This window comes from Chitinophaga cymbidii, from assembly GCF_007992715.1.
Taxonomy (GTDB): domain Bacteria; phylum Bacteroidota; class Bacteroidia; order Chitinophagales; family Chitinophagaceae; genus Chitinophaga; species Chitinophaga cymbidii.
Genome location: NZ_BKAU01000006.1, coordinates 173,015 through 230,685, shown reverse-complemented (window position 1 = coordinate 230,685; position 57,671 = coordinate 173,015). Strand labels below are relative to the sequence as shown.

General features: G+C 53.4%; 39 protein-coding genes (2 of these 39 running past the window's edge). 15 read left to right on the top strand and 24 right to left on the bottom strand.

Features of this window, described 5'->3' with window-relative positions:
* The 4 genes from CCY01nite_RS23575 to CCY01nite_RS23560 form a co-directional block, all read right to left on the bottom strand.
* Window positions 1-28 carry the beginning of an SGNH/GDSL hydrolase family protein gene (locus CCY01nite_RS23575; RefSeq protein WP_146866921.1) on the bottom strand. It extends 650 nt beyond the left edge of the window, so 28 of the gene's 678 nt are visible here — the first part of the coding sequence; it begins with the start codon at window positions 26-28; its stop codon lies beyond the left edge, outside the window.
* Window positions 29-41: 13 nt separating this feature from the next.
* Complete coding sequence (locus CCY01nite_RS23570) at window positions 42-1,655, bottom strand: glycoside hydrolase (protein WP_222614484.1); 1,614 nt, start codon at window positions 1,653-1,655, stop codon at window positions 42-44.
* Window positions 1,656-1,750: 95 nt separating this feature from the next.
* A complete protein-coding gene (locus CCY01nite_RS23565; RefSeq protein ID WP_146866919.1) occupies window positions 1,751-3,325 on the bottom strand; it encodes a RagB/SusD family nutrient uptake outer membrane protein in 1,575 nt (524 codons plus the stop codon).
* A gap of 21 nt (window positions 3,326-3,346) precedes the next feature.
* Window positions 3,347-6,463: a SusC/RagA family TonB-linked outer membrane protein gene (locus CCY01nite_RS23560; RefSeq protein WP_146866917.1), complete on the bottom strand. Its 3,117-nt coding sequence runs from the start codon at window positions 6,461-6,463 to the stop codon at window positions 3,347-3,349.
* A 190-nt stretch (window positions 6,464-6,653) separates the two neighbouring features.
* On the opposite strand from CCY01nite_RS23560, the gene CCY01nite_RS23555 reads away from it, so the two are divergent.
* Window positions 6,654-7,538 (top strand): AraC family transcriptional regulator, encoded by an 885-nt coding sequence (locus CCY01nite_RS23555; protein WP_146866915.1) that lies wholly within the window; start codon window positions 6,654-6,656, stop codon window positions 7,536-7,538.
* 336 nt (window positions 7,539-7,874) lie between these two features.
* Here the strand turns inward: CCY01nite_RS23555 and CCY01nite_RS23550 are convergent, their stop codons facing one another.
* Window positions 7,875-9,482 (bottom strand): Na+/H+ antiporter, encoded by a 1,608-nt coding sequence (locus tag CCY01nite_RS23550; protein ID WP_146866913.1) that lies wholly within the window; start codon window positions 9,480-9,482, stop codon window positions 7,875-7,877.
* A 138-nt stretch (window positions 9,483-9,620) separates the two neighbouring features.
* Here CCY01nite_RS23550 and CCY01nite_RS23545 point away from each other — a divergent pair, with 138 nt between their 5' ends.
* On the top strand, window positions 9,621-11,846 hold the full coding sequence (locus CCY01nite_RS23545; RefSeq protein WP_146866911.1) for a serine hydrolase: 2,226 nt from the start codon (window positions 9,621-9,623) through the stop codon (window positions 11,844-11,846).
* Here the strand turns inward: CCY01nite_RS23545 and CCY01nite_RS23540 are convergent.
* The 3 genes from CCY01nite_RS23540 to CCY01nite_RS23530 are packed head-to-tail and all read right to left on the bottom strand — an operon-like array spanning window position 11,843 to window position 13,740.
* Window positions 11,843-12,307 carry a carboxymuconolactone decarboxylase family protein gene (locus CCY01nite_RS23540; RefSeq protein ID WP_146866909.1) on the bottom strand — a complete coding sequence of 155 codons (465 nt, stop codon included), beginning with the start codon at window positions 12,305-12,307 and terminating at the stop codon, window positions 11,843-11,845. The genes CCY01nite_RS23545 and CCY01nite_RS23540 overlap by 4 nt on opposite strands.
* A 26-nt stretch (window positions 12,308-12,333) precedes the next feature.
* Entirely contained in the window at window positions 12,334-13,185 is an 852-nt protein-coding gene (locus tag CCY01nite_RS23535) for a sigma-70 family RNA polymerase sigma factor (RefSeq protein ID WP_146866907.1), read from the bottom strand.
* Between the two features lie 9 nt (window positions 13,186-13,194).
* Window positions 13,195-13,740: a DinB family protein gene (locus CCY01nite_RS23530; protein ID WP_146866905.1), complete on the bottom strand. Its 546-nt coding sequence runs from the start codon at window positions 13,738-13,740 to the stop codon at window positions 13,195-13,197.
* Window positions 13,741-13,913: 173 nt separating this feature from the next.
* Between CCY01nite_RS23530 and CCY01nite_RS23525 the strand changes: the two genes are divergently transcribed.
* The 5 genes from CCY01nite_RS23525 to CCY01nite_RS23505 all read left to right on the top strand — a co-directional run bounded on the left by CCY01nite_RS23525 (window position 13,914) and on the right by CCY01nite_RS23505 (window position 19,829).
* Window positions 13,914-16,376, top strand: coding sequence for an ABC transporter permease (locus CCY01nite_RS23525; protein ID WP_146866903.1), 2,463 nt, complete (start codon window positions 13,914-13,916; stop codon window positions 16,374-16,376).
* Between the two features lie 96 nt (window positions 16,377-16,472).
* A complete protein-coding gene (locus CCY01nite_RS23520) occupies window positions 16,473-17,525 on the top strand; it encodes a ParM/StbA family protein (RefSeq protein WP_146866901.1) in 1,053 nt (350 codons plus the stop codon).
* A gap of 2 nt (window positions 17,526-17,527) precedes the next feature.
* Entirely contained in the window at window positions 17,528-17,971 is a 444-nt protein-coding gene (locus CCY01nite_RS23515; protein ID WP_146866899.1) for a bactofilin family protein, read from the top strand.
* Window positions 17,972-18,105: 134 nt separating this feature from the next.
* Window positions 18,106-19,131, top strand: a complete 1,026-nt coding sequence (locus tag CCY01nite_RS23510) for a sensor histidine kinase (protein WP_146866897.1) — start codon at window positions 18,106-18,108, stop codon at window positions 19,129-19,131.
* Window positions 19,128-19,829 (top strand): LytR/AlgR family response regulator transcription factor, encoded by a 702-nt coding sequence (locus tag CCY01nite_RS23505; protein WP_146866895.1) that lies wholly within the window; start codon window positions 19,128-19,130, stop codon window positions 19,827-19,829. Before CCY01nite_RS23510 ends, CCY01nite_RS23505 begins: the two co-directional genes overlap by 4 nt.
* Before the next feature lie 43 nt (window positions 19,830-19,872).
* Here CCY01nite_RS23505 and trhO read toward each other — a convergent pair whose 3' ends face one another.
* From trhO to CCY01nite_RS23480, 5 genes are all read right to left on the bottom strand, one after another.
* Complete coding sequence (trhO, locus tag CCY01nite_RS23500) at window positions 19,873-20,892, bottom strand: oxygen-dependent tRNA uridine(34) hydroxylase TrhO (protein WP_146866893.1); 1,020 nt, start codon at window positions 20,890-20,892, stop codon at window positions 19,873-19,875.
* A gap of 475 nt (window positions 20,893-21,367) precedes the next feature.
* On the bottom strand, window positions 21,368-23,851 hold the full coding sequence (locus tag CCY01nite_RS23495; RefSeq protein ID WP_146866891.1) for a DUF5686 and carboxypeptidase regulatory-like domain-containing protein: 2,484 nt from the start codon (window positions 23,849-23,851) through the stop codon (window positions 21,368-21,370).
* A gap of 85 nt (window positions 23,852-23,936) precedes the next feature.
* Entirely contained in the window at window positions 23,937-24,284 is a 348-nt protein-coding gene (locus CCY01nite_RS23490; RefSeq protein ID WP_146866889.1) for a hypothetical protein, read from the bottom strand.
* Window positions 24,285-24,349: 65 nt separating this feature from the next.
* A complete protein-coding gene (locus CCY01nite_RS23485) occupies window positions 24,350-25,543 on the bottom strand; it encodes an O-succinylhomoserine sulfhydrylase (RefSeq protein WP_146866887.1) in 1,194 nt (397 codons plus the stop codon).
* A gap of 17 nt (window positions 25,544-25,560) precedes the next feature.
* Window positions 25,561-25,980 carry an OsmC family protein gene (locus CCY01nite_RS23480; protein WP_146866885.1) on the bottom strand — a complete coding sequence of 140 codons (420 nt, stop codon included), beginning with the start codon at window positions 25,978-25,980 and terminating at the stop codon, window positions 25,561-25,563.
* A gap of 85 nt (window positions 25,981-26,065) precedes the next feature.
* Here CCY01nite_RS23480 and metX point away from each other — a divergent pair, with 85 nt between their 5' ends.
* Window positions 26,066-27,109, top strand: a complete 1,044-nt coding sequence (metX, locus tag CCY01nite_RS23475; RefSeq protein ID WP_246130027.1) for a homoserine O-acetyltransferase MetX — start codon at window positions 26,066-26,068, stop codon at window positions 27,107-27,109.
* Window positions 27,110-27,228: 119 nt separating this feature from the next.
* Window positions 27,229-29,979, top strand: a complete 2,751-nt coding sequence (locus CCY01nite_RS23470) for a TonB-dependent receptor (RefSeq protein ID WP_146866883.1) — start codon at window positions 27,229-27,231, stop codon at window positions 29,977-29,979.
* 158 nt (window positions 29,980-30,137) lie between these two features.
* On the opposite strand, the gene ychF is transcribed toward CCY01nite_RS23470, so the two are convergent.
* Window positions 30,138-31,241: a redox-regulated ATPase YchF gene (gene ychF, locus CCY01nite_RS23465; protein WP_146866881.1), complete on the bottom strand. Its 1,104-nt coding sequence runs from the start codon at window positions 31,239-31,241 to the stop codon at window positions 30,138-30,140.
* A gap of 131 nt (window positions 31,242-31,372) precedes the next feature.
* Between ychF and CCY01nite_RS23460 the strand changes: the two genes are divergently transcribed.
* The 3 genes from CCY01nite_RS23460 (at window position 31,373) to CCY01nite_RS23450 (ending at window position 38,593) form a co-directional block, all read left to right on the top strand.
* Window positions 31,373-32,611, top strand: coding sequence for a spore maturation protein (locus tag CCY01nite_RS23460; protein WP_146866879.1), 1,239 nt, complete (start codon window positions 31,373-31,375; stop codon window positions 32,609-32,611).
* Window positions 32,612-32,628: 17 nt separating this feature from the next.
* Window positions 32,629-33,888 (top strand): YeiH family protein, encoded by a 1,260-nt coding sequence (locus CCY01nite_RS23455; protein ID WP_146866877.1) that lies wholly within the window; start codon window positions 32,629-32,631, stop codon window positions 33,886-33,888.
* A gap of 118 nt (window positions 33,889-34,006) precedes the next feature.
* The gene (locus CCY01nite_RS23450) at window positions 34,007-38,593 is read left to right on the top strand and encodes a LamG-like jellyroll fold domain-containing protein (protein WP_146866875.1); all 4,587 of its coding nucleotides are present in this window, start codon (window positions 34,007-34,009) and stop codon (window positions 38,591-38,593) included.
* A 38-nt stretch (window positions 38,594-38,631) separates the two neighbouring features.
* Here the strand turns inward: CCY01nite_RS23450 and CCY01nite_RS23445 are convergent, their stop codons facing one another.
* From CCY01nite_RS23445 to CCY01nite_RS23430, 4 genes are all read right to left on the bottom strand, one after another.
* Window positions 38,632-40,053 (bottom strand): SusD/RagB family nutrient-binding outer membrane lipoprotein, encoded by a 1,422-nt coding sequence (locus CCY01nite_RS23445; RefSeq protein WP_146866873.1) that lies wholly within the window; start codon window positions 40,051-40,053, stop codon window positions 38,632-38,634.
* Between the two features lie 11 nt (window positions 40,054-40,064).
* Complete coding sequence (locus CCY01nite_RS23440; RefSeq protein ID WP_146866871.1) at window positions 40,065-43,184, bottom strand: SusC/RagA family TonB-linked outer membrane protein; 3,120 nt, start codon at window positions 43,182-43,184, stop codon at window positions 40,065-40,067.
* Window positions 43,185-43,297: 113 nt separating this feature from the next.
* Complete coding sequence (locus tag CCY01nite_RS23435; RefSeq protein ID WP_146866869.1) at window positions 43,298-43,606, bottom strand: thiamine-binding protein; 309 nt, start codon at window positions 43,604-43,606, stop codon at window positions 43,298-43,300.
* Window positions 43,607-43,612: 6 nt separating this feature from the next.
* Complete coding sequence (locus CCY01nite_RS23430; RefSeq protein ID WP_146866867.1) at window positions 43,613-45,133, bottom strand: bifunctional GNAT family N-acetyltransferase/carbon-nitrogen hydrolase family protein; 1,521 nt, start codon at window positions 45,131-45,133, stop codon at window positions 43,613-43,615.
* 85 nt (window positions 45,134-45,218) lie between these two features.
* Between CCY01nite_RS23430 and CCY01nite_RS23425 the strand changes: the two genes are divergently transcribed.
* Both CCY01nite_RS23425 and CCY01nite_RS23420 read left to right on the top strand, forming a co-directional pair.
* Window positions 45,219-46,412 (top strand): glycosyltransferase, encoded by a 1,194-nt coding sequence (locus CCY01nite_RS23425; protein ID WP_146866865.1) that lies wholly within the window; start codon window positions 45,219-45,221, stop codon window positions 46,410-46,412.
* On the top strand, window positions 46,409-47,023 hold the full coding sequence (locus CCY01nite_RS23420; RefSeq protein ID WP_146866863.1) for an acyltransferase: 615 nt from the start codon (window positions 46,409-46,411) through the stop codon (window positions 47,021-47,023). Before CCY01nite_RS23425 ends, CCY01nite_RS23420 begins: the two co-directional genes overlap by 4 nt.
* 5 nt (window positions 47,024-47,028) lie before the next feature.
* Here CCY01nite_RS23420 and CCY01nite_RS23415 read toward each other — a convergent pair whose 3' ends face one another.
* On the bottom strand, window positions 47,029-51,504 hold the full coding sequence (locus CCY01nite_RS23415) for a PKD domain-containing protein (protein WP_146866861.1): 4,476 nt from the start codon (window positions 51,502-51,504) through the stop codon (window positions 47,029-47,031).
* A 303-nt stretch (window positions 51,505-51,807) separates the two neighbouring features.
* Between CCY01nite_RS23415 and CCY01nite_RS23410 the strand changes: the two genes are divergently transcribed.
* A complete protein-coding gene (locus CCY01nite_RS23410) occupies window positions 51,808-53,151 on the top strand; it encodes a lipopolysaccharide biosynthesis protein (protein ID WP_146866859.1) in 1,344 nt (447 codons plus the stop codon).
* On the opposite strand, the gene CCY01nite_RS23405 is transcribed toward CCY01nite_RS23410, so the two are convergent.
* The 5 genes from CCY01nite_RS23405 to CCY01nite_RS23385 all read right to left on the bottom strand — a co-directional run.
* Window positions 53,137-54,264 carry a glycosyltransferase gene (locus CCY01nite_RS23405; protein ID WP_146866858.1) on the bottom strand — a complete coding sequence of 376 codons (1,128 nt, stop codon included), beginning with the start codon at window positions 54,262-54,264 and terminating at the stop codon, window positions 53,137-53,139. The two genes, CCY01nite_RS23410 and CCY01nite_RS23405, sit on opposite strands and share 15 nt — an antisense overlap.
* Window position 54,265: 1 nt before the next feature.
* Window positions 54,266-55,156, bottom strand: coding sequence for a glycosyltransferase family 2 protein (locus CCY01nite_RS23400; protein WP_146866856.1), 891 nt, complete (start codon window positions 55,154-55,156; stop codon window positions 54,266-54,268).
* The gene (locus CCY01nite_RS23395; RefSeq protein ID WP_146866854.1) at window positions 55,140-56,348 is read right to left on the bottom strand and encodes a glycosyltransferase family 2 protein; all 1,209 of its coding nucleotides are present in this window, start codon (window positions 56,346-56,348) and stop codon (window positions 55,140-55,142) included. Before CCY01nite_RS23395 ends, CCY01nite_RS23400 begins: the two co-directional genes overlap by 17 nt.
* On the bottom strand, window positions 56,348-57,022 hold the full coding sequence (locus CCY01nite_RS27165) for a sugar transferase (RefSeq protein ID WP_443092685.1): 675 nt from the start codon (window positions 57,020-57,022) through the stop codon (window positions 56,348-56,350). The genes CCY01nite_RS23395 and CCY01nite_RS27165 overlap by 1 nt, the downstream gene beginning before the upstream one ends.
* Before the next feature lie 491 nt (window positions 57,023-57,513).
* Window positions 57,514-57,671, bottom strand: partial view of a response regulator gene (locus CCY01nite_RS23385; RefSeq protein ID WP_146866852.1) — the end only. 235 nt of this gene lie beyond the right edge of the window; only the last 158 of its 393 coding nucleotides appear in the window; its start codon lies off the right edge, out of view; it ends in the stop codon at window positions 57,514-57,516.

Below are 57,671 nucleotides of genomic sequence, written 5' to 3'. Positions count from 1 at the left end.
CCACGGCCCAGATGAACAGATATCTCATGCCTTTCTTTTAGTTATTGGTACGTTCCCGTCAGCGTTACGATAGACTTTCCGGGAATGGTGATGTCGTTCGCCTGTGCCCGCGTCTTTTTCAGGTTGTTCATCCCGTTAGTGGTGTACTGGTTAAAAGTAGCGCCCAGTGCGCCTTCCAGCTGCACATTCTTTTCTTTGGCCTCGGGATTCACCATCACTACCACCAGTTGCTTCGTGGTTTCATCTTTGTAGGCCGATATCATGAGCGTAGCGGCGGCAACGGCCGGGTCGTTATTGCCCTGCACCGCGGTTTCCACCCGTTTCATGCCGGGGCGGATGAACCTTGCAAAGTTACCGAATGCCCACAGTTGTTTGGACTCCATCACTACACCGTCCGTTTTCGTACCCGCCACGTTGATGGCGCCGGAAGGATCGTTGATGTAGACCAATGCATCGCTGTAATTGTAGGGGCTGACGGACAGCCACCATTGCCAGGAGGTCATGTTCGCGATCACGAGGTCGTGATGCAGCACCTTCGCTACGTACAGGCCATATTCTATGCCCGTATTGCGCGGGGAGCCGTTGTACTGGCCGCAGATATCGCCGAGGATGCCGAACTCCGTCTGCCAGGTTTGCAGGCTGGCATCCACCTGCTTCACCTTGTTCTGCAATTGGGTGCGCACGTTGATCATGTTGTTATCGGGACAGGTAGTGAAGTAACTGTGCCCGCTGATGATGTGCGCCACATTCGCCTGGTCGCCGATGTAATTGGCGGACGAGGGGTTGAAGAACTGGTTGATCTGGTCGCCGCGGTTATCTGTGTTCCGGGTGTACAGGAAGTCCAGCTGCCCGGCTTCCGCCACCACGATCTTTGACGTTGTGCCCGCCAGCCGCTGCGACAGCAGCTTGCTGAAAGCGGATATTTCTTCATTGGTGGCCTGCGTTCCTTCCTGGTTGGCGCCGGTGGCGGTGCCCCAGCTCCATTGCGGTTCGTTGACGGGACTAAGATAGTCGAAGCCGAAATGTTTCGTTACTTCCGCCAGGAAATCCGCATATTCATCCAGCTTGCCATCCTGCAAATTCAGCGTGGTGCCGCCGGAGCCGTTATATGCCTTTCCGTTCTTCGTCATTTGCACGGGCGCGGAGAGCGAGAAGCCGAGGGTGTATTTCACGCCTCTTTGTTTCGCCGCCTGCAGGAACCACTGCGCGCCCTGTTGTTTCGTCCAGTCGTAGCTGCCGTCCGGTTTCAGGAAACATTCCTCCCTTCTCCATTCGTCCGCGATCTGGCTGGCAGCGCCCTGTTCGAGGCTGCCGGCGCCGATGTTGAAGCGCCAGAGGGAAAGCCCGATGCCTTTCGGCGTGCCGTCCGCAGCCGTGTCCATACTGAACAGCAGGTCTGCGATATGATTTTTCTTCTGCGCATCGCCCCATTTACCAAAGTTCTTGGTCGTCCAGCAATCGGAGGCGCCGAAGCTGTGTATCGTTTGTTTCGTATTGCCGGTGAGGATGGTCACTTTGGTTTTCGCCGCCTGCTGACAGGTGTCCACACCCAGGTACATGCAGGGCGAAGGATCGGGCGGCGGTGTAGTGCCGCCCTTTCCGCAATACGAGCTCAGGAAAACAAAACCAATAGCTGATAAGGATAATAATTTCATCTGTTAGTATTTGATTTTTACGGGCCAGATGGAACTTCGCATTAACATGCCCTGGGTGATATAATATATCGTGCTCAGTTTCATCATTCGTTGCTTTAGTAATATCCGAAGTTCTGTTCCACCGCGCCTTCCGCCAGCAGCACCTGGCTGGCCGGGATGGGCCACAGGCGGTGAATTTCCGGATCGAAATTGATGCCTTTGTCCTGCCGCTCCAATGGATTGTTCTTTTCCATCGCGTCTGTGCTGGTTTCCGTATTGTACTTCACGAAGCTGCCGTTCGGGCCCATGATGCTGTTGATCACGGGTTTGCCGGAGGCGTCTTTCCATCTGCGGATATCATACAGGCGGTCGCCTTCAAAAGCGGTTTCCAGCCTTCTCTCCTTTCTTACGGCGTTGATGAGGTCCCACTCGGTGAGGCTCATGTCCGTGATGAGGTCTACCCGGTCGCGGACACGTTTGAGCGAGCGGAGCGCGTCTGCCGGCTTTTTCAGCATGGCGCAGGCTTCCGCGTGAATGAGCAGCACGTCCGCGAAGCGGAATATTTTATCATTGAGTGCCGGGCGGCCATTCGCAGGTCTTTGCGCTTTCGGCACATAATGTTTCCGGGAATAACGGCCGGATTTGGAGTGGTTCTGCGATGGATACGGGCGGCCGTCAAATGCGGTGTTGTTCGGATCACCGGCAACGGGCAGGCCATGCCTGTTGATCGTCCATTGCAGGCGGATGCTGTCGCCTTCTGACTTGTAGGCATTCTCCAGGTCGCTGGTAACGGAATAATATCCCCAGCCCGCGTCTGCTGTAGAGTTCAGCATGGTGATGAACTGGTTGAAGGGCAGATCGGGTACCTGGGAGGAACCATTCTGAATTTCAAAAACGGATTCGATGCCGTTTTTATAGTTGTAGCCCCAGAGGTCGCCGAATTCGGGCTCCAGGTCGTATTCACCGCTATTGATCACGAGGTTGGCCGTGGTTTCCGCGTTGGCCCAGTCTTCCATGTAGAGGTAAGTTTTGGCCAGCAGCGTTTGCGCGGCGCCTTTGGAGGCGCGGTACCTGTCTTTCGCCGGGTACTCGGATTTCAGCGGCAGCGCGGCGGCGCATTCTTTCAGGTCGTTTACGATCAGCGCGTATACGTCCGCGGGAGCAGAACGCGGGATGTGCGTACCGGGAGATTCAATTTTCAGCACGATCGGTACGCCGCCCCAGTTACGCACCAGGTCGTAATAACACCAGGCGCGCAGGAATTTCAGCTCGGCGATGAAGCGCTTTTTACTGGCGTCATCGATCGGTGCGCCCGTAATCCCTTCAATCGTACTATTGAAACGGCCAATGCTTTTATACAGATCGATCCACTGCGCTTCATTCCTGTCGTTGGACGGGTCCAGCGTGTAATGCGCCACGGCGTCGTAGGTCGGGTGTGTGGACTGGTAGGTATTACCGATCCAGCCGTTGTCACTGGCGGCTTCACCGGAGAGATAGCGCCAGTTGAGTATTTCCCACCAGGTGCTGTAGTTGATAAAGCGGTAGGCTACCTGGGTGGAAGTATTGCATTGTTCCAGCGTTGTATAATATTGTGTTTCCACGATGCCGGACCCGTACGGGTCCTGGTCCAGCTTGCTGCAAGCCGTACCCGCCATCAGTAAACACAACAACCATATCTTCGTATTTTTCATAACAGTGTGTTTGAAGTTTTTTTACAATCCTAGATTCAATCCGACCATATAAGTTCTGGGAACCAGCATCTGGTAGTTGTCCAAGCCGTTATAGCTAACGGAGTTATACCAGGGCACGTCCGGGTTCAGGCCGGAATAGCCGGTGATGGTGAACAGGTTTTGTGCGGAAACATATACGCGCAGGTTCTTCATGCCTTTGATCAGGCTGGCCGGAACGGTATAACCGAGCTGCATCAGGTTGCAGCGGAGGAAGTCGCCGCGTTCCAGGAAGAAGGTGGACATTTTTGTGAAGTTGCCGTTCAGGTCTGCTTTGCGCAGGATCGGGAATGAATTGGTGCTGCCGGGGCCGTCCCAGAACTGGTCCTGGAAGCCTGAAAGGAAGTTGTAATTCGGACCGGGGATCATGTTCCGGCGGTAGTTGTTGAATATTTTCTGGCCGAAAACACCATAAAGTTCTGTTCTGAAATCGAAGTTGCCGTAACCGAGCGTCAGCGTCATACCGCCGGTGAGTGTGGGATATGGTGATCCGAGATCTGACAGGTCATTGTTATCCAGCTTGCCGTCACCGTTGTAGTCGCGGAACTTCAGATCGCCCGCGGTAGCGGAAGGTTGCAAGCGTTGTCCATCTTTATTTGTGTAAGCTGCCGCTTCGTCATCTGTCTGGAACACACCATCCACAATGTAACCCCACCAGGCGCCGGGCGCATGACCTACCGTGGTGCGGGAGCGGTACGTAGTGATCACTTCATTGTTTTCACCGCCGATGATCGGATCGGAAGTAGACAGGTAATCTACCTTGCTCTTGAAGTGGCTCAATGTCATGTCAACACCGAAGCGCAGCTTGCTGGTGATATTGTCCTTATAACCGAGCGCAATATCCCATCCTTTCGTCGTCATTTTGCCGATGTTGGCGTACTGTGTGGAAATGTATCCCTGCGGATAACCCAGCGCCGGATCAACTCTTACGCTCAGCAGCAGGCTGTTGGGATTTCTTACATAATATTCGAAAGTGGCGTTCAGTTTATTCTTAAACAAAGTAGCATCTACACCCACCGTATAATCCTGCTGCACTTCCCATTTCAATTCCGGGTTATTGAAAGAACCGGGTGTATAACCATTGATAACGTTACCGTTGGCATCTACATAAGTAGTTGGCGTAACATATGACAGGTAGCCGCCTACACCACCGGGAAGGTTACCGCCGGATTGTCCCCAGCTGCCTCTCAGTTTCAGGTAATCTACCGTGTTGCTCAGATCTTCGAAGAATGGTTCTTCGGAAACCACCCATGCACCGGAAACGGAGGGGAAGTAGCCCCAGCGGTACAGCGGATTCACGAGAGATGAAGCGTCTGCGCGCATGGTTCCCGTGAGGTAATATTTCTCTTTGTAGTTATAACGCAGTGATCCGAAGAAGGACACCATGGTGCCGAAAGGTCCGGCGCCGGGTTGATAGGTGCCACCACCACCGGTGATGAGGCTACCCGCGGTGATATAACGGAAAGCTTCATTGTCTAACGGAATATTCTCGCGTGCGGCATTCGTGCCTTTTACGGAATAGCTGTCGTAGCTATGCCCCACCAGTACATTCAATGAATGGTTCTCTGCAATGGTGGCTGAATAATCCGCGGTAGAGGTGATCTTCAGACGGCTGTTCAGGTCTGTGGAAGATCCCACCTGTGAACGTGCCCTGTAGTTATTGGTAGCATAATAGAATTTCGGCGCGTAGGTGTTGCGGTGCGAGAAATTGGCCGTACCGTCCAGCACCGTTTTCAATATCAGTCCTTTCATCGGCTTCACTTCCAGGTAGGTGCCATACTGGCCGCCGAAGTATTCACGTTTGTCAAAATTCGTACGCAAGCTGTATTCAGGGCCTACCATCCCATTAAACAAGGAGCGGCCCACCATGCTGTAATAAGGGTTGAACGCCGTCATGAAATCTGCAAATTCACCTGTCAGCGGTGGCAGGGAGTTCATTACTTCCTCTTCTGTACGCAGCGGCGAAACTGTTGGGTCCATCGCAAAGGCAGTCCAGGTAAGGTTCAGCGGCGCGAACGGATAATTCTCATAGCGCGGTGCAAGGTTAAAGCCAACTTTCACCACCTTGTTCACATCCCAGTCCACATTCAGACGAGCAGTTGCCTTTTTCCATTGACCACCTCTTTTTCCTGCGTAAGATGTTTCTGTATAATAACCCATGCTGCCAAAAACAGACAGGCCCTCTCTCCCGCCGGTAACGCTCACATTGTATTGCTGCCGCGTTCCCTGGTCGAAAGTCTGATCCCAGTAATCGGTATTCGTAAGACTGCCCAGATCCGGGAAAGGCAATACAGCGCCGTCATTTTCGGCGATCTTGTTCATCAGCCCGGCATATTCCTGCGCGCCGGCAACATCTACTTTCGGCACTTTGGTAATACCATAGGATGCCTGGAAGTTGATCACCGGAGCGCCTCTGCCTTTTTTAGTGGTGATGAGGATCACACCCTGGCCGGAACGCGCACCGTAGATAGCAGCGGCGGACGCATCTTTCAATACGTCGATGCTGAGGATGTCCAGCGGGTTGATGGTGTTCATATTATTGTAGCCGATCTCCATACCGTCCACGATCACGAGCGGGTTGGTATTGGACGTGATGCTGCTGAGGCCGCGCACCAGTATCCGCGGCTGCGAGCCTACGGAGCCGTCCGCCGCCATCACCTGCACACCGGGCAGCTTGCCCTGGATAGCGGTGGCAACGGTGCCGGTGCTGTAAGGCTCAATGTCCTTTGCGCCGACAGAAGCGATGGAAGTGGTGACGCTTTTACGGGTAGTGGACTGGTAGCCGATCACGACCACATCGTCCAGCTGTTTGCTGCCCTCTTCCAGCGTTTCGTTAATAACAGTGCGGCCTCCCACCGCAATTTCTTTGGAAATGTACCCGATCGAGGAAAGGATCAGGATGGCGTCAGCAGGAGCATTAATGGTGAATTCTCCCTGGCTGTTGGTGATAGCGCCCGTACCAGTGCCTTTGATCTGTACGGTAGCGTTGACGAGCGGTCTTTTGGCGGCGTCTGTAAGCCTGCCTTTAACGGGACTGCTCTGTGCAAATGACAACTCGCAAAGGAATAGGAAGAAAACCCATATGAGCATGCGTTTTTTCATATGTATCGTTTTTACATCGTGGAAAAGAGTGGAAATTATTTGTACAAATATTGAATTTAAAACGGGCCTGCTCAATAGAGTTTTTTATGGAAATAATGGATTATCTTATGGTCAGCGTTCCAGCACATGAACCAGACCCGGTATGGGCAAATTGCTTCATGGATTTTTTTATTATTGCTTACATTTATATATGCTTCGCAAGAAAGAAGGATTTGAAGGCCAGCGCGCCATTGTACTGCCACGAAAGATCATCACGGATTTTTGCACGGACAATCCCGTTATCGGGGGCTTGTTCGTGACGGACATCGGGTATTATCCCAAGGCGAAATATCATTTCCGGCAGCGTCTGCATGGTATCGACCAGCACATTCTCATTTATTGCCGGGAAGGGAAAGGAATGGTGCAGGTCGGCAAACAACAGTATGCCATGCAGCCGGATACTTTTGTGGTCATCCCCGCCGGTGCTTCCCATAGCTATGCGGCAGATGAAAATGATTCCTGGACCATTTACTGGACGCATTTCAAAGGCCCCGCCGCCACCGCGATCGCGGAAGCTATGCAGCGCCAGCACAGCGGGCATCAGGGCGCTGTCACATTCCAGCAAAAGCGGATAGACCTGTTTGAAGACATCTACGCCAGCCTGGAACGCGGCTATGGCAACGACAATGTTTGTTATGCCAACATGTGCCTCTGGCATTTTCTGTCCACTTTCCTTTACGATGATAAATTCAATCTGTCGGAAAGAAAGACCAGTACGGATGTTGTGGAACTATCTATCAACTACATGCAGCAGCAGCTTTCGCAAATGTTGTCACTGGAAAATATCGCGTCTTCCGTCAACCTCTCGTCATCGCATTATTCCCACATCTTCCGGAAGAAAACGGGCTTCTCCCCGATGGAATATTTCAACCACCTGAAAGTGCAGAAGGCCTGCCAGTACCTGATCTTTACGGACCTTCGCGTGAAGGAGATCGCATACAAGCTCGGCATGGAAGACCCTTACTATTTTTCGAGAATGTTCAACAAGCTGATGGGCATGTCGCCCAACCATTACAGGGCTAAACGGGGGACATAACATCCCTGAAGATGACTGGCGGTGATCAAATGACAGAAAATACTTTACACATTAACAATTCGTTTATGCGTTATTTTTATCCCTGTAAGTCCTCTCCTATAGCCATTCACAGAAGATAACCCATATATAAGCCATATGTAAGCCATATGTGACTCATAGGTAAGCCATCCCAAATAGATATGGGTTATGTATGGCTTATCTGTGTTTTACATTTTATTTAATAAAAGCTCTTCATGTTTATATCTCTATTACAGGGAGCCAGAAAAAGCGAAGGAGGCCGTCTCACATGAATGAGACAGCCTCCTTTTAATATCCGCTTTACGGTATCTATACGTCTTATTGTTTGTTTAACCTTGCTTCTTCGAGGTCGAGATTATGTTCCATATCCCGGATCACTTCATCGTCATATTTCTTTTCAAACCGCAGCCTGTTCAGCCCGCGGCGGCGCAGCGCCGTCAGTTCCAGCATGATATCCCGGTACAGTCCGCGTACGGATGCGAGGTCTTCCTTGCGGGTTTGCTCGCCCAGCGCCATTTCGGTGGCACGGATGCTGCGCAGCATTTGCTCCTTGATCCGCGCGATGGTTTCGTACTGCTGCATTTCCTGCACATAGTGCTGGTCCAGGTGCGCCACCGATTCCCGGGCCAGCTGAAGCCGTATTTCTTCGATCTGGTCTGCTTCCGCGCGGTGATCATCCACCTCTTCCACTTTCAAAAGTTTAATGAACAGGGGCAGCGTGAGGCCCTGGAATACGAGCGTAACGAGTATCACCACGAAGGTGATGAACAGGATGAGGTTACGGTGCGGGAAAGCCTCACCGCTGTTCAGCGTCAGCGGAATGGCGAGCGCGGAGGCCAGGGACACAACGCCGCGCATGCCGGCCCAGCCGATGATGAAGGGGAGCTTGAGGCCGGGGCTTTTCTCCGTTTCGCGGATTTTCCGGCTGAGCCATCTCGGCACAAAGGATGCCAGGTATACGAGGATGATACGCGCGACGATCACGATGGCGCTGATCATCAGCGCATAACGGATCGCTTCTTCAATGGTATATCCTTCCTTCAAACCTTCCACGATCACCGGAAGTTCAAGCCCTATGAGTATAAAGACGAAGCCGTTCAGCAGGAAACCTACGGTGGCCCAGACTTCCTTGGTCTGCATGCGCGTGTGGTAATTGAGAAAATCACTGGAACGGAAAGACAGGAACAGCCCGCCGCTCACCACGGCCAGTACGCCGGACCACTCGAACTGCTCCGCGATGATATACATGAGGTATGGCGCGATGAGGGTAATGGGTGTGGTGATGCTGGAGGATTTGGCCCAGTAGCGCAGCACGAAATACAGTATATGCGCGATCACCAGTCCCACGAATATCCCCATGACAGCCAGCACCATGAAGTCCGTCGCCGCCTTCTGGAACACGAACTGGCCTGTGAGGATAACGGCGATGGCCATACGGAAAATGGTCAGGGACGCTGCGTCGTTCACAAGGCTCTCTCCTTCCAGGATGGTCAGCCCGCGCCTTGGCATGCTCAGCCCTTTCAGCACCGAGGTGGCCGCCACCGCATCGGGCGGGGAAATAATGCCGCCAAGCAGGAAACCCAGCGCCAGCGTAAAACCGGGAATGATGTTCACGGAAAAATAAGCGATGGCGGCGGAGGTGATCACCACCAGCCCGAAGCCAAGCAGCATGATGGAACGTTTCCATTTCCAGAAATCGTTCCACGAAGTATACCAGGCCGCTTCAAAAAGCAGCGGCGGCAGAAAGATCAGGAATACAAGGTCCGGGTCCACACTGATGGGAGGAATACCCGGAATAAAACTGATGGCCAATCCCCCTACCACCAGGAAGATCGGGTAAGAGATCTTGAGGCGCTGGCTCAGCAGATACAGCAGGGCCATCGCAAAGAACAAAGCAAGAATTAAAAGTAAATTATGATGTATCATCGGCTAAAATTATATTTTTTTGAGGAGTTACCCATGTCCGCCACTTTACGCGCAAGCGTTAAATCGGCGTTAAAACCGGCAGCAGGCTTATTTTCGCATTCCTAAAAAAAGTAGCTTTCGTTCTTTCAAAACCGGCTTATGATATTGTTTTCCCTCATGCTATCCCTCTCTGTTCTCGCACAGGATGAATGGACCGTTGTAAAAGGAAAGGTTACCAATACCATGCATGAACCGCTATCCGGCGCCAGCATTACGATCCCCGGAACAGGCGCCGGCACCGTTACCAACAGCGCGGGTATTTTTGCGTTGAAGATACCGGCATCGCGCAGCGGTGACAGCCTGCATATTTCACATCTTGGCTATCATGCCAGCACCGTACCCATATCTCCGTTACGCTTCATTAACTGTACGCTGGAAGCCAGTGCCCTCAGCTTAAAAGAAGTGGTCGTGCAGGCGGAAGACCCCGTGCACATTATCCTTGCGGCCATCCGGCATATACCGGATAACTATTTTGACCTGTTCGTGTCAAGCGGATTTTACCGCACGGCTACACGAAAAGAGCAGGCATACATCCAGCTGTCCGAAGCGGTATTCGACATCTACAACGGAAAGAAAAACCAGCTGCGTTTGAAAAAGATGCGCACGGTCAGCGATGAAAGGGCCACGCATGGCATTGAGCTGGCATCCAGGCCCAAACATCTGTTCAAGTACGATTTTGTACGGAACATGAGCGAAAGCCCGGTATTCAGTAAAAGCGGCCTGCGGGATCACCAATTTGTATTGAAAGGTGTGGTGGACTACCAGGGCGAAGATGCCTGGAAGATCGCCTTTGATCAGCGGGACGGCATCCGCAAAGCGCTGTACAAAGGGACGGTATACATCAGCACGGCCAGCCATGCCTTCTTATCGCTGGAATACGGCTTCAGCCCGAAAGGCATCAGCCATGCCCGTTATGGCGACGCGGCCACAAGGGCGCTGATGAAATTGCTGGACATCGACATCGACCTGCTCAAAGACGATAACCGCATGACCTACCGGAAAGCACGCGGGAAATGGGTATTGTCCACCGCCACGAACAACACCGTATTCGGTTTCCGCAGCCGGCGCAATCATTATAATTTCAAGGCGGATGCGCGGCTGGACTATATCGTAACGGATGTGGATACACTGGAAACAAATTCCTTCGCCGCCGGGGAAGTGCTGGGTGCGAATAAATTCATAGAGCAGCAGGATGCGGACACGGCTGCCGGTTTCTGGCGGGATTACACCATTTTGCTGCCTGATTTCGATGTGGAGGCCGCCGTCCGGAAGATCCGGGCGGCGAACGAAGGATACAGTATCCGCAACAAGGTGCAGGCGATGGTCCGCAAACTTCCCCGTGATCCAGCGCTGCGGGTGGACTCCATGCTGGCCTGGTACCACCGCGATGGCCAGTTCAACGGCATGGCACTGGTGCGGCGCAATGGCAGGGTGATCCTGCATAAAAATTACGGATATGCGGATATAGACAAACAGCTGCAGGCGGACAGCAATACGGTCTACCGCATCGGCTCGCTGTCGAAATCCTTTACCGCGATCATTATCCGGCAGCTGGCCGCTGAAGGGAAGTTCCGGCTGGAAGATACGATCGGCGCATACCTGCCGGGATACGCCCACGGCGGAGTGACCATCAGCCAGCTGCTAAGCCATCGCTCCGGCATTCCTAACTACACCGCCAACTCCGCATATGTGGTGCAGATGTTCAGCAAGCCTTTCACGCTGCCCGAACTGGCCGCGCGGTTTTGCAGCGATTCGCTGGAATTTACCCCCGGCACCGGTTTTTCGTATAGCAATTCAGGTTACCTCGTACTGGCATGGCTGGCGGAAACGGTCACCCAAACCTCTTTCGAAAAGCTGTTGCAGGAAAGGATATGCCAACCCGCCGGCATGACGTTTACGCATATTGGCGCTAACGGCGGGACTGTCGCCACCGGCTATCTTTACGGCAAGCCGGAGCCGGCTTATTATACCGGCAACGTGGCAGGTGCGGGCGGCATTACATCCACTACCGGCGACCTGCGGAAATTCGACGAAGCACTGCATCACAACCTCCTGCTACCGAGGGAGGCGTTTGAAGAGCTGCTGCAACCAAGGGCGGCATATGCGGATTGGGAAGCGGATTATGGGTACGGGTGGATGACCGACAAATATATGTTCGGCGCATCCAAACGTCACAAGATCACCTACCATCCCGGCACAGACCTCGGGTTTTACTGCATGTTCGTCCGCCAGGAAGATGCGGATAACACTATCATCCTGCTGAACAATACGGGAGATTTTCCGCGCTTTGAAATGACGGACCTGATACTGGAATGGCTGAACTAGCGCTTCTTCTTTGAGCCTGCTACGTAGTTCCCGGCTACGGGGTTAAACGATTTCATCAGCCGGTTCCATGAATTGATCTGCGCGACCGCGAGGGATATCACCGCGATCTGCTGTTTGGAAAAATGTTCCAGCAGCGCGTCATGCAAACCTTCGCCGTCATCTTCTTCGGGCATCCGGGTGAGGCGCTCCGCAAAGGCCAGCACGGCACGTTCCACCGGGGAATAGTAGGAAGTTTCGCGCCACGCGGGAAGGGAAATCAGCCGCAGCGGGTCCTCTCCTTCCGCTACCGCATCCTTGTAGTGCATATCCAGGCAATAAGCGCAGCCGTTGATCTGCGAAACCCTGGTACACATCAGTTCCAGTAACCGCGGGTCCAACCCGGCATTATCGATATACGCCTGTACCGTTCTCATGGCCTGCATCAGGCCGTCGGGGTATTCCCCGTAAGTGATCCTTTCCATAGTCGTATAATGACAAACAAGCGGCGTTAAACGTGACAGCTTCCGGCATTTTTCTGAAGCGCGCAGAGCTTATCCGGATTGCGGATGAAGTAAACGGCGGTGATGCGGTCTTCTTCGAATGTAAAGATCTGGCAGTTGGTGAGCTCGCCGTTGCGGGAGAAAAACAGGGCAGGCTGATGATTGATCTGCCGCAGTTCCACGTCCGCCGTGGTGTAGAATTTTTTGTAGATGCCGAGCAGCATGGACATCACGGATTCCCTGCCATGAACGGGCTGCTGGCTGGCCGGTACTTTGCCGCCGCCGTCCACCGTTACCACTACGTCCGCGATCAGCATTTGTTCCAGCTGCTGCATGTCCGCCTGGCGAATGACATCGAGGTATTTACGGAGGTCTCCCGTCTGCATGCGCCGGTCTTTCACGGGGTGCTCCGGGGACAGCTGCTGCTTTGCGCGGCTTAATATCTTTCGGGAATGCTCCACGGTAATGCCGAGCACCGCCGCGATCTCCGTATGTTCATAGTCAAACGCCTCTTTCAGAATGAACACGGCGCGTTGCCGGGCATCCAGTTTCTCCAATAGCACCATCAGGGAATAGGACAATACGTCCTCCCGGTTCAGCGCAGCGTCCGGCATTTCGGTGGCAACCGGCTCCGGCAGCCATTCTCCGGGGTAGGCTGCACGCATTTTCTGCTGGCGTTCTTTTCGGTTGATGGATAGATTGATGACGGTGCGGACGAGGTAGGCCCTGGGATCTTTCACGTCCGCTTCGTTCAGTTTCATGAACTGAAGGTATGCGTCCTGCACGATATCCTTTGCTTCTTCGAGGGAGCCTAATATGTTGTAGGCGTATGTAGTGAGCAGCGCCCGTAAAGTTTCCATCCTTCAAAATTAAGGAAATTCCACTCCACCGTCTGCTGCCCGGCTTTCCCGTATAACCTTCACCGTTACATGCAACTGCCCGATGTGTCGCATGGTGTGTTCCGCGGCATGTACGAGCAGGCCGATCACGGTGGAAGGCAGCTGCTTTCTGCCTACGCCGTGGAAATCGGTGAGCGTGGCGGGGTCTGTATTGCGGAGCTGGGTGATGGCCTGGCGGATCTGTTCATGAAAGCGGGCTACCAGCTTTTCCACAGTCAGTTCCGCCTGCGGGGCTACGGCTTCCAGCCGCAATAGCGCGAGCTGGTTTTCGGAGAGCGCTTCTCCGCGGGCGTACGTGAATATCCGGTCTATTACGCCGGAAAGATGCTGCAGGTGAAAAGCGGGGGATGCAACGCCGGCGGGGCGCTGCCAAAGCTGCGTATCTTCATACCCGGCCATCATTGCGTTCAGCTCCTCTTCCGCCTGCAGCAAAGCGTGGGCGACAGGTTGCAACAGGGCGGGAATGCCCGGTACCGGGCCTCGCTGCCATACTTCGGGTTTGGGTGTTGATGCCATATGGCTGCAATATATACAATCTGGAGCGGTGATGTGTTTGTCATACCGCAAGCGGACGGCCATCGTCCGTTTCCGGACAGATGCGGAGCATCCTATTTTATAACTCATTGTGAATGAACGCCCCGCAGGAATGGCAGTTTTATTGATAAATTGCTTTGACCTTTTTGTTCGCCATGATAAAAAACTATTTAAAGCTCGCGTTCCGCACCTTGTGGAAGAACCGGGTATATTCAACGATCAACATCCTGGGGCTGGCTATCGGTATGGCGGCCTGCTTCTTTATCTTTCAGTATGTCCGTTTTGAATCCAGCTACGATAAATTCCATGCGAATGCCGACCGGCTGTACCGGGTGCTGATCACCTATGGCGGCAGCTTCGGGAATGGCACCAATGCGGTGAACCACCCGGCCGTAGGTCCCGCTATGAAAGCGGAGTTCCCGGAGGTGGAGGCGTTTGCGCGGTTAGCGCCGGCCGGGGTTTTCATCAAATCCACTACCCTCTCGTTCACTGACAGCAAAGGCGAAACCAAACGGTTCAACGAAGCAAAAAGCTATTTTGCCGACGGCTCCTTTCTGACGATGTTCTCCTTCCCTTTCGTTTCCGGAACGGCCGCCACCGCGCTGGAAGAACCGGGAACGGCGGTGCTTTCGGAAACAACGGCCCGAAAGTATTTCGGCAATGAAGATCCGTTGAACAAGGTGCTTTACATTAACGGGTTCCCCATAAAGGTAACCGGCGTTTTCCGGGAGGTCCCGGAAAACTCACATATCCATTTCAACCTGCTGATCTCCCTGAGTACGATAGACAAGAACTTCGGGTACGGCGAATGGGGATGGCCGGAGTTCTACAACTATGTAGCGCTGGCGCCGGGCGCAGATACGGCCGGGCTGGCGAAGAAACTGCCTGCGTTTGTGGAGAAACACCTCGGCGCGAAAATGAGAGAGCTGAACTTCAGGACCCGCTTCAGCCTGCAACCAGTTACGGACATCCACCTGAAATCGGATCACAAACGGGAAGTGGAGCCGAACGGCAGCGAACGAACCATTTATTTCCTCACCATCCTGGGCGTATTCATACTGATCATCGCCTGGATCAACTACATCAACCTCTCTACCGCCAAGTCCATGGAACGGGCCAGGGAAGTAGGATTGAGAAAAGCGGTAGGCGCCACACGCGCACAGCTTACCATACAATTCATCTTTGAATCGCTTATTATCAATTTCATCGCATTGTTCCTCGCTGCCGCCATCGTTATTGCCAGCGCCGGTTATTTCGACCGGCTGACGGGTAAGGACATCAGCGGTTCATTCCTGGGCTCGGGCTTATGGCAGCAATGGAAATTCTGGCTGGCGCTGCTGCTGGTGTTCCTCGCGGGAGCGTTGCAGGTGGGCGCTTACCCGGCGTTCGTGCTTTCCTCTTTCAAACCGGTGCTGGTGCTGAAGGGAAAACTGATCGCCGCAAAGGGCAATATTTCGCTCAGAAAAGCACTGGTGGCCTTTCAGTTTGTGTTATCCATTATGCTGATCGCGGGATCGCTTACCATTTACCGGCAGCTTTCGTATATGCGTAACCAGGAGCTTGGCTACAGCAAGGAACAGATGCTGATCGTAAAAGCGCCGGCCATTACGGATTCCACGTTCAACGCAAAGACCGAATATTTCAAGGCCGCCCTGCTGAAAAACGCCGCCATCACGCACATGGCACCTTCTTCCGAAATACCGGGCAACACCATCTTTGCGCGGAACAGCGTGAGAAAGATCAACCAGGATAAAACGCACAACTTCATTACCAACCTGGTAGAGATCGACCAGGATTTTATACCGGCCTACAAGGCGGAACTGGTGGCGGGCCGCAACCTGACGGACGCTGAAAAGCAGGATATATTTGAAAGCAAACGCGCCAAAGTACTGGTCAACGAAGCGCTGGTGCAGGCGCTCGGCTTTGCCAGCAATGAAGCCGCCCTCCGGCAGGAAGTGTTCTTTGTATCCTGGTTTGGCGACATCCGGAGCGAGATCGTGGGCGTGGTGAAAAACTACCACCAGCGCTCCTTGCGGGAACATTACGATCCCATCCTCTATTACCAAAGCAGCAACAGCCAATGGAGCTATTTCTCCATCAACATCAACACAAATGACCTTTCCCGGAACCTCCAATACGTCAGCAACCTCTACCAGGATATTTTCCCCGGAAATGCCTTCGAGAGCTTCTTCCTGGATGAGTACTTCGACCGGCAATACCAGGCGGACGCGCGGTTTGGCGACATCTTCAGCCTGTTTACGATATTAGCCATTATCGTGGCCTGCCTTGGACTGATCGGCCTCTCCACCTTCGCCATCAAGCTGCGCACCCGGGAGATCGGCATCCGGAAGGTACTGGGTGCTACCACCCAAAGCATCATTTACCTGTTCTCGAAAGACTTCATCAAACTGGTGGTGCTGGCGGCATTGATCGCCAGTCCGGTTATTTACTTCGTGGCCCGGCAATGGCTGATGGGCTTTGCTTTCCACATCCGGCTGAACCTGTTCATCTTCATAGCGCCGCCGCTGCTGCTCATGGCGCTGTCCCTCCTCACCATCGGCCTGCAAAGCCTGAAAGCGGCATTAAGCAACCCGGTGAACGTGCTGCGGAACGAGTAAATCCGGTTGTTTGACGATAAAATAATACGCGGGATTTCGCTTCTTTATCAATATTTTATATATTTATCGTCCACTATCCAATCAAACCGTGTATTTATGAAGGTATCAACTATTGCATTCCCTAGTGTGTTCGAATCCGCATTCGGCAACAATGAAAACTCTTCCAAAGACCTGCTGAACGGCTTGAAGATCAAAAAGGATGAAAAATGGTACCTGGTGGGCAATCTCGCCAAGAGAGGCGGCATCAACCCCGGCAGGATCACCAATGCGTCCCCGCAGGAGGAAGATTACGAGATCCTTTTTAAAGCGGCGTTGCTGAATACGCTGGACAAAGTGCAGCAGCCGATCTCCATTACCATGGGCTTCCCGTTCTCTACTTATAACGTTTATAAAACAGCGGCGGAGCAGTTCCTCAGCAAACGGCACTTCCTGGTTGACTACGATACGCAGACCTTCAACAATACCGGTTCTTTCAAGAAGGGCATGTTCGATATAGAAAAATTCGAGATCATACCCGAGATCGTGGGCGGCATCATCGGCCTGAAAAAGACAACGAACAACCCGAACCTGGACAACTTCATTGCGGTGAGCTTCGGCTTCGGGACCGTGGAAGGCGGCATGGCTACCGGCGACGGCCTGGTACACCGTACCTGCTTCAGCTCCCATGGCATCAAGTATGCGATCAACAACCTTACCCGCGAGCTGAGCCAGAAATATTACCTGGAAATGAAGAACGAGCACCAGGTAGACGATGCTTTCATGAAAGGCTCCATCTTCACCAACCGCAAAAGGATAGACCTGCGCGAGCTGCGGAAATCCGTGCTCACGCAATATTACAGGGAAGTGGTTTCTCCCCTCATGCGCAGCTATTTTACCGACCTGGACTACGAGAACTGCGAAAAGATCTACCTGATGGGCGGCGGCGCGCATTACAAGGAACTGACGGATGCGTTCATTGAAGAGTTCCGCGACTTTATTCCTGTGGAAGTGGCGCCGGAGCCGGAAAAGCTGATCAGCATCGGCTACCTGTACAATTCACTGCGCATTTCCGATAACAAGGCGGCCAGAAGCGTTGGGCTGGACCTCGGCAATTCCAGCTCCATTATTTCCATTTTCGAAAACGATACCCATACCACCACAATACAATAACCGTGTCGATCATCAATTTTTTAAGGGGACAGGGCATGTCGAACGATTTCGTGCTGCCCAGGGAGGTGACGGTCAGCGGCAGTGTTGAAACTGCCATTTCCGGCCGCATTGAGGGACGTGTGAACGGTGACGTGCGGTCCGCCGCCCGGATTATCATCGGGAAAGATGCGGTGGTGCGCGGGCATGTGTACGCGGCAGACCTCGTAGTGTGGGGAAAAGTGCAGGGCGACGTGTTCGTGACCAATAAAGCGGTTATCTGCGACAAAGCCCACATCAAAGGCGACGTTACCGCCATGGTGATGGAGATACGGGAGGGCGCGGTGATAGAAGGCGCTATCCGTAAAGACGTGCTGCACGCCCCTGAAGAAACCCCGGAAGAAACAAACCCCGATACCCCCACGGTGGAAACACCCGAAGAAGACGGACAGGCGAGCACCTGGTTCTGAACAACTTTACGCAAGCGCTCACACTGGTGGCCGCCTGGCTGCACCACGGCCTTACGCAGCCGCAGATCGTCAAGATAACCCCGCATTTCATGTAATTCACCAGTGCCGGGAATAGCGTAAATTTATCTTGCATTATGAACGTCCTCAAAAAGATCATCGGCTGGCGGCTGCATCATGTATTGTTCTGGGCGGCCTTCTTCGTGGTATGGATGACGCTCCGGATAGACGATTACCCGGACCTGCTGCCAACCGTGCTCGCGGGATTGCTGAAAGTGCTGTCCCTCGCGGGAGCCGTTTACTTTACCAACTACGTGCTTATTCCAAAGCTGCTCTACACCCGCCGGTACGTGGCCTTTGCCCTGGGGTTCACCGCCCTCGTGGTTATTACGGGCTTTATCGTGATCCGGCTGCTGGACCTGATCCTGCAACCCTATGCGTCCGGCATCACGCACTGGCCGAACGCTACTTTCAAGGCACAGGTCTACGATGTGTACATCCCGCTGTTCTTCATGGTAGGCGCCGCAGCGGGTATCAAGTTCTACATCGACCAGCTGAGGACTTTGCACCGCCTGCAAAGCGCACTGCGGGCGGGCGCGGAACAGGAGCTGCAATACCTCCGTTCACAGATCAATCCCCATTCTCTTTTCAACTCGCTCAACACCATCTACTTTCTCATCCACAAAGAAAACCGCGAAGCGCGCGAAACGCTGATGAAATTCTCGGAACTGCTCCGCTACCAGCTGTACGACTGCAATACCGAACGCATCGACATCGCAAAGGAAATCCAGTACCTGGAAAATTATGTGGCGATACAACAGCTTCGGCACGATGAGCACTATGCCATCAGCTTTCATTCGTCCACAGCGGTGAAAGATTTTTCCATCGCGCCGTTGCTGCTGATACCGTTTGTGGAAAATGCCTTCAAGCATGTGTCCGCGCACAACGCCAATACCATTGGCATCAATCTGGAAAAAGAAGGGCCGCTGTTCCGGTTTTCGGTTTTCAATACAAAGGAAGATAAAGCGTCCACCACCTCCGGCGGCATCGGGCTGGCGAATGTGCAACGGCGGCTGGAGCTGCTGTACCCCGGCAGGCACGACCTGCGGATCGCCATGAATGGCGCTACCTATTCCGTTCACCTAACCATCGATGTATCATGAATATCCGTTGCCTGATCGTAGACGATGAACCGCTGGCCCGCAAAGGGTTGAAGGAATATATCAATGATGTGGATTTCCTGGAGCTGGCGGGGGAATGCGACAATGCGCTGAAAGCCGCCACAATACTGCAATCACAGCATATAGACCTGCTATTCCTGGACATACAGATGCCACGCATGACGGGGCTGGCTTTCCTCCGCTCCCTCCCGCAGCCGCCGCTGGTGGTGCTTACAACGGCTTACCCGGAGCATGCGCTGGAAAGCTTTGAGCTGAATGTGCTGGACTACCTGCTGAAACCCATTCCCTTCGAACGTTTTCTGAAAGCGGTGCTCAAAGCCAAAGCGCAGCTCAACCTCCGGCAAACGCCCGCGGCAGACTGGTTCTTCATCAAGTGTGACAACAAGCTGGAAAAGATCACCTTCAGCGATGTGTTATATGCGGAAGCCTTGCAGAATTACGTGGCGATACACACCACGGCGCGGAAATTCATCACCTACCTGACGTTCCGGGGTGTGGAAGATTACCTGCCCGCGGACCGGTTCGTGAAAGTGCACAAATCCTTTATTGTAGCGGTTGGCAAGATAGACAGCATTGAAGGGAATGAACTGCTGATCGGCGGGCATCATATTCCCATCAGCCGGAACCTGAAGGAGGAGGTGATGCAGAAGATATTGAATAACCGGTATCTGAAGCGGTGATGCGAAGCAACTACCTGTTGCGGCGCGGGCAATTTCCTTGCGGCTACTTTCTTAATCTTCGCTTTCTTTTATTGAACAGCATCAACCCCTTATCCACCCCTTTACGCAGCTCCGCCTGCTCTTCTTCGGGCAGGGCGAGCACTTCGGTGCAGGCTTCGCTGCAACAGCCGTTGTATTTCGCGGCGCATTTTTCGCACTGGATGAATAACAGGTGACAGCCTTCGTTGGCGCAGTTGGTATGTGTGTCGCAGGGCTCGCCGCACTGGTGGCACTGGCTGATGATCTCTTCGCTGATGCGCTCGCCCAGCCGCTCGTCGAACACGAAGTTCTTGCCGCGGAATTTATTGGGGAGGCCCCACTCCTTTGCTTTGTTGGCGTATTCGATGATGCCGCCTTCCAGGTGGAATACGTTTTTGAAACCCCTGTGCAGCATGTAGGCGGACGCTTTTTCACAGCGGATGCCGCCGGTGCAGTACATGATGATGTTCTTGTCCTTATGCGATGCCATCATGTCAACCGCCATGGGCAGCTGCTCGCGGAAGGTGTCTGACGGCACTTCCAGCGCTTTGTCGAAATGCCCGACTTCATATTCATAATGATTCCGCATGTCAATGATCACGGTGTCAGGGTCTTCCGTCAGCTCATTGAACTCCCGGGCGTTGAGGTATTTTCCCCGGTTGTCCATGTCAAACGCCGGATCGGTGATGCCGTCCGCCACGATCTTTTCCCGCACCTTGATCTTCAGCACCCAGAAGGATTTGCCGTTATCGTCCACCGCAACGTTCAGGCGGATGCCATTGAGAAACGGAATGGAATAGAGATGTTGCTTAAACGCCTCAAAGTGATGCTCCGGAATGCTTACCTGTGCATTGATCCCTTCGTGGGCCACGTAAATTCTGCCGAAAACCTGAATCTGGAAGAGTGCCTGGTACAACTCGTCGCGGAAGAGCTGCGGGTCTGCTATTTTGGCGTACTGGTAGAAGGATACCGTCACGCGCCTGAATGTTTCTGATGCCAACCGCGCTTTCAGCTCGGTGGCAGACAACCTGTTATGCAAAACCATGTTGAAATTTTAAGGATGAACGCCGGTCAAACAAAATTTCTGTCATCTTTGACGCCGCAAAGTTACGCAAAATAGTTATCCACACCAGTAGAAAGCGGGATGATCTTCGTCAATATATTGAAAATCAGGATAAATAGTGGATTATTTGCATTTGTAGACAACATGCACGTGGACAACCATCAAAAAAATGGCACGGAATTGGAAAATACGCTGTTACAGTAGGACAGGAACCCCGTGAGGAAAGAATCGTCAGTAACCCTAAACAGGACCTATATGAATATTTACGTTTATTACTTCTTTGCGATCGTGATCGGTTTGTGGGCGTATCGCTTATGTGCTTATTTCTTCGGCGACAATAATACCAAGAAAGCAAGAAGTTACAGGAAACGGGGATAAGATATCCGGCAAGCAAAAAAAGAAAGGCTGTACGATTTTTCATTTCGTACAGCCTCTTTCATTACTACTTTTTTGCGTTTTACTCTACCCTGAATGCTCCGCCAAGTATCCCGCCGAACCCAACCCTTACGCCTACACGTGTCGGTAACTGGCTCTGGTACCCTGCCACCACGTCCACACGGATCATCTTGAAGATATTCTCCAGCCCGGCAAATACTTCCACATAGTGATTATCGCTGTTCACATAGAATGCGTTGGAACCGGCTACAAGATGCCATTTCAGGCGGTTGAACAGCGGGATCTTGTTCGTTAGCAGACCGTTGAAGTGATGCTCCACGTTGGCGGTGGCGTACAGGTTCGCGGAGGTACTGTATTGATAATAAGGCGCCAGCTGGAAGCTGTTGAGATATCTGATATTATAGAATGTCTGGTTCCCGTTGAAATGCTGCAAATCGGGAATGCTGACGGCCCTGTTATTCAGGAAGCCGCCGGCGGAGAGATTGTATTTCAGTTCCCCGAACAGTTTGAAATTCATATCGTCGCGCATGGATACTTTCCATTTATCAAAATCAGCGTCCAGGAAGCCTTTGGTATACATCAATGTGAAAGTGGGATATTTTGAGCCGATGGCGACCTTGCTTTTGGGGTATTCTATGAATTTTTGTCCGGGCTGATAGCTGACCGAAGCGCTGGCCGTCAGCACCCTTTCCCTTTCAAACGGCAGCCCGGCCAGCTCCTGCGGGTGGTTCGGCAGGAATGATTTTTTATCGTTTTTGAACAGCACGAAGTCCGTGGTATTTTCTACGGGGATGCGGTCCTCATACAACGCGCTTACACTAAGACGCATGGTGTTGGGCAGCTGGCGGTGAAAGCCCAGACTGCCGAACCAGTTTTCGTACAGCTTCATGTAGTTTTCTTTCAGCAGCAAGGTATACAGCGAATTGGTCAGCGGTCCGATCGGCTCTTCCTTGTTGAATTGCGATATGCGTTTGCCGCCGGCGAGCGTCCATACATTCTTGTTCCGCTGGTTGCTGCCGAATACAAACTGCGTGTAGGCATTCAGGTGGGTATTGCTGAATCCGTACCGGATCACGTTGTTCATGCTTAGCCGCTTGTTGCCGGGGAGGCTGAAGTTCAGCGAGGGCCGCAGGTTTACCGCCACTCCTTCCACGGTATTATAGCTAAGTGCGCTGATCAGCGAGCGCATGGAAAATGAATGTGCGGTGATGGTGGTATCCCGTTTGAAGTACCAGGTGTGGCCCCAGGTGTTCAGCAGGATGTTTTTTAGCTTTACCTTTTGCGGTTTGGCGCGGAGCGAATCAAGATGATACCGCGAGCGGCTGGAATCGCGCATGGCTTTGGCCGTGGAGTCTTTCACCCGGAAGTCGCGCTGCTCTTCCTTTTCCAGCGGCACCGGGCGGATGCTGTCCCAGTATTTGAAGTCGCGTTCATTTACATCTTTCTGGTATTTGATCACTACTTTATTAAAATATCCTTTGGGGAATACGGGTTCGAGGTTATAATTCGAGTACACGTTCACGAAATTGCCTACCAGGTCAAATCCGAATTTCTTTACGGCGGCATATACCACCTGGTCTTTGGTGCGCCATACTTCGTTGTTCACCGGCACATGTGTTTGCCTGATGATCAGGGTATCTGCCAGCTCCAGCTGATATTCGCTGGTAAGCATCAGGTCTGTGCTGTGAATGCGCCAGTCGCCGTCTGTGATATAGATGTACCCTGCGAAGAGCGGCTCATACTTGCGGCGGGGGATCACCTTGATCTTGTTCACCATCTGCTGATCTTCCAGGAAGGAGCCTTCTAACCGGTAACGGTAATATGCCAGCGCGTTCTCCGCGATCGGCGAAATGAATCCTCTTGGGCCCATCTGTGATGCGACAGCTTCTACGTTGTTGTCATAAAAGCTGATGGTGGTGGGGATGCTGAATCCGAGCCCGCCACCGCTTTGCCGGGACGAGATAACGTCCAGTTTCATATCCGGTTCGCGATAGGAAATTTTTGTAACGGATTCGGATAACATGATGATGCCCTTACCGGTGGAGTCTACCCCAACATCTTCTTTATCGATCTTCTGCCCCAGGAACTTTTTGGGTGTGCTGCGCAGTTTAAAAAGACTTTTGATATAGGCGTCGGCCGTATAGTTCTTCACCTGCCGCTGGTAAAAGCTCCTTTTACGGATGGCCTGGCGGATGATGGCATAGGCGGGATCTTCCCCACCCGAGGTAACCACTACTTCCTTTATCTGCAGGCTCACCGGTTCCATGGAAAATGACAGCTCTAGCGTGCCGTCAGTCACCTGCACGGATTTTTCCGCCTTGCGGTACCCCATGTACTGGCAAACGACCGTATATCGGCCGGCAGGTAAGTCCAGCTGGTATGCGCCGTTGGCATTGGCGGTGGTGCCGTTGGTAGTGCCTTTGACCATGACCGTTGCATAAGGCAGCGGTTCGCCTTTGTTATTAGTGATAAGACCTTTGATAATGCCGGCCCGGGTTTGTAAGGTCAGTACAATGGAAAGGGAAAGAAGTAGAATTTTTACCATATATCAAATATAACAGCCTGCCTTACACGATATATGGCTTAGAGTGGGTTTTAAAGGAACTTTAACAGAGTAGATAAAGTAAGGATCAGGCGCGCTTTCTTCTTATCACACTCGCAGACAAAGCACTCAACGCTCCCACAATCCCGCCAAGCACCGCGGTGATCATCACCATCGCGAAAGGCGATGCGGATTGTAAGATCAGCTTGCTCATGCGCGTGGCGAGGATGTGATCGTTGCGCAGGTCCATAATGCCGGCCATCATGCCCCACAACAGCGCAATACCCAGGAATCCGCTGAAGAACGCCTTGCCGGGTGTTTGCGGCAGCAGCAGGGCAGCCGCGAATGCCGCCAGCGCAATACTCCACCAGTCCAGGAACATGCCGAGTACATAAGCGAGGGCTACCGTAAGTATGAGGGAAAGAAAAAATCGCATAACGTAGTGGTTATTGAGGTTAATGCCGGCGGCAGGATGTATCCCCGCAGCCGGCACCGAATATGCTATTTGCTGGCTTCAAGCGCCTGTTCAATATCGGCGATGATATCACTGAAATGCTCCAGGCCCACGGATATACGTATCAGGCCGGGCGTAATGCCGCTCTTCAGCCTGTCCGCCTCACTCAGCTTTGCATGCGTGGTGGATGCGGGATGCGAAGCGATGCTGCGGCTGTCTCCCAGGTTCGCGGTGAGGCTCAGCAGTTCCAGCTGATCGAGAAAACGGCGGCCTCTTTCCAGCCCGCCTTTGATCTCGAAGCACACGATGCCCCCGCCGCCGGTCATCTGCTGCTTTGCTATTTCATGCTGCGGATGGCTGGCCAGCATGGGATATTTTACCCATTCCAGGTGCGGATTGCCTTCCAGCGCTTTTGCGAGGGACGTTGCGCTTTCCGAATGGCGCGCCATCCGGATATGCAGCGTTTCCAGGCTGCGGCTCAGCACCCATGCGTTGAATGGCGACATGGACGGGCCGGTGCTGCGGCAGAAAGCGTATACTTCATCCACCAGTTCCTTGCGTCCCAATACGATGCCGCCGAGTACCCGTCCCTGTCCGTCGATCCACTTTGTAGCGGAATGCGTGACGAGGTCGGCGCCCAGTGAAAGCGGCTTTTGCAGTACGGGTGTGGCAAAGCAGTTGTCAACATTCAGGATCACCTTATGTTTCTTTGCGATCTTCGCCAGCGCGGCCAGGTCTATCACGTCCAGACCGGGATTGGAAGGCGTTTCCACGAAGATCATCTTTGTATTGGGTTTGATCAGCGCTTCGATCGTCTCCGGCTTCGTCATATCGAAATAGGTATATTCAATCCCCCATTTCGGCAGGAACTTCGTAATGACGGTGTGGGTAGAGCCGAAGATCGACTGGGAAGACAGCAGGTGATCGCCTGTTTTCAGGAACGCCATGAAGCTGCCGAATACGGCGCTCATGCCGGAGGCGGTGGCAAAACCGCTTTCCGCGCCTTCGAGGGCGCACATCCGCTGAATGAACTCGTCCACCGTGGGATTGCTGAAACGGCTGTATATAAAAGCATCGGTTTCATCGGCAAACGCGGCGCGCATCGCTTCCGAATCTTCATAACAGAAGCTGGAAGTAAGGTACAACGGACCGCTGTGTTCCATATGAGAAGTCCGTTCCGATTGAATCCTGATAGCCTGGGTTTCCGGGTGATATGTTGGTTTGTTCTTTCTTTTCTTCATCTGATCATTTTGTATGCTCAACTATTCAGCTTAATCTCCCAGGTCAGTTGTGTTTTGGCCTGGCGAAGCGTTTCGGCTACAGAACAATATTTGTTCATGGACAGCTCCACGGCGCGGGATGCTTTGTCCGCATCAATATTACCGCTCAGGTAAAACACGATATGCGCTTTTTCCCAAAGGGAGGGTTCTTTTCCCTGCTCGCGGTCCGCTTCAATTTCGATGCGGAAATCCGTGATCTCCTGCCGCTGCTTTTTAAGGATCATTACTACGTCGATCGCCGAGCAACCGCCCAGCCCCATGATCAGCATCTGCATCGGGCGGACGCCGTTATTCTTTCCGCCGTTCTCCACGGAGGAATCCATCAATACCTTGTGGCCCTGTTCGTCCACAGCTTCCATGTTAAACCCGTCGTCTATTCTCTTTAAGGCGATTTTCATAATGTAGCGATATTAAATAAAAATGATACGCAAAGATATGGCTTATAGCGGAAGGATTTGTAATTCGTCCCCGACTTTTGTAGGTTTGCGCAAATTTAGAACGGAGTTGTCATTGCAGACCTATCATAGCCACCAGCCTTTTCATCTTGAGTCCGGCGAGGTACTTCCCGGCCTTGACATAGCCTATCATACGTACGGTACGCTTAACAAACACGGGGATAACGTGGTATGGATCTGTCATGCCCTGACGGCCAATTCCGATGTGGCGGACTGGTGGCCGGGGCTGGTAGGCGAAGGCAAGGTGATCGACCCTGCCCGTCATTTCATCGTTTGCGCCAACATCATCGGCTCCTGTTACGGCTCCTCCGGCCCGCTGACCGTTAACCCGGAAACGGGAAAACCTTATTTCCGCAGCTTCCCGCAGGTAACCATCCGGGACATTGCGCATGCGCACATCCTGCTCCGCAAGCACCTGAACATCGAAAGGATACACCTGCTGGCAGGCGGTTCCATGGGCGGCTACCAGGTACTGGAATGGGCGCTGATGGAGCCGGAACGCATCGGCAAGCTGTTCCTGCTCTGCACCGGCGCCGCTGAAAGCGCCTGGGGCATTGCCGTACATACCTCGCAGCGCCTCGCCCTCGAAGCGGACCACACCTGGGAAGATTCCACACCCGAAGCCGGCGCCAGGGGCCTCAAAGCCGCACGCGCCATCGGCATGCTCACCTACCGCAACTATCAGACCTTTGTACGGATGCAAACCGACCCGGACAAAGAGAAGACCGACAATTTCAGGGCTTCTTCGTATATCCTTTACCAGGGAGACAAGCTGGTGAAGCGCTTCAACGCCCAAAGTTACTGGCTGCTGACCAAGGCGATGGACAGTCACAACATCGCCCGGGGCAGGCATGAAGACGTGGCTACCACGCTCCGCCAGATAGAGCAGCCCACCCTTCTGATAGGCATTACCAGCGATATTCTCTGCCCGCCGGAAGAGCAATTGCTGCTGTCCGGACACATGCACAATACCCTGTATCACGAAATAGATTCACCCTACGGCCACGATGGTTTTCTAATCGAATTCGAGAAGATCGGCCGCATCCTGGAAGACTTCCTGTCGAAGCCCTGAGAAAAATTTTCTATGTGATAAAAATCCCTTAACTTCTCTGTATAATTCGTTTACACCCTGCAACTAGATAAAAATTAATTGTCTCGGTCAGCCAAAATTCCTCATTAAATTCTCACATTATGAAAGGTACTTTACAAAAGTATTGCTGGCTCATGGTGTTGCTGCTTGCCTCCTGGCAGTATGCGCTGGCGCAAAATCAAACCACGATCACAGGCACTGTAACCGACGCCGCCACCCGGCAGAACATGGCGGGCGTGAGCATTTCCGTTAAAGGGGCTTCCGCGGGCGCTGTCACGGATGCCAGCGGCAGCTTCCGGCTCAACACCAACCACTCCCTCCCGCTGACCCTCGTGTTTTCCTATGTCGGTTATTCCCCGCAGGAAGTACGGGTGACGGACGCTTCCATGAACGTGAACGTTCAGCTTTCCTCCACCGAAATACTGGGGCAGGAAGTAGTGGTGTCCGCCAGCCGGGTGCCGGAAACCATCCTCGAATCGCCGGTGTCTATCGAAAAGCTCAACGTCAGGGCTATTAAAGAAACGCCCACGCCCAGCTTCTACGATTTCATCACTAACTTCAAGGGCGTGGAAAGCAGCTCCCAGAGCCTGACCTTCCGCTCCATTACCACCCGCGGCTTCAACGCCAACGGTAATACCCGTTTCAACCAGTTCATAGACGGGATGGACAACCAGGCCCCCGGCCTCAACTTTTCCGTGGGCAACATCCTGGGCATCACGGAGCTGGACGTAGAGAACGTGGAGCTGCTGCCGGGCGCGGCCTCCGCGCTGTATGGCGCCGGCGGCACGAACGGTACGCTGCTGATGACCAGCAAGAATCCGTACGACTACCAGGGCCTCAGTCTCCAGCTGAAAGGCGCCGTGAACCACCTGGGCGGCGTGCAACGCAGCTCCGCCGGGTTCATCCCCGAGATCACAGCACGCTATGCCAAAGCTTTCGGCAAGTTCGCGTTCAAGGTGAACGTAGCCTACCTGCAGGCGAACGACTGGCAGGCGCTGGATTCCACGAACTTCGACCGCATTGGCCTGGTCAACAAAAGCGGCCACTCCCACCTCGATGATCCGGCATATGACGGTATCAATATTTATGGCGACGAGATCAATAACCGCTTCACCGCTACGGGAGGGCTTCTGAACGGCGTCACCGTTTCCCGCACCGGCTACCGCGAGCGGGACGTGGTGGACTATGACACCCGGAGCCTCAAAACCAACGCCGCCCTGCATTACCGCTTTAACCCCAACGCCGAGCTGATATTGCATGGCAACTGGGGTCAGGGCACTACCGTGTATACCGGGCTGGACCGCTATTCGCTCCGCAACTTCAACATGGGGCAATACAAGATCGAGCTGAAAGGCCAGCATTACTTCGTGCGCGCCTACACCACGCAGGAGCGCTCCGGCGAAGCCTATAACTCCACCGCCATGGCCTCTTTCATCAATGAAGCCTATAACCCGAGCGCCATCACCAACGGCGCCGGCCAGGTGATCGGCGGATGGTTTGCAGAATACGCTACCGTTTACAACCTGGCGCGCGCCGGCACCTTCCCCGGCTCACCCGGTGCGAAAGACAGCGTAACCGCCCATGCCATCGCCAGGGCGTATGCGGACAGGGACCGCCTGCAACCCGGCACCGCCAGCTTTGAGCGGGTAAAGGATTCCATCGGCAGCCGCTATATTGGCGTAGGCGCCGGCCGTGGTGGCGCTAAATTCGATGATAAAACGAACCTCTACCACTACGAGGCAATGTATAACTTCTCCCACCTCGTCAAATTCTTCGATCTGCAGGCCGGAGCGTCTTTCCGGCGGTACGATCTGAACTCGAACGGGACTATTTTTGATGATGCCAGCCGCGATATCAAGATCGATGAATATGCGGGTTTCCTGCAGGTGGGTAAAAAGCTGGCGAACGACCGCATCAAGCTGACGGGCTCTTTGCGGTACGACAAGAACGAGAATTTCGAAGGCCGCTTCACGCCACGTTTCACAGGCGTGTTCACCGTTGCGAAGAACAACAACATCCGTCTCTCCTACCAGACCGGCTTCCGCATCCCCACCACCCAAAACCAGTACATCGATTTGGAAGTCCGTTCCAAAACACGCATCATCGGCGGCCTTCCCGAGCTGGTCAACAAATACAACCTCAACACCAATAAAGGATATACCCAGGCGAGCTTCCAGAAATTCAGGCAAACCCTCAACCCCGCGGACCTTGAGCAGTACACCTTCGGCGAGCTCAAACCCGAAAGAGTGCAGGCCTACGAGATCGGCTACCGCGGCCTGATCAAAAACCGCCTGCTGATCGACGCTTATTACTACTACAATTCGTACCGTGATTTTGTGACCATCTTCGCGATCGTGCAGAGTCCGGACGGCACACCCGCCGGTCTTGCCAACCCGAACATCTTCTCTTCCGTTTACAACAACGACGAGCGGGTGGTAACGCAGGGATGGGCGCTCGGGCTGGATTATGTAGTGAACCACTGGAACCTCAGCGGCAACGTGTCCTTCAACGAAATGACGAAAGAGCCCGTTGGCCTGTACAACGATTTCAACACGCCGAAATTCCGGTTCAACCTCGGCGTTGGCAACAGGAACGTTTACAAAAACCTCGGCTTCAACATCAGCTACCGCTGGCAGGATGAATTCTACTGGCGTTCCTCATTCGTATCCGGCATGGTGCCCGCTTTCAGCACGCTGGACGCGATGATCAGCTACCAGGTGCCAAAGGCGCATGCCACCATCAAGCTCGGTGGCTCCAACCTGCTGAACAAGTATTATGTGACCTCGCTCGGCAACCCGTCCATCGGCGGGATCTATTACCTGAGCCTCACATTTGAAGACCTTTTGAAGTAGACCACGGCCCGTGACGCATTTTGCTGCAAAGCAGGAAACGCTCGCCCGCAATCACCCCGAACCATTTCTGTCACTGCCATAAATAGCGAAAGCCTCCGGACATCCGGAGGCTTTCTATTTTGTTGTAACCCTCATGATCTGCTCATGGGTATCTTTGGTCAGACGTTGAAACGGAAGTGCATCACATCACCATCGTTCACCACGTATTCTTTCCCTTCAATCCTTAAACGGCCGTTGTCGCGCGCCGCAGATTCCGATCCGAACTTCACATAGTCATCATAAGAGATCACTTCCGCTTTGATGAATCCTTTTTCAAAATCGGTGTGGATCACGCTGGCCGCCTGCGGCGCTTTCCAGCCCTGGTGGATGGTCCATGCCCGTACCTCCTGCACGCCGGCAGTGAAGTAGGTAATGAGGTCCAGCAGCTTGTAAGTGGAGCGGATGAGGCGGTTCAGGCCCGGTTCTTTCAGTCCGTATTCTTCGAGGAACATCAGTTTATCGTCCGGATCTTCCATTTCGGTGATCTGCGCTTCGATCGTATTGTTCATCACGATCACCTCGGCGTTTTCCGCTTTCACAGCGGCAGCCAGCGCTTCGGAGAATTTGTTGCCGGTATGCAGCGATGCTTCGTCCACATTCGCCACGTACAACACCGGCTTTTCCGTCAGCAAAAAGAGGTCGGCGATCGCCGCGCGCTCTTCTTTGGACAGGCCCAGCTCACGGATATTTTTACCCTGCTCCAGGTGCGCCTGGCAGCGTTTCAGCACTTCAAATTCGGCTTTTGCCTTCGGATCTCCGCCGGTCTTCGCCATTTTCTCGGTGCGGGCTATTTTCTTCTCAACGCTTTCCAGGTCTTTCAGCTGCAATTCGGTATCGATGATCTCCTTGTCGCCAACGGGGTTGATCGCCCCTTCTTCGCGGAGGATGTTATCATCTTCGAAGCAGCGGATCACGTGCACGATGGCATCCACTTCCCGGATGTTGGCGAGGAACTTGTTGCCAAGGCCCTCTCCTTTGCTGGCGCCTTTTACAAGGCCGGCAATGTCCACGAATTCGATGGTGGTAGGCACAGTGCGGTTAGGCTTCACCAGCTCTTCCAGCTTCGCCATCCGCTCATCCGGCACATCTACGAGGCCGATGTTCGGTTCAATCGTACAAAAGCGATAATTGCTCGCCTGTGCCTTGGCGCTGTTGGATACAGCATTAAATAGCGTGGACTTTCCTACGTTCGGCAATCCGACAATTCCTGCTTGCAAAGCCATTTTTTCAAAAATTTGCGCAAAGATAGTGCAATTCAGCGAGTAAAGCGTGTTAAAATTTACTATTTTGGAGACCGTAATGGCCCTTCGGCTCCTAATCAACTGATCCGTAACGGCTAACAACTGTATAATATATGGCATTAAACTACGTCTGGATCGGCTTTTTTGTGATCGCCTTCGTTGTGGCGCTTTGCAAGCTGATCTTCCTGGGGGATACCGAGATCTTCGCGAAAATGATGACCAGCACTTTCGAGAACAGCAAAACGGGCGCGGAGATCGCTATCGGCCTTACCGGCGTGATGACCCTCTGGCTCGGGATCATGAAGATCGGGGAAAGAGCGGGGATGATCGAAAAGTTCGCCCGGTTCGTGAACCCGCTGTTCTCTAAACTTTTCCCGCAGGTGCCGAAGAAAGACCCGGCTATGGGATCGGTAGTGATGAACTTTTCGGCGAACATGCTGGGGCTGGACAATGCCGCTACCCCGCTCGGCCTCAAGGCCATGAAAGAATTGCAGGAGCTGAATCCAGAGAAGGATACCGCCAGCAACCCGCAGATCATGTTCCTCGTGCTCAATACCGCGGGCCTCACCATCATTCCCACCAGCGTAATGGCCGTACGCCTCGCCATGGGCGCCGCTAATCCGGCGGACATCTTCATCCCCACCATGATCGGCACGTTCATTTCCTTCATGTCCGGCATGATCGCCGTGGCCCTCTACCAGCGCATCAACCTTTTTTCATTGCCGGTGCTGGTATTCGTTGGAGGATTTCTACTGCTGATGTACGGCCTGTATGCGTGGATGAACAACATGCCCTCCGAAATGATCGCCACCTACACCGCCATGGTCGGCGGCCTCATTATATTCTCCGTGATCATCCTGTTCCTGGTCGCCGGCTTCCTGCGGAAGATCAATGTATACGAAGCGTTCATCGACGGCGCCAAAGAGGGCTTCACCACCGCCGTGATGATCATTCCCTATCTGGTAGCCATTCTCGTAGGCATCGGCGTGTTCCGCATTACCGGCTGTCTCGATTTCATTACGAACGGTATCGCGTTGATAGTCGGGTGGATGGGATTGAATACGGATTTCGTACCCGCGTTGCCGGTAGGTATCATGAAGACCTTCAGCGGCGGCGGTGCGCGTGGACTGATGGTGGATCTGATGAAGCCGGAGAATTATGGCCCTGATTCTTTCGTCGGCCGCCTGGGCTGCATCATGCAGGGATCTACAGAAACAACTTTTTATGTACTCGCTTTATACTTCGGATCGGTGAACATCAAAAAAACACGGCATGCCCTGGCATGCGGGCTCATCGCGGATGTGGTGGGCGTGGTGGCCGCGATCATCATCGGGTATATATTTTTCCACTAACCATTTTCTGAAAACAGATGCAAAGAAAACCATTACATGAAGACTGGATCGCGGTGATCGTCGCGTTCATCAGCATCGGGCTGATATGCCTGGGCCTACATCCCTCCATGCCTAAATTCGACTGGAACAGCGGAGAAACATTATTACAAAAACTGGGCAGCGCTTCCAACCTTTATAAAGCCGGCGGCCTCTTTCTCTGGGTGCTGGGCAGCTTGCTGCTGGCCGGCCTTCTCGGCGGCAAACGCTTTGATGCGCGGATCGTGACCGGGCTGATCGCCGTGATGGCCATATCCATGTTCGCGCAGGTGTTCACCGGCAACGCCACGGTAAAAGACCTCGGCATCGAGATCGTTTTGTTCAGCCTGTTGCTGGGACTTTTCATCAGCAACGTCATCGGCGTGCCTGAATGGATGCGGCCGGTGCTGCAAACGGAGCTGTTCATCAAGATCGGGCTGGTGATGCTCGGTGCGGGGATCATCTTCCAGGAGCTGCTGAAAGGCGGCGGGATGGGTGTGCTGCAATCCGTAGTGGTGGTGTTCACCGTATGGTATTCCACTTTCTGGCTGTGCAAACAATTCAAACTGGATGATGAATTCAGGATGATGATATCCAGCGCGGTGTCCATCTGCGGCGTATCGGCCGCCATCGCCACTTCCGGGGCGATCGAAGGGGATAATAAAAAGCTCTCTCATGTGATCTCGCTGGTGCTGATCGTCGCCATCCCGATGATGATCTTCATGCCTTACATTGCAAGATGGATGGACATGCCGGCGGACGTGGCGGGCGCATGGCTCGGTGGTACAATCGATACTTCCGGCGCTGTAGTGGCCGCGGGCACCATGCTTGGCGACGAAGCACTCAAATACGCCACACTCGTCAAATTCTCCCAGAACGTACTGTTAGGTCTTGCCGCATTCTTCATTTCCGTATGGTGGACCTATTCCAAAAAGGAAACCAATCAACCGAAGCCCGGCCTGCGTACCATCTGGGAGCGCTTCCCGAAGTTCGTGCTCGGCTTCATCATCGTATCGCTTGTCTTCTCTTTCGTATTACCTTCTGCGTTAGTGGCTAACGTGAAAGGACATATCAAGGACCTGCAAACCTGCTTTTTTGCGGTGGCATTTGCCTGCATCGGTCTTGAAACAAAGTTTACGGACATTTTCCGGATGGAGAACGGCCGGCCGGCGATGGCTTTCATCATTGCGCAGGTATTCAACATCCTGGTAACGCTGGGGATGGCCTACCTCGTGTTCGGCGGCATTCTCTTCAAGGACTAGAACATACGGCATGATAGTGCAGGATAGTTACCTGTCACCATTTACATACATTTGATCATCGCCCATCTTCCCTGGGTGTCAGTGAACAATATCCTCCACTATCATTACTTATTCCCGTATGAAAAACACTGCCCGTATGCCGGGGAGGAACATCCTGTTATTTGCTTTCCTCCTGCTGTCCATTTCCCTGAACGCACAAACTCCTTCATTTCCCGGCGCTGACGGCTTCGGACGTTTCGCTACCGGCGCCCGCGGCGCCGCAACTCCGCAGGTCTACATCGTTACCAATCTCAACGACGCCGGCCCCGGCTCCTTCCGCGATGCCGTCAGCCAGCCCGGCAGATTCGTGGTATTTGCCGTAGGCGGCATCATCTACCTGCAATCCGACATCGTTGTATCGCCCAACACCACTATTGCGGGACAAACCGCGCCCGGCGACGGCATCGTGCTATTCAACAAACGGGTGACCTTCTCCGGCGCCAGCAATACCATCTGCCGCTTCCTGCGCATCCGCCTCGGCGCCACCGCCAACTCCGGGAAAGACGCCACCGGCATCGCCAACGGCGCCAACATGATCTTCGATCATCTCTCCGTTACCTGGGGCATGGACGAAGTGTTCTCCATCAACTGGGACGGCAAGAATACCGCACCCAACAACATCACCATCCAGAACTCGATCATCGGGCAGGGCCTTCACCGCGAAAATCACTCGGCGGGCGGCCTGATCCAGACGCCGGACGGCGGCAAGGTGAGCCTCATCCGCAATCTTTACATCAGCAACAAAACCCGCAACCCTAAAGTAAAAGGCGGGAATGAATTCGTTAATAACGTCGTATACAACTGGGGCAACGGCAACCGCCTCGGCGACAACCTCAACTACGGCTGGTCCGGCGACGCCTACATTATGGGCGGCTCCGCCGGCGTATCCGAAGTGAATATCATCAATAACTATTTCACCGGCGGCCCGCTGACGCCGCCCTCGAAAACAACGCCCTTCTCCCGCGGTACCGGCACGTTCTTCCTCTACGGCGCCGGAAACTATTTCGATAATAACACGGACGGCGTACTGAACGGCACACTGGTCCCTTATGATACCACCGGCTATCCCGGCATTGCCGCGGAAGGCTTCAGAACACAACCTTTCCCCTACCCGCTTGCCACGCCCGCTATGACGGCCCGACAGGCTTACGAATGGGTGACGGACAGCGTGGGCGCCATGTATCCGCGCCGCGACCAGGTGGATTCCCTGCTGGCCGATGAAGTGCGTTCCAAGGGCACGCAGGGCTGGTACGTTTACCGCGAAACAGACCTGCCTTTCGCCAATGGCGGACTGGGGAATGTTTTCGGCGCGCCCGCTCCACCGGATACCGACGGCGACGGCATACCCGATGCCTGGGAAGACGCGAACGGCCTCAACAAACAGCTGCCGCAGGATGCGCTTCTCCCGAACGCCGGCACACCTGCCTATCTCAATATCGAAGTCTACATCAACTCCCTGATCCACACTACGCCGCCCGCATTCATCAAACCGCCCTCCAACGTCACGCTCAGCGCGGACAGCACCATACTGGTGAGATGGAAAGACAATGCGGACAATGAAACAGGGTTCATCCTCGAACGCTCGCAGGATGGCAGCACCTTCACTCACACCGCAACACGGGCGGCTAACGATACCGCCTATACGGATACGGCCGGGCTAAGTCCCAACACCACTTACTTCTACCGCGTCAAGGCGGTGAACGAAACGGATACTTCAATTTACAGTATGCCCGTTTCCGTTAGAACAATGCCGCTCCCTTCCGCGCCGCACATGGCTTCACAACCTGTTCCCGCGAACGGCTACGCCTATGCGGAACTGTCCGGCGACGAGCTTGCATTGAAATGGACCGGCAGCGCAAATACGGTGGAATACCTGCTGTACTTCGGAACGCATGCGGACAGTCTTGCGCAAATAACGTCCGTTACAGCGCCTGCCTTTACACTGACTGGCTTACAAAACAACATCACCTATTACTGGCGCGTGGATGCGGTCAACGACAAAGGAACAACGCCCGGCGACATCTGGTCTTTCCGCACCATGCAGGTCTTTCCCCCGGGAATGGTGGGGCATTGGAGCTTTGACGAAACCAGCGGACGGCTTGTGGCGGATTCGTCGGTTTACCAGGCGGATGGCGTGTTAGGGCTGGATGAAGACAATGACAGCATCCACGTGCCGGGAAAGATCAACTACGCGCTTGATTTCTCTACGGCGGACGAAGACATGTACGTTGTGCAGATACCGCATGCGGACCAGCTGCACCTCGGACGCAGCGCCTTCTCGCTGTCGTTCTGGATGAAGGCCGCGCCGGCATTGCTTCCTCCGGACAACAATACCAGCGCTTACCTGCTGTGCAAAGGCTCTATCACCCGTAACGCAGCTACCGGCGCTACCGGCAAGCGCTTCGATATCGAGTTCAAGAACAAACAATTCAGGTTCGCCATTGATGATGATAATGACGCGGGCGGTGGCGGCAAGGATGAATTGCAGGCGGACGGCATTCCCTTCTTTACGAACGAATGGGTGCATGTGGTAGTGATGCGGGATACCGCCGCAAGGAAGCTCCGGCTTTACCGCAATGGCGCGCTGGTGAAAGAAACGAACATCACCAAAGCCAATGCGGGCATCGGCGAGGAAAGCGCGCTGATCATCGGCAACATCGGCGAACTGGAATTTCTTTCCACCGCCAACAAACCCGCGCCCTACAAGGGTATGCTGGACGAGCTGAAGATATTCAACTACCCCGTTTCCCAAACGGAAATACTCGAGCTGTTCCATACCAGCCCGCTCCCGCTGCAAGCCTATAACCCGGTAGTGGCCAACAATGCGCTGCTGGAAGGATACGAGCCGCCCGTACGTTTATCATGGCAGGGAGGCATCCGTACATCCGGCTACCGCGTGTACATGGGCCTGCACCCTGATTCACTGACGCATGTTGCGGACGCGCCGCTGGATACGCCGTTGTATATACTGGAACATCCCGCCGCTCACACGCAATACTACTGGCGGGTAGACGCGGAAGGCCCCGCGGGCGTTACACCCGGCGCTGTCTGGACGTTCAGGACGGTGTCGTTAAAAGGACTGGCCGGCCACTGGAAACTCAACGACGGCACCGGCATGACAGCGAAAGACGACAGCCCATTCCATCACGACGGGCAGCTCAATGCCTTCCCGCAAGCTTCCTGGGATACCGCGGGCAGATTCAAAGGCAGCCTCGCATTCAGCGATCTGCCAGCGGCAGGAGCCATCCACATTCCACATAGCGATCACCTGCTTTTCGATCAAAACTCCTTTACTATTTCGCTGTGGGTGAAAATACCGTCTTCCGCCGGCAGGGACTGCTATCTCGCGCACAAAGGCACTTTTGAAGCGGGCACCGGCAAGTGGTACGGCCTTCAGTTGCGAGATGGCAAGCTGACCTTTGCCATCGACGACGGCAGCGTAAAAACCGACCTGGCCATCACGCCCAACATCTTTTCCAACCAATGGAAGCATATCACGGCCGTCCGGGATGCATCTTCCAAACAGTTACGCCTGTACGTAGATGGCGAGCTCATGGGCAGCAAAGCCTATACTACCGGCACTACCGGCAGGCTGACCGCATTGATGCTCGGCAATTCACCGGAAAACAAACCTTACCGCGACCTGATGGACGACGTGCGCCTTTACAACTATGCGTTGTCCGCCGCAGAGATCGCAGCACTGCGGGATACCACCCCGCCGAACGTGATCACCCGGAACATCACCGTTACACTGGAAGACAGTATCACCATCAGCCCGCAGCAGATCGATAACGGCAGTACGGATTCCTCCGGCATTGCCGCGCTGTACCTGGACCGGAGCATCTTCACCTGCGCGGATACCGGCACGCATACGGTAACGCTCACCGCTGAAGACCCCAATGGCAATACCGCCGGCGCCACCGCGCTCATTACGGTGAAAAGCGCCTTGCCCGCTCCGCAGATCACGGTCACCCGTCAAAATAACACCTATACAGGGCTTGACGCCCACACGATCGCTCTCGGCTATGGCGCGCAAAAAGTGACGCTGAATGCCGCCGGGCAATATGCTTCGTATTCCTGGAGCCCCGCCGCCGGGCTCAGCGATCCTCACGTTGCTAATCCAACATTCACACCTTCCACCACCGGCGATCACACATTCACCCTTACCGTTACTAATGCGAACGGCTGTACTTCGCAGGCTTCCGCAACGATCCATGTGATAGATGTGCGATGCGGTTACAGGAACAGGAAAGTGCAGCTGTGCTATTATGGCGTAGATATCTGTGTGGACCCGCTGGTGGCCAGGCTGCTGTTTGCTTTCAGTCCTCATGCCACGGTGGCGGGCGGTTGCCCGGTGCGCCCGGGTGCGATGGCGGTGAAGCAGGACATCACGGCCGCGGATGAAAATACAGCGCTGCTGGTATATCCGAATCCCGCATCACAACGGGTGCAGGTGCGCTTTGGAACAACGGGCGCTTGTGATTACAGTGTGGAGCTGTTTGATGTGCAGGGTAAGCTGCTGAAGATCGTAGAACGGGGAACAGCGGCGGGCAGGATGCAGTTTTCGTTGCCGGTGGATGTTGGGCAGTATCCGGTGGGGGTTTATTTTGTGAGGGTTGTGTTGGGGGATGTGGTGCGGACGAAAAAGATCATCATACAACGATAGATAAGGGGCGGCGAAAATGCCGCCCCTTTTTCGGGACTTTACTCATCCCACCATAATTTTTGATTCAGATTCTCCACCGGCGGTACATTCGCCGCGTTCCGGCTGATCTCCGTACTCGGATAGGCCACCCGCCGGATAAACGCCGGCAGCAACGCGCCCGTTGGCAGCGTGAAATTCCTGTACTGGTAATCGAACCGCCGCGCGTCCGTCCATGCTTCGGGGTGCAGGAACATGGCGATATATTTTTCCTTCATGATCAGCGCCAGCGTAATGTTCGCCTCGCCGACGGATACGGCCGGGTTGTTGATGTACGTTGTTTTCTGCGGTCCCGGAACGCCGAGCTTATCCATGTGCGCGGCAATACCGGCGAGATAGGCATCGTAGGCCTCCTTCAGCTTGTTCGACCGGAAGTTCGCTTCCGCTTCAATGAATTTGGCTTCCGCAAAAGTGGCCACCAGCACCGGCGCGCCGGGTTTGGAATAAAAGCCGGTCAGCGAAAGGTAGCTTTCCTCATCGTCCGTGCCGGTGCCTACCCTGCCCGCGCCGTTGATGGTGCCGCGGTAATCTCCAAATTGGGTAAGCGTCATCATGTAAGGCAGGCGCGGGTCTGTAACGCCGTAATCAGTGCCGTCCATCGCATCCACCAGCTGCGCGCTGATCCATCCGTCCAGCAGCAGGTTGGTGTTGTTCACAGCGGCCTGGTTCCAGGGGCTGAGGTCCGGGAAGGTTTGCACCTGCGCGTCCTGGCTGTTACCGGTATAGCTGCCGGATAACGCGGTGAGCACGTTTGTGGCGTTGTAGGCGCCTTTCCGGGAATAGTGGTTCAGCAGCCGCGCTTTGATGAGGTTCGCGGTGCGCTTCCAGGCATCCAGGTCGCCGCCGTGGATCAGGTCCTGCGAGGCTTTCAGCGTCAGCTTCGAATCCGTTTTGCTTAGTTCCGCGATACCGTCTGTCAGCAGCTGAAGCGCTGCATTGTATATTTCTTCCTGGCTGTCGTACGGCGGTGTGAGCGATTCCGGATCTGATGAGCTGGCAACGAATGCTTCACTGTAGGGAATATTGCCCCAGAGGTCCGTTGCCATTTGTAAATTGATCGCCATCAGTACCAATCCTACGCCAAGGTGCTCGCTGGAACCTTTTTCCTTCGCCTGTTCGATCATGTCGTGAATGTCCGTCATGTTATCATACAGGTAACGCCAGGTGGTATTGTAGTCCACTTCGTCATAAATATCCGAGCCGCTGGAAACGGTGGGCGAAGCAAGATGCTGCACAAAGTAGGAAGTGATATTGCCGACGCGGTAGGTGTTGTTGCCGGTGGCATAAGTGGTGGAAGCCAGCAGACCATCGATCGGCGGCTGCGCGGCCAGGTTGGGATTGGTATTGATGTCCAGGTAATCTTTACAGCCAGCCATCGCAAGCAATCCCGACAAACAGATTATATAAATGATGTTCTTTTTCATGATCAGCGTTTTTAAAACGAAACATTAAGCGAGGCCAGGTAACTTCTTACGGCGGGATAGGTAAATCCGGAAAATGCCGATGTATTGCTGCCTGCGCTGAAAGAACTGGATTCCGGATCAAAGCCGGTATATTTCGTGCTGAGCCAGAGATTGTTTCCGGTGAGCGTGATCGTCAGGTCTTTTATAAAATTGGTGCGGGACAGCAGCGAAGATGGCAGCGAGTAAGAAAGGCTTACATTCCGCAACCGCACCCATGATGCGTCTTCCACGAAATTCTCCGTTACACGGCGATAGATGTTGCGGTAATATCCTTCCGTATAGTCCCTTCCTTCATGAACAGCCTGACCGAGATAAACCGGCATGTCGTTCGGCGTACCGTCCGCGTACACGCCATTGAAAGTAGTAACGGTATTGCGGTTTTCCGTTATCTCCGAAATGCCGAAGGCGGCGAGGAAATTCGCAAACTGGTTATACTTCTTCACGCCCTGCCGCACGTCGAACATAAAAGAGAGGTTGAATTGTTTGTAGCGGAAATTGTTGGTGATGCTGCCGATCCATTTCGGCAGAGCGTTGCCGAGGTATTTCTGGCCGGCGTTGTACACCGGGAAGCCTCTCAGGGTACCGGTTTGCGCGATCAGTAAAGGTCTGCTGTGGTCAATCTCGATGCTTTCATCTTTATCCGATCCGTAATAGCGGCTGTAGTGGGAGCCGAAAATAGCGCCCATCGGGTAGCCGGGAATATATTTCTGCGTGGCGGTAGAGCCGCTGTAGCCGAAGTGCGTGTTCACCGGTATTTCGGTCAGTCCTTCACGGATGGACAACACCTTGTTCCTGTTGGCGGAGTAGTTGACTTTTACATCCCAGCTGAAATTCTTTGTGGATACCGGCGTACCGTTGAGTGACAACTCTATGCCCCGGTTCTGGATGGAACCCGCATTGGTATAAAACCGTTCGGCGCCGCTTGACCAGGGCAGGTATACGTTGATCAGCAAGCCTGTGCTTTTGGAGGTATACCAGGTGAAGTCCACCCCCACTCTATTGTTGAGGAAGCGTAATTCGGTGCCGGCTTCAAAGGTGTTGGTGAATTCCGGCTTCAGGTCGGGGTCACCCAGCAGATCATCGCGCGTCCAGCCGATCACACCGCTAAGCTGCGGGTCCAGCGGCGCATAACCGGCGCCGGTCCTGTAAGGTTGCGCATCCTTCCCTAACCTCGCCCAGGAAGCGCGCAGCTTGCCGTAATCCAGCCAGGAGGTTTTCAGGTGCTCTGAAAAGATATATCCCATGCTAACGGACGGATAAAAGAAGGAGCGGTTGGCGGCCGGTAAGGAGGATGACCAGTCGTTACGCCCGGTGAGCGAGAGATACAGCCAGTTGTCCCACGAGAGCGTCCAGTCCCCGAACAGGCCGATGATCTTGTACTCTTCCAGGTACTGGCTCGACCGTATCAGCTTGGCGTTCTGCAAAACGAACAGCGTAGGTATGTCCAGCGTATCACCGGTTACGGAGGTACGTTTCAGCCTGCTTTCATACAGGTCATGCCCGATCTTGAGGTCCGAGTGCAGCCGCGAGGTGATCTTGTTTTTGAAGTTCAGCATCAGGGTGGAGTTCAGCAACCGGCTGTTGAGCATGTGCTCATATACGAAGCCGGGGCCGTTATCATTATAGATCTGCTCATCGGGCACGCCCAGCGGCGCGGGGCCGGTATGCGTGCGGGCATCGTTATACCAGTCCGTTCCGATCCTGTAATTCACATCCAGCCAGCTGAACGGTGAATACACAAAATTTCCGCTGGCGATGATGCGGTTTACATTGTCTTTAAAGCGGTTGGTGGAGAGGGCGTAGATGGGGTTGTCCGTTTCCCCGTAAGACAGCATGGTGCCGTCCGGCTTGAGGTATTGGCGCATGTCATGCGCGGGCGCCCAGTAGGTAAGCTGTTCATTGTAGCGGTCCGCATTGGCGCGGAGGCCGCCGGAGTTGATGTAATTCAGGGAAGCGCCCATCCTGAACTTCGGGCTGAAGCGCAGCTCCCCGTTAATGCGGGCGGAGTAGTTCTTGTAATCCGAGAAGGGCATTACGCCGTCCTGGTCAAACTGCGAGAAAGACGCGGCGAACACCGCTTTTTCCGTACCGCCGCTGAGGTTGATGGAGTTGCGGTACTGGTTGCCCTGGCCGTAGCCTCTTTTATAATGATGGAAGAGTTTAGCGGGATGATCGGGGTTGATCTGGCGGGCTTCCTCCACGGTAGGCCCCCAGGTGGGCCAGAAGCTGATGGGATCGTACTCGCCTTTGTAGCCCTGGGTGTAGGTGGACTGAACGTCGGGGTATTTATTCACCTCGTCGATGCCGTATGAAGCGGTGTAGCTGACCCGCAGGCGGCCGGCCTTGCCGGATTTGGTGGTGATCACCACTGCGCCGGTAGCGGCACGCAGCCCGTACAGGGCGGTAGCGGCGCCGCCGCGCAGGATGGAAATGGACTCGATATCGTCCGGGTTAATGTCCGCGGCGCGGTTGCTCATGCCCCGGTACTGGCTGACATCGCCGGTAGAATAGGTGCTGTTGTCCATCGGGATGCCGTCGATGATGAAAAGCGGCTGCGCATTGCGGCTCGGGTCCAGCGAGTTGAGCCCGCGTATCAGGATGTTGGCGCCCTGGCCGGGAGCCCCGCCGCCGGCGGATATCTGAACGCCCGCTACTTTTCCCTGCAATGCATTCACCACATTGCTCTGCTTCGCCGTCACCAGGTCCGCCCCGCTCACTTCCTGCACCGCATACCCGAGGGCGCGCTTTTCTTTCCGGATGCCCAACGCCGTCACCACCACCCCTTCGAGATTCCGGGTGTCCGGTTCCAGTGAAATGTTCAACAGACCGGGGCCGGCGGCAGCTTCCCGGGAAAGATAACCTACATAACTGAAGATGAGTATAACATCCGGGCCGTTTACCGAAATGCGGTAATTACCGTCAACGTCTGTGGTGGTGCCGGTGGATGTGCCTTTGACCTGGACGGTCACCCCTGGCAGCGGAGCTTCATTTCCGGAGGCTGTCACTTTTCCCGAAACAGTGCGCTGCTGCGCGAACAGCAGTTGGGGTAAAAGCAGGCAGCACGTCACGGCTAAATGGTAGAACCGTTTCATGTGCGAAGATTTAGATACTTTGGTTGCGTAATCGAGGTTTCAGCCTTAATTTAACGCATCTGTACCGTACAATCTAGCACTATATTATTCCACACCAGTAACGGCTACTCCGCTCAAGATTGTCGCGCGTCGTACTTCGCTACCTTTTCTTCCATCGTTACATCGCTGTTTTTCCTTATCTGCATTTTAATGTAGACGAGTATCTGCTCCGCGCCTGCCTGCAGGCAAACTTCCTGCGTTTTTTTTACTACTTCCATCAATTCGTCATACGTTCCTTCCATCACTGTTTCAAACGGACAAACCCGGTATTTCACGCCCGAATTATGAATGACGGCAATGGCTTCGTCTACTACGGCATAAGCCCTGTCTGATGCTACCTGCGGCACGATCTGCAATGCCAGATTGATGATATGTTGATGCATGTTCTGTTATTTCTTCAATTTAACTTCATAAAGGTCATGGCGCATGTCTTTCAGCGTCTGCACGCTGCCAAAGGCATGCAGCTCTTTCAGCAGCACGAGGTCCACATCGGCTACCACGATCATTTCCGTATTAGGTGTGGCGTCTGCCTTGATGCCCGTTACCGGGAAGGCAAAATCGGAAGGCGTGAGCACGGCGGACTGCGCATATTGCAGGTCCATATTGTTCACACGGGGCAGATTGCCTACGCATCCGGCGATGGCTACGTAACACTCGTTCTCGATGGCGCGGGCCTGCGCGCAGAAGCGCACCCGGTTGTAGCCGTTCTGCGTATCCGTGAGGAACGGCACGAACAATATCTGCATGCCCTGCTGCGCCTGAAGCCGCGAAAGCTCGGGGAACTCCACATCATAGCAAACCTGTATGCCGATCTTGCCGCAATCGGTATCGAACACACGAATATCGCTGCCTCCTTTCATGCCCCAGGAGTATACTTCGCTCGGCGTGGGATGGATTTTCGTATAGTGGTCCCAGGTACCGTCCCGGCGGCAAAGGTAGCTGATGTTATAGAGCTGTTCATCTATCACGATCGGCATGCTGCCGGTGATGATGTTCACATTGTAGGAAACGGCAAAACGGGAAAATTCCTCGCGCAGCTGCTCGGTATATTTCGCCAGGCCGCGTATGGCGGCGGCGGGGTCCAGCTGGTTGAATTCCAGCATCAGCGGCGCGTTGAAGAACTCTGGAAAAACAACGAAGTCCGCTTCATAGTCGCTAACGGCATCCACAAAAAACTCCACCTGCTGCAGCAGGCCGGCCATCCCGCTGTACGTACGCATCTGCCATTGCACCAATCCGATCCTGACGGTGGATTTATTATAACGGATGGTATCCCTGTCCTTTTCATAATAAATATTGAACCATTGCAGCAGTGTCGCAAAACCCTTACTGGCGGCATCGTTCGGCAGGTAGTTACGCAAGACCTTCTTTACGATAAAGTCATTGGAAAACTGGAAGGTGAGCGTGGGATCGTAGATCTCCTTGTCATGCACCTTTTCGATGTATTCGCGCGGCGACATTTTGTCCGCATACTTTTCATAATTCGGAATGCGGCCGCCGGCCACGATGCCTTCGAGGTTGAGGTTTTCGCACAAAGCCTTCCGCGCGTCATACAACCTGCGGGCGAGGCGCTTGCCACGGTAGTCGGGGTTCACGAACACCTCTATGCCGTACAACGTGTCCCCTTTGGGGTTATGGGTGTTGAATGTATAGTAGCCGGTGATCTGCTCGTAAGTATGGTCATCGCCGAATTTCTCATAATCCACGATGATGGCCAGTGCGCATCCTACCACTTTTCCGTTCACGGTAACGGCTATCTGTCCTTCGGGGAACAGGTCTATCAGCCGCTGGATGGTGCCTTCGCGCCAGTAGCTTCCCTGCATGTCCGCATATGCAGAGACCATGGATTCTTTCAGGTCTTTATAATCCTTTTCGGTGAGGTGGCGGACTTCGATCGTTTCTTCTGCCATGTGTCTACAAAAGTTGATGCAAAGGGAAAGTTATAGTATTTTCGCCTTTCATTAAAATCCCTGCATCAATATCCCCAATATGGTCATGGAAAACAGAGATATTATCGTCATCGGGCTTCAGCCCTGGTACACAAAGATCGGCAGTAATTGCAAGAATATAGCGTTGGAATTTTCGAAACATAACCGAGTGTTGTATGTGAATGCGCCGCTGGACAGGAACACGATCCTGCGGGCGGCGCAGGACCCTGCCGTGGCGTATCATATCGCCGCCAACAAAGGGGAACAGCCGGCCCTGGTGAAAGTGCAGGATAATTTCTGGAATTATTACCCTGACAGTGTGCTGGAATCCATCAACTGGATACCTTTTACACCGCTGTTTTCGCTGCTGAACCGGCGGAACAATAAAAAATTCGCGGACAGCATCGCCAAAGCCATACAGGAATTGGATTTCAGGAACGTGATCATTTTCAACGACAATGATATGTTCCGCGGGTACTATCTCAAATCTCTCCTGAAACCGGCTGTATACGTCTATTACAGCAGGGATTACCTGCTTGGGGTGGACTACTGGCGCAGGCATGGCCAAACACTCGAGCCGCGGCATATTGCGAACGCGGATGTGGCCGTTGCCAACTCGCTATACCTTACGGATATGCTGAAGACCTACAATCCGCGTAGCCATTATGTGGGGCAAGGTTGCGACCTCCGGCTTTTTAATGCGGACGACCGGCATGACCTGCCGGCGGACCTGAACGGGCTTACGCGGCCTCTGATCGGGTATGTGGGTTCGCTGAACAGCCTGCGGCTGGATATTTCGGTACTGGAAACGATCGCAAAGGAGCGGCCTTCCTGGAATATTGTGCTGGTGGGGCCGGAAGACGAAGCGTTCCGCAGCAGCGCGCTGCATACAATGGCAAACGTGCATTTCCTCGGCAGGAAGGAGGTAAATACGCTTCCCTCCTATATCCAGGCCTTTGACGTATGCCTGAACCCGCAGCTGGTAAACCCGGTGACCGTTGGCAACTATCCGCTGAAGATAGATGAATACCTTGCCATGGGTAAACCGGTGGTGGCAACGCAAACCAAGACCATGAGCCTGTTCGCGGATTATGTGTACCTGGCGGAACGGCCGGCAGGCTATGTGCCGCTTATTGAAAAAGCATTGCAGGAAAACACACCCTCGCGGCAGGCGTCCCGTATTGCATTCGCGCGTACCCATACCTGGGAGAACTCTGTCAACGAAATCTATAAAGCTGTCCAATCATTTGAATCTGTATGAGCCTGAAAGAAAGCATCAAGCAAAATCCCCGCTTAAAAGCACTGGCATTAAAAATGCTGACACCGCCCAACCAGGCGCGCCCCCGCACCTGGGTACGCTGGCTGGTCAACCCGTTCTTTCATAAAAAAGGAAAAGGATCACTGATCCGCCGCAGAACACGGATGGACGTACTGCCGTTCAATCCCTTTGTATTGGGCAGTTACTCCACTATCGAAGATTTTTCTACGGTCAATAACGGCATGGGAGGCGTATTCATCGGAGAGCGGGTACGGGTGGGACTTGGCAATGTCCTCATCGGGCCGGTGCGCATCGGCAACAATGTAATCATAGCGCAGAACGTAGTGATATCCGGCCTTAACCATGGGTATCAGCATCCTGACATTCCCATTTCACAGCAACCCTGCACCACGGGAGAAATCACAATAGAAGATGATTGCTGGATTGGCGCCAACTGTGTGGTCACCGTCGGCGTAACGATCGGCAAACATTCGGTGATAGCCGGCGGCAGCGTTGTAACGAAAGACGTTCCGCCTTATAGTATCGCGGCAGGAAACCCCGCCCGTATTATCAAACGGTACAATGCGGCCTCCGGCGCCTGGGAAAAAGCCTGATCAGGCTAATTCTCCATTTTCACGATCTTTTCAGACCAGCGGTATCCCTTGTTTCCTTTGACTTCAACAACGTAATATCCGTTCGGCAATCCGTCGATGTTCACCATCTGCCGCAGCGGCCCGCTTTGCGGCAGCCGTAATTCTTTCACGATCTTTCCCTGAATGCTGTAGAGGTAAAGCACCAGGTTAGTATCCGCAACAGTGAAGTTTATATCAATGTAAAAGAAGCTGGTGGCCGGCACCGGGTAAACCCGTACAGAATCTTCCTTGTTTGCGGATTCCAGCACCGTTACAGTGTGTCGGGCGGTACTGGTCAGGCCGGCTTCATCCTTTACCGTCAGTTCAAAAACATATTCACCCGGTGTGATAATATTGATGATGTGGGTGGATTTCTGCGCAGGGTTTACGATAGTGGCGGTAGCAGGACCGCTGATCTGTACCCAGGTATAGGAAACAATATCGTTGTCCACTCCATGAGAACTGCTTCCGTCCGCCAGCAGGTAATCTACCGGCAGCTCGATCTCCGCCGGGCCTTGTATGGCGGCAACCGGGGGGCGGTTTTGCACCGGCTCAGGCTGCACCGTAATGGTCACCCGGTCGGAATGCGTACCCTGCTTGTTATCCGTAACAGTTAACTGGAACACATACACGCCTTCCTGCAGGCCGGACGCTGTATTAACAGCAGCATCAGCCGCGGAAAAAGTAACATTGGAAGGCCCCGAAATCCTTTGCCACAGGTAGGCCGAAATCTGCCCGTCCGGGTCGCTGGACGCGGAACCGTTCAGGGTAACCGTGGCCGTTGGTAATGTGATCGTCTGATCTTCGCCGGCCGCTGCCACCGGAAGCTGGTTCGGCACATCCTGCACTACTACCTGCACCTGGGCAGACGCGGTAGCGCCGTCATCATCTGTAACAGTCAGCGCAAATACATAGGTGCCTGCCTGCAAACCAGTAGCCGTGGTGGCTGCTTTCGCCGCGTCGGAGATATTACCTCCTGCGGGGCCGCTTACCTTGCGCCAGGCATAGGTAACAATGTTGCCATCGGGATCACTGGAATTGCTGCCATCCAGGTTGGCGGTATTATCCGGCAGCATGATCGTCACATTTTTGCCGGCGTCAGCTACGGGGAGCCTGTTGGTAGCCGGCAGCACAGTTATCTTTACTACGTCAACGGCCGTAGCACTTTTATCGTCCGTTACTTTTACTTCAAATTCATATACGCCTTCCACCAGGCCGGTGATATTCGTTTTCATCGCGGCAGCGCTCACTATCACCGCAGCCGGACCGCTTACCTTGCGCCAGGCATAAGCTATAATGGTGCCGTCCGCATCCGTTGAAGCGGATGCGTTCAGGGTAACGGTATTGTCCGGCAACGTGATAGTCACGTCCGCGCCGGCGTTTGCGACAGGCGTTTTGTTGGAGGATTTGACGGTGACTTTCACTACGTCGGTAGCGGTGGCGCCCTGGTTGTCCGTTACTTTCAGTTCAAATTCATACACACCTTCCACCAATCCGGTAACACTTATTCTCACGGCATCACTGTTCTCTATTTCCGCCGCGGGGCCGCTCACCTTGCGCCAGGCGTAAGTTTCAATGCTGCCGTCCGGATCGCTGGATGCAGAGCCGTCCAGCTCCACTTCGTTGGCCGGCAAGGTGATGGTTTTATCGCTCCCGGCGTTCGCTACCGGGTTCTCGTTCACGGGACCATCTCCTACTACCGTTACGGTTACCGTGCCGGTAACTTTACCGCCGGCATCATCTGTAGCGGTAAGCTGGAATACATAAACGCCTTCCGTAAGACCGCTCACCGCGGTCACGCTGGAGTTAGCCAGGTCGATGGCGCCGGAGGAAGGGCCGCTGATCTTCTCCCACAGGTATTCCACAATAACGCCGTCCGGGTCATAAGAGTTGGAGGAAGATAATGTGGTAGCGCTGGAAGGAAGCCTTACAGTGATGCTATTTCCCAGTGACAATACCGGTACTTTGTTGGCAGCGGCCAGTACATTCACCGAAACCCGGTCTGTACCTGTCAGGCCATTATTATCCGTTACTTTCAATTCAAAAACATAAGCGCCGGTCACCAGGCCGCTTGCTGTTGCTTTAGCGCTGGTAGCCTGGCTGATAGTACCCTGGGCGGGGCCACCCACTTTAGTCCAGCTATAACTGGCGATAGTGCCGTCCGCATCGAGGGATGCGCTGCCGTCCAGCACTACGCTGGGTATTGGCGGCGTTAATATTGTATCCTCACCTGCTACTGCTACCGGTGCAATATTTGCCGCGCCGGCATATTCAAAGGCGCCTGCGTCATATGCACCGTCTACCGGGCGAGTATTGCCGTCGTGGTCTTTGGTCAGTCCCAGGTCGCTCATACTGCGGCCGGCATTGATGGCAGGCGAGCCCTGCTTCAGCCGGAAGTTGCCGCCTTCCGGATACAGAAAGCCTGCGCCGGATGAAGTTTTATAACTGAGGTTATTCGCAAAATCAAAAAGTATCTGGTTGGTGCCCTTCACATAATACCCTTCCTGCGGAACATCCCATTGCGTACCTTCCGCGATCACGATATTATTGTAAAGCTTATGCCCTACCGTGGTAAGGTCAGCATAGATCTTGATGCCGTTCTTGCCGGTGTTGCTGATGGTATTATTATAGATATACGCGGTAGCAGGGTCGAACAGCAGCTTGTCCGCCACATTGATGCCTTCGTAAACGATATCGCTGATAACGTTGTTGTACACATGGCTGACGCCGGAACCGAATATCTCGATGCCGGAGTTATACCCTTTGGAAATATTGTTGTTATAGATCTTCAGCTTGCTGCCGCCGCCGCACAGGATACCATAGCCCTGCGCACTGTTACGGGCGAGGCCGTAATTATGGATAAGGTTGTTATGTACCAGGTTCTCCCCGTTCCTTGCCATCGCGATCTGGATGGCGTCCCAACCCATGTCCGCCATGTCGTTGTTATACACCTGCAGGTTTTCCACGAGGTGGGATTTCATGCCGGTGCAATTGCCGGCATCCCAGAGGTAGTGCGAGTTGCCGATATAAAAACCTTCCCATGCGGCCCTTCTGCACAGCAGGTCGTGGATCTTTACGTTTTTCATGGTAAAGGCGCCGTCCAGCCATTCCGGGTGATCGCAGTTCTGCAGGGTCTTTGCCTGCACGAACATGCTCGCGTCGTGAACGTAGGCGTGATGCACATCAAAATCGGTAGACCCCGCGCTGAAGATCATGCCATACATTTTGATGCCGTCTTTATTGGTGCCGTTGATATCAAAACCGTACTTCAATCCGGGCTGCCCGTCACCTTCAATCTTGAAATACTTGCAATCAGAGAGGATGAATGCCGCAATGGTGGTGGTACTGTTTACACCCAACCGCACCAGGCCACCACAGTTTTTTATAATGACCGGTTTTTCCGCCGTTCCCGCGATCTTCGCGAAGCGGATGAAATCGTAATCGCCGGCGGGGATGCACAGGGTATCACCGGGTTGAACGTTCAGCGCCGTCATCACGTTATCGTAGTACATTCTGCGTCCGTCCGTAACAGGCACCGTGATGCGTTTATTGGTGCTGACCGGCGGCGTTGGCGGTGGTGTGGAGGTTTCTCCGTCTGTAAAGGCGAGCGTGCCGTCAGTTTTCCGGTAATACTGCAGGAACCATTCGTACATGTTCAGGCCGGTTTCCTCATCCCTGAAATTCGGATCGGAAGTTTTCGTCCATGCGTCATGGCCAGACACCGGGAAGATGGTCAGCTTCGCCAGCGGATTGGGAGCAGGCACTACGGCATTGATATCGCGTACCCAGTTCTTCGAGTTATTGACCGTCACCGTACCATCTCCCTCATTATGGGTAGCCCATACCGGCATGTTGATGGAAGCCAGGTTAACGGGCAGCTGTGTTTTGGAAGCATCGTAGTAAGCACCGCACACGATCACCGCACCGGCGAACCCCTTCGCTCTGTCTACTACCTGGGAAACCGTATTCCATGCTACTCCTCCCCCCATGCTCAGACCGGTGAGATAACACCGGCTTTCATCAATGCGGTAGGCAGTTTTAACGTAGTCCAGCAATGCATACACATCATTGGCGCTTGGCCATTCCTTGAACTGCGGCGTTACCACTATAAAGGAATATTCCTTGCCTTTTACAGTAAAGGAAGCAGGAAATTTACCATCTTTTATAACACGGGGAACACCATTTTTCAGCACTACATCGGTCAGCTGCGTTGCGTTCGCTCCGGCCAGCTCCCCCACGCCATGCAGTGAAATGATCAACGGAAACTTTTTGTCCGCGTCTGATGCATATATTGCTGGCAGGGAAACATAATAGCCGGTAAACTTGGTGAACTTATAAGTCCCTCCCGTAGGAAGAGATTGCGCCTGATGTTGTTGCGCATGTACCGTGAAGAAGTTAAATAACAGTGCAAATATCCAAAGCGTACATTTTACACTATTATCATTGAATCTGGTTTCTTTCATTGCAATTTTCGAAGGTTTTTCGTTATATGGTATCTTATCTGGTCAAAGCCAGGGTCACTAAGGCATAGGACCGATCAATTTTCTGCATTAAAAATAATTTTTTTTAATTATAAATAGGAAAAAAAATGTATATATATTAAAATCCGAAATAAGGTATAAATATTTTAAATGTATAATCAATATAAAATCAATTATTAATATAACTTTTTTTGAGGAAAATCAATTTTCCTTAATAAATACATAACTTGCGCCCGGATTACATAACATTATTGATAACTGCGTGTCTTTTTCTTCGGCAAGCCTATGATTTCAAAGCTTTTAGCGGTATTCAGGAGCAAGCAGTTCCATTCATTGTTAGGCAACCTTGTTACCGCTTCCCTGAATGTGCTTTCCTTCGCTCTGCTGGTCCGTCTTCTTTCGCTGGAGGACTTCGGCGCATGGGTTATTTTCATCACCACTTATAACATCCTGGACCAGGTACGGACCGGGTTGTTGCAATCCGGCGTTGTTAAATTCTACACCGGTGTGGATGTTATCAAAGCGCGGCAGGTGGCCGGCGCGGGCTGGTATATTTCATTGATACTCACTGTTGGTTATATTTTTCTTTCCGCTATCGCGTATTTCGCGGCTTACCAGTATGTAGACGAAACCTGGCATCTTTTCCTCGCCTGGATCGGGGCGGTTACTTTATTTTCCCTGCCGATGAATTTTGCGACCTGGGTATTGCAGGCGGAGTACCGGTTTGACAAAATCGTATGGATCAGGGTGGCGCAGAATGGCTCCTACCTGTTGCTGATCATCATTTTATGGATCACGGACCTGGTTTCTTTGCGTAACGTACTGATCGTTTACAGCGCTTCCTTCGTGATCGCCAGTGTGTATTGCATGTTGAAGCGATGGACGGGCATCCGGTCCATTGCGTTCCATACCCGGCAGCAGGCGCTGGAACTGTACCGTTTCGGAAGGATGATCATTGGCAGCAATGTGTCTTCATCACTGATCAGCTATACCAATAACATGGTGATACTTACGATGCTTGGCCAGGCGCAGGTAGCGCTTTTCAGCATCCCGCAGAAATTCATAGAAGTGATCGAGATAGTGCTGCGCAGCTTTGTAGCTACCGCGCAGCCCACGTTGTCCGCCGCAGTGAACCGGGGCGACAAAGCAGCCGTGGCGGCCGCTTATTGCAAGTACACCGGTACCGTGACGCTGCTGGTGGTTCCCGCGATCATTGGCATGCTGCTGTTAACAGAGCCGCTGATCATGATCCTCGCAAGTAAAGAATACCTGGGCGCCTCGGCGGTAGTGCGGATCGTGCTGGCCTGCGCGATCTTATGGCCGATCGACCGGTTCAACGGCGTTACGCTGGACATGCTGGGCATGCCCGGCATCAATTTTTTCAAGAACATTTCCAAAGCGGTGCTGAATGTATTCCTGGCAGTGGGGTTTGTATGGCTTTTCCCTGATATCCGGGCGGTGGCTTTTGCGATCGTGGGAAATGTGTTATACGCGGTAATACTGGGACATTATATCCTGCGCAAACATCTGGATGTGCCGCTCGGGATGATCTGGCAGTCCGGATGGACTGAACTGAAACGCCTGCAGCAAACTTTTCTGGGCGGGAAAAAATCGTCAGCGGACGCTTAACCGGCGATAGACTTCTTCGATCTTCCGGGTCATGTTACCTACATTATAGGTTTTGCGGATCGTATCTTTTGCCTGCTGCTGCAATCTTGCACGCAGGGCGTTATCATTTGCCAGCCTCACCAGCGCGGAGGCAAGCGCTCCGGCGTCCCTGGCCGGCACCAGCAACCCGTTACTTTCATGCTGCACCGCTTCCCGTGTACCGTCTACATCACTGGCGATCACCGCTTTTCCCATGGCCATTGCTTCCAGTACGCCGATCGGAAACCCTTCCCAAAGCGACGGCAGGCAATAGATATCCGCTGCATTCAACACCGCGGGAACATCCTGCCGGAAATTATCAAATATCACTTTACCGGTAAGCCCCAGCCTGGCAGCCGTTTCCATAGCTTCCTGCTTGAGGTCGCCTTCCCCCACCATCAATAACTTCAGCGCCGGTACCTGTTGCTGCGCCTGCGCAAAAGCCTGTATCATGCTGATAGGGTCTTTCTGCAAGGTGATCCTTACAACATATGCGATCACGATGTCTTCCGCAGAAAAGCCGTACCGTGCGCGTACATCGGGATAAGCGGCATCGGGATTGAATTTCTCCAGGTTCACACCGTTATGGATAACGGTTGCATCAAACTTGCCGAATGCCTTTTCTCCTGTATGGCGGTTGGATTCAGACACACAGATGTTCACGTCCGCGCGGCGGGTGATGAATTTCTCCGCGGCGATGCGCAGCCTACGGGACACCGGGTGTAATCCTTCATGGAAAGACCAGCCGTGAATGGTATAAATAACAGGCAGTTTCAATCTCCGCGCAGCCCAGAGCACATTGCTGTTCGCGCGCGTACCATGCACGTGCACCAGATCGATCCTGTTCTCTTTCATATAAGTTTTCACCTGCTTCCACACCTTGAAATCGAAAGGCTTTTCACTGTGTATCACATCTGCCTGCACGCCTATCTTTTCCAGGGCATGTATCATCGGGCCATCGGTAAACGAAAGCACTACCGGCTCAAAGGCCGTTCTGTCCATTGTGCCCACGAGGTCCAGCACATGGCTTTCCCCCCCTCCGATCCTGCCTTGCCGGATGGTTTCCAGCACTCTTATCTTTTTGTTGGATGACATTTTATAAATTCCAGCGGATACCCCGCCAGAAGGCTTTCAGGTGAACAGTTTCCCTTTTCAGCAAATACTGCAGGGTGTTTTTGGGTATCGCAAAAATAGAAAAGTAGCACATAAAGAGGAACCGCGCGGGCAATGCAATATTCCGCCGCATGAACAGCAGCCTGTTCCTGGTGAGGTAATAGGTCTTCATCGGGCTGCTCTTACCGGTGGTCATGGATTCCTTGTGATAGATCAAAGACTTGTACTGGTAATATATTTTGTACCCTTTCCGCCGGAACTGCTCACACCAGTCCAGCTCCTCATAATACAGAAAATAAACCTCCGGCATCAGCCCTGTTTTTTCCAGTGCTGTACGCGGCACCATCATGGCGGCGCCATGCCCGTAGGGGGTTTCGGCCACCGCGTCATGTTGCCCTTGGTCCACTTCCCGGCTGCCGATCATGGTGTTCCGGCCTGTCAGCCTGTTTACGGCATGATACCCGGCGTACTGTATCGTATCTTTTTGGAAAAAGTAGCGGATCTTGGGGCTGGCCATGCCTGCGTCCGGGAACGCGGCGAATATTTCCAGCAGGCCCTCTACAAGTCCGTCGGTAAATTCTGTGTCGTTATTAACGAAGAAGAGATATTCTCCGGTGGCCGCCTGGATGCCCAGGTTGTTGCCGCCCGCAAAACCAAGATTTTCCTGGCTGCGGACCACCCGTACTTCCGGCATGGCAGCTTGCAGTAATAGCGTAGGATCTTCGGAAGACGCATTATCCACCACGATCATTTCAATGGCGGGATAGCTGTTCTCCCGAACGGAAGCCAGCAGCTCCGCCGTTACAGCCGCGTTATTGAAGTTCACCGCGATCACGGATACCAGCGGCGTTACAGTATTATTTCCTGGCTGCATCTAACAAGGGATTATTGATACCGGTCTTGGTATGCCTGGTATGAATAAACGTTTTATTGGCGCCTTTCATCCTGAACAGCAGCATCACCATGATGAACATGGCTTTGGGCAAGCTGATCAATGCCCGGAGCATATACTTGCGGAAAAACACGGCCGGGATGGGCAGCAGCAGGCTAATGCAATTCAGTGCAAACAGCACGGCCCACCAGCTGAATGGAATAGTTACCAGGGATGAAGGGAGTACCAGCGCGATCAGTGTAAACAGGATCATGGATGCCATCAGCAGCATGCGGGGCATCATCAGGTTCTGGCATACGGCCATGTTGAAATAATCCACATTTCCTTTGAACAGTTGCCGCCAGCCTTCGCTCCAGAATTTGCGGAGGTAAACGATCTGGCTGCTCAGCCATCTGCGGCGCTGGTTGGAAAAGTCTCCGGAGTTCTCCACTTTCTCATCGAAGATCAGGGCATCTTCCAGGTAAACGATCTTTTGACCGTGTGCGATCAGGCGAAGCTGCAGCACTTTGTCGAATCCCCCGATGGCCTGTATCTCCTGCATCACCGTTTTGATCAATGGAAAATGAAAGGCCATGCCTGAGCCGATCACGGAAGATGAAAGCCCGATGGCATTGGCGCCTTTACGGTAGAGATGATTGCCGATGATCTCGTTCGCGGTATCGAGTATCGCAAAAGGAGTGTCCAGGTTCTTTGCCACGCGCTGCGTCTGGATGGCCTGCGCCCCGTTCAGGTAAGCGCTGTTCACCTTCAGCAGGAAGTCAGTTTCCACCACATTGTCCGCATCAGCGATCACGGCGATATCATATTCATCCGGCAGCTGGCGGAACGCTTCATTCAGGGAACGCGCCTTGGTGCTTTTATCAAAAACCACCGGAATCACCTTGGTGTTGGTTTCGCGGAGTGCGGAAAGGGTTTCCGGCTGCAGCGAGTCCGCGATCACGATCACATCATAATGACTTTTCGGATAATTCAGACCGGTGTAGCTGGTGGCGGTAGACAGAATAACGCCGTCTTCCTTGTAAGCCGGCACCAGTATGGCGATCCGGTTATATCTCGCGGGGTCCTGTACAGCTGGCTGCCTGCGTGGCGTGAAACGCCCTGCCACAGAGAGCACAAAATTATAAACAATGCAGCCGGCGAGGTAGGTGTAAATCGGTATGTCAATAAGAATCATTATACATTGTCTTTTTGTATGAGCGCACGCGGCGTGTTCACGATCAGCCACATGTCATACGTAAAGGAGTTTTTATAAGCATAATCGATATCCAGGTTGATCCTTTCTTCCACAGACATCTCTTTCTTGCCGCGTTTGCTGATCTGCCACAGGCCGGTGATGCCGGCGGGCGCCAGGAAACGTTCCACCCAGTTGTCCGTAGTAAGGGATTGGGCCTCGTACAACGGCAGCGGGCGGTTACCCACGAGCGACATGTCGCCCTTCAGCACGTTGAAAAGTTGCGGGATCTCGTCCAGGCTCGTGTTCCGGAGGAAGTTACCCAGCTTTGTGATACGGGGGTCGTTGGATACCTTATAGAACACCGGCCCTTTGTCGTCCGTATCATACTGGTTCAGGTGCTTGAGCTGCTGCAGTTGCTTGTCCGCATCCGGCACCATCGTTCTGAACTTATAGAACTTGAATACTTTATAATTCCGGCCGGCGCGCGGGGAAGCATAAAATATTGGGCCTTTGGATTCCAGGCGGATCAGCGCGGCTATAACGAGCATAACCGGCGATGCGATCAGCAGCCCTGTACCGGCGGCGATAATATCCAGCGAGCGTTTGAAGAAATTATTCAGATGTGAACCGCTATAATGAATGTGCTCAACAGAAATATTATTGGCACCGTTCATCTTGAGCGATTTTACACGGCTCACGAAATTGATCTTGGTATACAAACCTGCGTTCAGGCTTGCCCTGTTCAGAATATCATCTACGATCGTAAAACGCCGGGCCTGTTTCTTCACCAGTTCGGAAACCTCCTCCGCATAGAGAAAGAACGGAATGGAAGCAAATTCAGGGTGCGCTTCAAAATACTTCGTCCAGTTAGCGCACTCTCCCGCGCTGTCGTTGCCATGCGGAATAATAATAGCGGCCGGCAACACGCTGTAAAAGTTGGAAAGACGTTTAATGGCTTTGCATGCGGCGTTAAAATCGTCAACAGCCAGCACGTTGTCGCTTCTGTCCGGACGAAAATCCAGGTGAATGTTGCCCACAAAGAGCAGAATTTTATTCGGTCCGATCGTAGCGCTTCCTGCACTGGTATTTCTATTCTGCATATTCTGGGGGGCAATGGCGGTAGATAAAGGGCTAGGTGTATTCATATAAGTCAGTTAATATAAAATCAGGATAATACCGGCTTGAATTGTTTGTTGAGAATGCGTTTCGACTTTTCAAGCAACTGCATCGGATCAAATGGCTTGTCCATTATATCATGGACGTTGGCATACAGGCCGCCGATCGATTTGCTGTTTTCTTTCATGCTGCCGCTGAGCACAATTA

Coding starts and splice junctions, on each gene's coding strand:
- CCY01nite_RS23445 (WP_146866873.1), bottom strand. CDS start 40,053: ATGAAAAAGAACATCATTTATATAATCTGTTTGTCGGGATTGCTTGCG.
- CCY01nite_RS23555 (WP_146866915.1), top strand. CDS start 6,654: ATGCTTCGCAAGAAAGAAGGATTTGAAGGCCAGCGCGCCATTGTACTG.
- CCY01nite_RS23440 (WP_146866871.1), bottom strand. CDS start 43,184: ATGAAACGGTTCTACCATTTAGCCGTGACGTGCTGCCTGCTTTTACCC.
- CCY01nite_RS23525 (WP_146866903.1), top strand. CDS start 13,914: ATGATAAAAAACTATTTAAAGCTCGCGTTCCGCACCTTGTGGAAGAAC.
- CCY01nite_RS23480 (WP_146866885.1), bottom strand. CDS start 25,980: ATGAAAATCGCCTTAAAGAGAATAGACGACGGGTTTAACATGGAAGCT.
- CCY01nite_RS23550 (WP_146866913.1), bottom strand. CDS start 9,482: ATGATACATCATAATTTACTTTTAATTCTTGCTTTGTTCTTTGCGATG.
- CCY01nite_RS23530 (WP_146866905.1), bottom strand. CDS start 13,740: ATGGCATCAACACCCAAACCCGAAGTATGGCAGCGAGGCCCGGTACCG.
- CCY01nite_RS23460 (WP_146866879.1), top strand. CDS start 31,373: ATGGCATTAAACTACGTCTGGATCGGCTTTTTTGTGATCGCCTTCGTT.
- CCY01nite_RS23470 (WP_146866883.1), top strand. CDS start 27,229: ATGAAAGGTACTTTACAAAAGTATTGCTGGCTCATGGTGTTGCTGCTT.
- trhO (WP_146866893.1), bottom strand. CDS start 20,892: ATGGTTTTGCATAACAGGTTGTCTGCCACCGAGCTGAAAGCGCGGTTG.
- CCY01nite_RS23505 (WP_146866895.1), top strand. CDS start 19,128: ATGAATATCCGTTGCCTGATCGTAGACGATGAACCGCTGGCCCGCAAA.
- CCY01nite_RS23450 (WP_146866875.1), top strand. CDS start 34,007: ATGAAAAACACTGCCCGTATGCCGGGGAGGAACATCCTGTTATTTGCT.
- CCY01nite_RS23420 (WP_146866863.1), top strand. CDS start 46,409: ATGAGCCTGAAAGAAAGCATCAAGCAAAATCCCCGCTTAAAAGCACTG.
- CCY01nite_RS23485 (WP_146866887.1), bottom strand. CDS start 25,543: ATGAAGAAAAGAAAGAACAAACCAACATATCACCCGGAAACCCAGGCT.
- CCY01nite_RS27165 (WP_443092685.1), bottom strand. CDS start 57,022: ATGAACGGTGCCAATAATATTTCTGTTGAGCACATTCATTATAGCGGT.
- CCY01nite_RS23425 (WP_146866865.1), top strand. CDS start 45,219: ATGGAAAACAGAGATATTATCGTCATCGGGCTTCAGCCCTGGTACACA.
- CCY01nite_RS23405 (WP_146866858.1), bottom strand. CDS start 54,264: ATGTCATCCAACAAAAAGATAAGAGTGCTGGAAACCATCCGGCAAGGC.
- CCY01nite_RS23495 (WP_146866891.1), bottom strand. CDS start 23,851: ATGGTAAAAATTCTACTTCTTTCCCTTTCCATTGTACTGACCTTACAA.
- CCY01nite_RS23410 (WP_146866859.1), top strand. CDS start 51,808: ATGATTTCAAAGCTTTTAGCGGTATTCAGGAGCAAGCAGTTCCATTCA.
- CCY01nite_RS23455 (WP_146866877.1), top strand. CDS start 32,629: ATGCAAAGAAAACCATTACATGAAGACTGGATCGCGGTGATCGTCGCG.
- CCY01nite_RS23400 (WP_146866856.1), bottom strand. CDS start 55,156: ATGCAGCCAGGAAATAATACTGTAACGCCGCTGGTATCCGTGATCGCG.
- CCY01nite_RS23435 (WP_146866869.1), bottom strand. CDS start 43,606: ATGCATCAACATATCATCAATCTGGCATTGCAGATCGTGCCGCAGGTA.
- CCY01nite_RS23545 (WP_146866911.1), top strand. CDS start 9,621: ATGATATTGTTTTCCCTCATGCTATCCCTCTCTGTTCTCGCACAGGAT.
- CCY01nite_RS23395 (WP_146866854.1), bottom strand. CDS start 56,348: ATGATTCTTATTGACATACCGATTTACACCTACCTCGCCGGCTGCATT.
- CCY01nite_RS23560 (WP_146866917.1), bottom strand. CDS start 6,463: ATGAAAAAACGCATGCTCATATGGGTTTTCTTCCTATTCCTTTGCGAG.
- CCY01nite_RS23430 (WP_146866867.1), bottom strand. CDS start 45,133: ATGGCAGAAGAAACGATCGAAGTCCGCCACCTCACCGAAAAGGATTAT.
- CCY01nite_RS23510 (WP_146866897.1), top strand. CDS start 18,106: ATGAACGTCCTCAAAAAGATCATCGGCTGGCGGCTGCATCATGTATTG.
- CCY01nite_RS23570 (WP_222614484.1), bottom strand. CDS start 1,655: ATGAAATTATTATCCTTATCAGCTATTGGTTTTGTTTTCCTGAGCTCG.
- CCY01nite_RS23520 (WP_146866901.1), top strand. CDS start 16,473: ATGAAGGTATCAACTATTGCATTCCCTAGTGTGTTCGAATCCGCATTC.
- CCY01nite_RS23565 (WP_146866919.1), bottom strand. CDS start 3,325: ATGAAAAATACGAAGATATGGTTGTTGTGTTTACTGATGGCGGGTACG.
- CCY01nite_RS23490 (WP_146866889.1), bottom strand. CDS start 24,284: ATGCGATTTTTTCTTTCCCTCATACTTACGGTAGCCCTCGCTTATGTA.
- CCY01nite_RS23540 (WP_146866909.1), bottom strand. CDS start 12,307: ATGGAAAGGATCACTTACGGGGAATACCCCGACGGCCTGATGCAGGCC.
- CCY01nite_RS23535 (WP_146866907.1), bottom strand. CDS start 13,185: ATGGAAACTTTACGGGCGCTGCTCACTACATACGCCTACAACATATTA.
- CCY01nite_RS23415 (WP_146866861.1), bottom strand. CDS start 51,504: ATGAAAGAAACCAGATTCAATGATAATAGTGTAAAATGTACGCTTTGG.
- ychF (WP_146866881.1), bottom strand. CDS start 31,241: ATGGCTTTGCAAGCAGGAATTGTCGGATTGCCGAACGTAGGAAAGTCC.